Source organism: Neptunomonas antarctica, from assembly GCF_001305295.1.
Taxonomy (GTDB): Bacteria; Pseudomonadota; Gammaproteobacteria; order Pseudomonadales; family Balneatricaceae; genus Neptunomonas; species Neptunomonas antarctica.
Window position 1 is genome coordinate 1 of record NZ_LJSI01000044.1, and the last position, 57,671, is coordinate 57,671.

A 57,671-nucleotide genomic window follows, 5' to 3' on the forward strand; every position below is an offset into this window, starting at 1 on the left:
AAAAATTCCGCTGATCTTCTGCTTTTGAATCTGCATCGCCATCAGCGCGCGAAATAGTGGCTAAATCAGGCGGTGATGGATACAAACCTAATGTAAAATCACTTTCACTTTTACCGGGCTTAAGATGGCAGCCGGCACACATGCCATTGTAATCGGCACCTCCTTTGAGCAAACGATCAACCGTACCGAGATCAGCCGGTACTTCAATGTCCTGCGAGGCACGCGCAATCGAATTTTCACGCAAGGTCTCTAGTGTCCACGTGGTAATATCGTAATGAGGATCATCTGCTCCCATCGGATATAAACCCGAGTAGAGAAACGCCACGCCTCCCAGCACAGCAACCCCAGCCATGGCTATCAGTCGCTTGAAACACGCACCTTTTTTTAAAACTGTCATCCAATACTCTCCGCTGACAAACCGCCCTTGCCACTCGTTCGGCAAGGGCTCATGCATGTCGCTGTTTTTATTTTATTACTCAGCTGGCTTATGGTGACCAGGCTTTACCTCATCGCCATGCCCATGAGATGAAGCGTCGTCTGACTCTGCTGAGCCGTGAGATGAGGCGGCGTCTGGCTCTGCAGAGCCATGCTGCATGGTGCTCATGCACTGTTGCATCATGGCCATCATCACAGGATCACTCATATCCATTTTGCCAGGGTCCATCGTACTCATATCGCCACACTCAGGGCTCTCTGCATTTTTCATATGCTCTTTTTCACTATGCGCCTGTACAGAAAATGCCAGCATGAGTGCAGGAACAGCAATAAGTACGCTTAATTTTTTGTTTTTCATGATTGATTCCTGATTATTTTTAATAATATGTGTTCATTTGTGTTTAAAGCACGCTTAAAAGCAGCACTTTAAAACCAGAATTTTACGCCTACGACATAACGGGTATCACGAACGGACTCATTAGCGGCCCGCGCGATATCAGCCGTTTGCCCCACCTTACTGGTCCACTCAACACCCACATAAGGTGCAAACTGACGGGTGATTTCATAGCGCAAACGCACACCTAAAGCAGCATCAGTAAGACCACTGCCTAACCCATTTTCGATATCATCCTGCCCATAAAAATTCAGTTCAGCACTCGGTTGTAAAACCAGCTGTTGAGTGAACAATAACTCGTACTCCGCCCCCAGTGAAAAAACCGTGCGGCCACTTTCACCGAGATAAGCGGTCATATCCAATTCAAACCAGTAAGGAGCGAGCCCTTGCAAGCCCGCAGCCAACCACTGCCGATCAGTGCCTTCATCATACTGATCCAGCCGTACGCCCCACTGAGTATTAAAATAGGCACTACTCGCATGACTCCACAACAGATCTGTCTGGCTTTCTTCAAGACGTCCGTCGGCGATATCACCTTCCAGTTTAATAGTCAGGCGATCATAGGTCGTTCCATACCACCCCTGAAGCTCAAATACGCCGGTCTCACTGTCGGCGTCATATTCGACACGATCGCCCAGAATCGCCCAGAACTTATGCTCGTCGGCCAATTTAAGTTGACGCGGCCCTCCCAGCGCATAAGGGCCTTTTTCTAACGTATAGCCATCAGAATAGGCATGCGGATCACGCGCATCGGCGGGCGCTTCACCGCCCTGCGCTTTTGCAGTGTTTGCATCAGTGCCGGCAGCATAGGCCAGCAACGGAGAGGTACTCATTGCTAATGCAGCAATGACGGTCAGAGGTTTTAGTCGTTTAACAAAAGTAACTGGTTTCATGACACTACCACCTCGCGGAACATGCCCGCATCCATATGGAAAAGAAGATGACAATGCCAGGCCCAACGGCCGAACTCATGCGGTGTTGTCAAAAAGCTCACACGTTGTGCGGGTTGTACCGAAATAGTATGACGGCGCACCAATAAATCGCCCTCCGCTGACTCCAGATCGCTCCACATACCATGTAAATGCATGGGATGCGTCATCATAGTGTCATTCTGCAAAATAACGCGTACTCGCTCACCATGAAGCAGCGATACGGGCGTACTCTGACCAAACTCCAAGCCATCAATAGACCAGCTATAGCGTTCCATATTACCGGTGAGATGTAGCTCTATCTCGCGCGTTGGCACACGATCATCGTCCAGCACACCCGTGACGGAACGCAAGTCAGCCAGTGTTAATACCCGCCGGCCATTGTTACGCAGCCCGATACCCGGATCATCCAGATTGGTACGCGGTGTATCGACACGCATATCGACAGATGGGCCATATTCAGTACTGGCATGTCGAACGGTTTGTGAAGGCGTCGCCAGAGGATTAGTCTCCATGCTATGTCCCATGGCACTGTGATCCATTCCTTTCATGGCGCTGCGATCCATAGCTGGTTTCATAGCACTATCATTCATGCCTTTCATAGCGCTGTGATCTATAGCTGGTTTCATAGCACTATCATTCATGCCTTTCATGGCACTGTGATCTATAGCTGGTTTCATAGCACTATCATTCATGCCTTTCATGGCACTGTGATCTATAGCTGGTTTCATAGCACTATCATTCATGCCTTTCATGGCACTGTGATCTATAGCTGGTTTCATAGCACTATCATTCATGCCTTTCATGCCTTTCATGCCTTTCATGGTGCTGTGATCCATGCCTTTCATAGCGCTGTGATCCATAGCTCCCATCATGTCAGTCATTGCCAGCCATTCAACAGGGTCAAGCTCCGGCACAGCAGCAACCATACCCGGACGAACGGACAAGGTGCCGCTGGCGTAACCGGATCGATCCATGCTTTGTGCAAAAATCGTATAGGCATCGTCCTGAGGATCAACCAGCACATCATAGGTTTCACCGGGGCCAAAACGGAACTCATCTACCCTGACCGGTTTCACATTTTGTCCATCGGCCTGCACAACGGTCATACTCAGACCCGGAATCCGAACATCATAAAAACTATTGCTGGAGCCATTAATAAAACGCAGACGCACCCGTTCGCCTTTGTTAAATAATCCGTTCCAATTCCCCGCTGGCGTCATGCCATTCATCAGATACGTGAAGGTTGTGGCTGAAAGATCCGCTAAATCGGTAGGATTCATCCGCATCTGATTCCACATCTTGCGCTTGTTAAGCGCACCGCTGGTCCCCAACGTTGAGGCATCCTGTAAAAACTCACCGACTACCGGCTGATTGAAGTTATAAACATCACTTTGCACCTTCAATTTTGAAAATGCAGACATCGGATCTTCATCGCTCCAATCGGAGAGCTGTATCACATGATCTTGCTCCGCCCGGAAAGATTCGCCTTCACGTGGTTCAACAATGATGGCGCCATACATGCCGGTCATCTCCTGAAAACCACTATGGGAGTGGTACCAGTACGTCCCGCTTTGTTGTAACGTGAAGCGATACTCAAAGGTCTCTTGCGGTGCTATACCGCGAAAACTTATGCCGGGCACACCATCCATCTCATAAGGAAGAATAATCCCATGCCAATGTATTGAGGTAGAAACTGAGAGACGATTGGTAACGCGAATGGTCACTTCCTCACCTTCGCGTAAGCGCAGAGTCGGAGCGGGAATGGAACCATTGACAGTGGTAGCCATTCGCATAACACCCGTAAAGTTGACAGGGGTTTCAGCAATGATCAAATTTATTTCCTGGCCACTTAAGACAGGGGCCGATCCCAGACGCGTATCATTTGTGTTGGCATAAAGCAGCCTTGGCATCGCTGATAATACACCGCCTGCCGCCAGACCTTTTACAAAAAGCCGCCGGGAAAAACGTTGGCGGGAAATTAACGCTGATTCGTCTTGTTTCATGTTAACTGATGCTCCGGTGCAACCACCTATCATGCAGTTGCTCATGCAGATACGTGTTCATGCAGATAATGAGTGACCGCTATTTATTAAAGAGACTACTTTTCATTTGTAGCTCCTACTCATTTGTAGTTCGTATAGACTAACCGTCCCATACTGACACCAGCATGACCCGAAGATGACAAAGTTGTAATCTTCAGGTCATGCCACTGTGAGCATGCATCCGTTACACTAATTACTTTTCAAGACGGGAGACGAGCCGTGAAACTTCTGGTGGTAGAAGACGAAGCTAAAACCGGCGATTATCTGCGCCAGGGGCTGACAGAAGCAGGGTTTCTGATCACATTGGCTCGCAATGGACTGGATGGCTATCACCTCGCCATGACAGAGCGATTCGATTTAATCATTCTCGACGTTATGTTGCCGGATGTTGACGGATGGCGGATACTCACGTCATTCAGGGAAGCGGGACATCAAACACCAGTGCTATTTCTTACCGCCCGTGACAGTGTGGATGATAGAGTAAAAGGGCTGGAGTTGGGTGCTGATGATTACCTCGTTAAGCCTTTTGCTTTTACCGAACTTCTGGCCAGAGTCCGTTCTTTACTGCGACGTGGCGTCGCACCCAGCGCAACGAACCAACTTAAAATAGCTGACCTTATACTTGACTTACCCCGGCGCAGAGCGACTCGCGCAGGTAGAAAAATAGCACTCAGCCAGAAAGAATTTGCATTGCTGGAACTACTGGTACGTCGACAGAGTGAAGTACTACCCCGTGCGTTAATCGCCTCTGAAGTATGGGACATGAATTTTGACAGTGATACCAATGTTATCGATGTAGCCATTCGAAGACTTCGAGCAAAAGTCGATGACAACTTTGAACCTAAACTTATCCACACCGTTCGCGGTATGGGCTACACGTTAGACGTGGAGGACGATAATGCCTCCGCGTAAAACACGCCCTATCTCACTCACTCTGCGAGTACTGCTATTTGTCAGTATCGCCATAGGGCTAAGCCTGTTCCTCACCGCCTCGCTGGTCATGTCATCTGTAAAACAGCACTTTATTGAGCAGGATTCTGCTGAACTTCATGTCATTACTCAATCCATCGTATCGGTGCTAAAACAATCGAATGACAGGGTCCAGCTACAGAATGCTTTATCGCGTGCAGTTTCCGGCCATCATAGTGTCTATTATCAGGTTGAGAGCAACCAGACGCCGCTACTATATCATTCCAATAATACAGATTTCACACAGACCACAGAATCGCTAAAACCCAGCCAAAGCATCGATGCAGACAGCTTACGCATATGGAAAAGTGATGGGAAAACTTATCGGGGAGCCATCACCACCGCCGCTGAAAAAGGCGTCATTTATCGTATTACGGCAGCCGTCGATATGGGGTTTCACCTGCAATTTCTTGACGAATTCCGTAAGAAATTATGGCTCATTATGCTAGGTTCAGGCATAGCCACTGTATTCATTACCTGGCTCGGTATTCGACAAGGACACCTCCCGCTGAGAGGCTTAAGTAACAGCATGCGTGAAATTGAAACTAACCATCTCAATGTACGTATCGACACGACGGCTGTGCCCATTGAATTACTGGAATTAGCACAATCCTTCAATCATATGCTCGGTCGTCTGGAAGAAGGATTTGAACGCCTTTCACACTTTTCGTCAGATATTGCCCACGAATTACGCACGCCGCTTACTAACCTGATCACTCAGACCCAAGTGACCCTCAGTAAAACCAGAGAGTCGGATACTTACAGGGAACTGATCTATTCCAACTTAGAAGAACTGGAGCGTTTGACCAAGATGGTCAGCGACATGCTGTGGCTTGCCAAATGCGATAACAACCTGATCAAACCTGTATTGGAACCATTGGATTTAACGCTGGAACTTAGCGAACTGTTTGATTTTTTTGAAGCCCTGGCAGAAGAAAAACACATAGTCCTGCTTTTAGAAGGACCGCCAGCTAATATCATGGGAGACCGATCGTTATTAAGACGCGCGCTGTCTAACCTGCTGTCCAATGCCATCCGGCACACCCCGCATGGAGAAACGATTATCGTTAAACTCGAAACGCCTGATAACTACAGAGTAAGTATTACAATTATTAACCCGGGTATTAATATTCCTCGCGAACATCTTTCCAGATTATTTGATCGATTTTACCGGGTCGATCCTTCGCGCCAACAACAAAGCGAAGGCGCGGGACTTGGGCTGGCAATCACCAAGTCAATCATAGAGTCCCATGGAGGCAGTATCTGCGCGCACTCTGATAACCACACAGTCTCATTTTGTATCGTATTACCGCTTCAAAACGAAAGCAGAAAATCTTCCATGTTGTAGGAGTATGCACCTACCGTCAGCGACTCGCTCCACACAAAATCGTTGTCTAACGCGCTGCCTCGGCTCTTAGTTGCCGGCTCTTAAATGAAGAATTTTTCCTACCGTACGATTCCAGTTAGAGGCGCATTCAGGTCCGCAACGCTGCGCCCAACGCGGCAAGATAACCTCCGTGGCAATCTTGTCGCGAATTAGAAGATCAGATTTCGAAGGCTCGACTAAAACCATGTTGCCCGTCTCACCCAGCGAACAAGGACCCGCAGACAAACAGGCCAGCGCTATGGCATCTTCGGTCGCGGTTTCCCTCCACATATTTTCAGTCAGGATTGAAATTTCTTGCTGTAAGAGTTTCTTTTGGGGTTCACTCAACCGGTTCCACTTATTGATATTGATGGCGCCGAATGCCAACCCCCAGCCAACCCGTAGAGTAAATCCATAAGGCGTTAGCTTATATAACTGCGCAGTATACGCTGACATAGTTCCGGTAATAACACAGTCGACCCTATCGTTTGCAAGCGCATTTGGCACATCGTGATAGGCCACGCTGACAGGAATAGCACCCACCCCTTCGACAAAATCGCCAAGCGTGGTTAAAAATACCCGAATCCGCTTTCCTTTCAGATCTTCAATACTGTTCACCGGTTTTTTACACCAGATCATCTGACTGGGAAATGGATACAACATCATCAGTTTAGCGTTGTATTTTTCTGTAAAGGCGCGCTCCAGCGTTGGAAAGTAGGCAGCTGCAACTTTCTTCTGCACGGCAATATTCTGTACCAAAGATGACAGATCAGCCCCTTCGAAAATTTCGCTTTCCTGCATGGCGTACGCTGGCAATCCAAAGGCGAAATCAAATACACCACTTTTAAGCAGGCGCATGATTTCAAAACCGCGCAGGCCCAGCTCATCTTGCGGTTTTATCTCCCCCACGATATCTCCACCGGATACATCAGCAATATGCTGATTCCAGAAGGGCTCTTCATGTTTTGGGTAATTGCTGAAATATCCCCAGGTCCCTACCGCCTTGATGATAATAGTATCGTTCGCGGCCAAAAGGCCGCTGATACCTGACATCGCCAGAACGAGGATGAATGAAGCAGAGTAGTTCTTTAACCTTGTTATAAACACCGACTTATCAAAGCCCCGGAATAATGATTTAATTGAATATCCAGAGTAGCCTTTATTATAGCGTTTGACTATAACCGACCGACCAAGCAACGGGCTAAACAATAGAGCTATGACGGTTACTTTATTTCTAATGGCTGCTTAATTTCTCATTAGTCGCTGAAGTGACTATGATGCTGGCTAGTTTTATTAAGGTACCCTTTTTATGAAAAGTAGTTATCGGTTGGGAATTCGCGGCCGTTTTTTATTGGCGTTTGGTACATTAAGTACGCTTATCCTACTCGCCAGTATTGTTAACTGGGTATCGTTTAACCGCCTTGGCAATGAATTAAATAGCGTGGTGGAAGGCAACATCCGTACTTTGGGTGTAATAGCTGATTTAAAAGAATTAGGCACTAAAATAACCCTGATGGCACCGAGCCTATTGGCGGCCAAAGATGAACACAGTCGTCAGCTAACCCTATGGGAATTAAATTTCAACATCGCCAGCATGAATGACTTATTACCGATAATTTCAGCGGTTACTAAGGATAATCTGGCTCAACAAGTTTTCTTAAAGCAAACAGCAGTTTTAAAGACTACATTGGCTGAGCTTGATAGCAATGTATTCGAAAAACTAAAAATACAGCAACAAAAAATAACAGAAAACCAACGTCTTCGCTGGATAGCATCGAGTTTTTTGATCGATATAAATACACTGATAGAGAAGGTTCAGCTCAACCTGTTTAGCCGTTTTAATCAGGAAAACGCTGATTCCTGGATGATTAGAGACAACTTCGGCACAAAATCAGTTAACGAGATAAATGCCGATTTACAAAGATTATATCGCATCAAGGCAGATGCAAACCTTCTGATTAATTTAGTTGATCGGGCACAGCACTTGCCCGACCTGAATTCACTGATCGCTACACAAATTCATTCTGAAGAAATAATCCAGCGTATCCAACAGGATCTCCAGACAGTTGATGATTTACATGGCATACAACCATTAAATCAAACGGTAGGGAGTATCGTTTTTCTGACGCGTGGTGAAAACAATATGTTTTCCATCCGAAGTAAGGAACGCGCTATTCTGGAGTCAGGTCAGCTATTGCTTACTCAGGCTCGTCAACAACTTGGCAAGCTAAACCTGTTGATTGCAATACAGACCGATAAAACAGAGCAAGCAGCCCAAAGCTCTGCCTACAATGCCCGGGCGACCATCAAAACAGGCCGTATCTGGATGTTATTAATGGTCACAGCCAGCCTCTTATTTTCTATTCTGATTGTTTGGCTCTATGTTGGCCGTAATATGGTGGCGCGAATTACCAGCCTGAATGCCAGCATGCGCTCAATAGCGAACGGAAACCTGGATGAACAGGTACCGATAAAAGGCGATGATGAAATTGGCGCCATGGCACGTTCTCTGGTCAGCTTCCGTGATCAGCTCGCAACATTACAGGAAGAGCTGGTACAGGCAGGTAAACTGGCGGCACTCGGTCAATTATCAGCGGGGATTGCGCATGAAATTAACCAGCCGCTATCGGCAATCGGGCATTATTCACATAACGGTCTGCGCTTGCTTCATGCAGGGCGATTTGAAGAAACTGAGAAAAACTTAAATCAGATCTCCAATCTAACCAAACGTGCCACCACGATTATTACGCGCCTTAAGTCTTTAGCACGACCACAAAAAGATAATCTGGTGGTAGTCGATCTACAGCAAGTAATGGATAACGTCTTGCTCATGCTTGAAGGTGATGAGGTCAGGAAATTAACCACCATAGAGGTGAGTTTCCAACGTCAGAGCAACCGCGTCACTGCCGACCCAGTGCAACTTGAGCAGGTTGTGCTGAATTTGGTGACCAATGCACTGGATGCTATTGCTGATCGACCGAAAAAATTGATTCGCATCGAGTGCCTGCATAATAACGACAGAGTAGAAATTTATGTACGGGACAATGGTCCCGGAATTAGCAAAGAGCTACGTGAGAATATTTTTGAGCCCTTTTTTACGACTAAACGACGTGGCCAGAGCCTAGGGTTAGGTTTGTCTATTTCTTATAACATCATCAATAATTTTGGTGGAAAGTTGAGCGTGGATGATGAATCGGATAGCGGTGCGTCATTCTGTATCCAACTACCAGAGTACCGGAGAAGCAAGTCATGAGCTCAGTCATGAACGCAGCTATTAATAATGGCCAGGTAATCGTCATAGACGATGAAGAAATCGTCCGTGAATCAATGATTCAGACGCTCCAGCTGGAAGGCTATGACGCCATCGCTTTTGAAAACCCCCTCGCTGCTTTAGCAGAGTGCTCCATGGGCTGGATGGGGGTGATTGTCTGTGACGTTCGAATGAATAGCATAGGTGGCCTTGAAGTATTACAAAAAATACTCGAAATAGATCCCGAGATACCGGTGATTATGTTTAGCGGTCATTCCGATATAGCCATTGCGATTCAGGCGATTCGTATGGGTGCATACGACTTTCTGGAAAAAACAGATGATCCGCAGCATCATCTCAATACGGTACAGCGTGCCTGGAAAAAGCGTCAACTGGTACTGGAAAATCGTTCTTTACGACAGGTCATTCAGGGGCAGCACGAAATTGATAATCGCCTGGTGGGCCAGACCGCCTCCATGTGGCGTCTTCGGGAAACGGTTTTACAACTAGCCAATGTTGACGTTGATCTGATTATCAATGGCGCAACCGGTACGGGTAAGGAAGTGGTAGCCCAATGCCTGCATGATTTTAGCCCCAGAGCCAAAAAAAGTTTTGTCGCGCTTAACTGTGGTGCACTGACCGAATCGATCATAGAAAGCGAATTATTTGGCCATGAAGCCGGTGCTTTTACCGGCGCACATAAAAAGCGCATAGGTAAAATAGAGTATGCCAACGGAGGCACCTTGTTTCTGGATGAAATAGAAAGCATGCCGGCGTCTCTTCAGGTACGCCTGCTAAGAGTATTACAGGAGCGCACTCTGCAACGCCTGGGCGGTAATGCAAATATCGATGTCGATATCCGGGTTATTGCTGCCTCTAAAGTTAACCTGCGCGAAGCGTCTGACCAGGGAGAGTTTCGGGAAGATCTATACTACCGCCTGAACGTAGCCAGCATTGAACTCCCCAGCCTTGATCAACGCAAGGAAGATATCCCTGTTTTGTTCTGCCATTTTGCTGACCAGGCCAACCAGCGCTTCGGTCGTGAAAGTCGACCGGTGCCTGAGCTGTTCTTGCGACAGTTAAGCACCCAATCCTGGCCCGGCAATGTACGAGAGTTGCGCAATGCAGCAGAACGTTGGTCACTGGGATTGCCTTCTGCGTATGAAAACAAGGTTGATAGCGACATTCAGACAGCAAAAGAAGGCAATCTTGAAGAGCTTCTTGCCAGCTATGAAGAAGAGATTATTTCTGCTGCGCTGAAAGCGAACAAAGGCCATGTTGAATTGACTGCCCAGACACTTGATATCCCTCGTAAAAAACTCTACCTGCGCATGAAAAAGTATGGACTGGATCGCAGTGACTTTACAGATGAGTGAGTTAAAACTGACTCAACATTGTGCATTATTTATGTCAAAAATGACCCAAAAGATATATTTACAGCTGATATTAAAATTATAACCATATGTTTTTTAACGTATTATTTTAATATCAATGCTTGGCACAGGCATTGCTAAATATAAGGGTAGCAAATGCCCTTGGTATCGCTAATCTATCTTTGATTTGGAGAATAATAATGAAATTTGTCACCACTCGAGCTGCAATCCTGTTTGCATCCTTACTGACATTCGGCTCTGCCGGCAGCGCTTTCGCAGAAACCCAATGGCATATGCCTACCCCTTATGGCGATGCTAACCTTCCGACGCAAATCGCCCACCAGTTTGCCGAAGAGATCAAAAACAACACCGCTGGTGATTTAGATATCATTGTTCATTCGGGTGCATCGCTGATCAAGCATCCGGAAATTCCTCGCGCGGTCAAAACCGGTCAGGTTCAGCTGGGCGAAGTGTTTATCGGCATTATGGGTAACACCCATCCGGTTTTTAAACACGATAATATTCCTTTCCTGGCAACGACTTACGATAGCGCCGAGAAACTCTGGAATGCCGCCAAGCCAGAAGTCGAAAAGCAGCTGAATAAAGAAGGCATGATGTTACTGTACACCGTTGCATGGCCTGCCCAGAGCCTCTACACAAAAGTACCGGTTAACACGCTGGCTGATATCCAAGGGTTAAAGATGCGCGCTTATAGCCCATCAACCTCCCGCTTGGCTGATCTGATGAATACTTCGCCAACAACCGTACAAGTACCTGAGATCCCACAAGCGTTCAGTACCGGCATTATCGATGCCATGATCACCTCACCTTCCACTGGCGTAAATGGTCAGGCATGGGATTACCTGAGCCACTACACAGATATCCGTGCCTGGATTCCGAAAAATGTGGTTGTCGTCAACAAACGAGCGTTCAAGCGTCTGGATAAAAAAACCCAGCAGGTCATTCTTGATGCAGCAACCAATGCCGAAGCCAAAGGCTGGGCTGGCGTTAAAGCTCAAGCACAGAAAGATACACAGATCTTAGCTGATAAAGGAATTATCGTGTCTGAGCCATCGGCTGAGCTAATGGCTGAGCTGAATAAAATCGGCGCAACCATGATCGAAGAGTGGAAAGCCGAAGCCCCTGAAGTTGAGGCTATTCTGACAACCTTCAACCAGTAATCAACGACGCCAACAGGCCCTGCTAAATCAGCAGGGCCATCAAAAAGGGTTGTTATTATGCGCTCTCTACTCGATAAGCTCTATCTTGTATCCGGATACTTATCTGGGTTCTGTATTATCCTGATTACACTCATTATTACCGCGCAAATAGTCGGCAGATTGTTAGGCTTTATTGTCCCTTCTGCGGAAGATTTTTCAGGCTATGCGCTGGCCGCTGCCACATTTTTCGGACTTGCTTATACCTTTCGTGAAGGCGGGCATATAAGAGTCACCCTGGTTATTCAACACTGGAGAAAAGGCCCTCGCTACATTCAAGAGTTATTAGTCCTGATTCTTGCGCTGTTACTGGTCAGTTTTATGTCTTTCTACTCTATTCACATGGTCTGGGAATCTTACATTTTTGAAGAGGTTTCTTTTGGCTATGTTTCAGTTCCGATCTGGATGCCTCAGGTGCCTGTCGCGCTGGGTATTCTTATATTGAATATCGCTATTTTAGATGACGTTATCGCCCTGCTAAGACGCCAGACGCCTTCCTATAAAGTGCACGAAGGCGAAATTCATCTGGAGGAAATTTAATGGACATGACCGTTATCGCAATCTCCCTGGCAGTGTTCATGCTGCTGATGCTGGCACTGGGAGTATGGGTTTCATTAGCACTGTTTGGCGTGGGTGTCTTAGGACTGTTTCTGTCGGGTAATGACCAGATTGGTTTACTATTTGCCACCTCGACCTGGGGAGCAAGTACCTCTTGGTCACTCACGGCACTACCCCTGTTTATCTGGATGGGGGAGATACTGTTTCGTACCCGGCTTTCTGAAGATCTGTTTAAAGGGCTATCACCCTGGTTAAGTGGATTGCCCGGCAAGCTACTGCATGTCAACGTCCTCAGCTGTGGGATTTTTGCCGCGGTGTCGGGTTCTTCAGCGGCCACCGCCGCCACCATCGGCAGAATGACATTGCCAGAGCTCAAGGCTCAGGGATACAGTGACAAAATGGCGATTGGCACACTCGCCGGCTCAGGTACGTTAGGCTTGCTGATTCCGCCTTCGATCATCCTGATTGTTTACGGTGTTGCCGCCGAGGTATCGATTGGTCGTCTGTTCATCGCGGGCGCTCTGCCGGGGTTGTTATTAGTTACATTATTTATGGGCTATACGGCCGCATGGGCGATGTTGAACAAAGACGAGTTGCCTCAGCACGATAAATCGCATGTTTCCTTTGCGGCAAAGATCAAAGCATTGCGCTTACTATTGCCAATAATGGGCTTGATTGGTTTTGTGCTGGGCTCCATTTACGGTGGCTTTACTACCCCAACCGAAGCCGCTGCACTGGGTGTCGTTGGAGCACTATTCCTTGCGGCTGTTACTGGCTCATTGGACAAAAGTAGCTTTGCAGAGAGCTTAACCGGTGCAGTCAAAAGCTCCTGTATGATCGGCCTGATTCTGGCCGGGGCGCACTTTCTGACCCTGGCGATGGGCTTTCTCGGTATTCCCAGAGCGCTGGCAGAATGGATCGGCGATATGGCTCTCTCCCCCGGGATGCTGCTGATCTACCTGACCATTTTATTTGTAGCACTAGGGTGCTTCCTAGACGGTATTTCGGTAGTGGTATTGACCGTTGCCATTGTCTTGCCGATGGTGGAGCAAGCTGGAATCGATCTGCTATGGTTTGGTATTTACATAGTATTAGTGGTCGAAATGTCCCAGATCACACCACCGGTCGGGTTTAACCTGTTCGTCATTCAGGCACTGACCGGTAAAGATATTCTGTATGTAGCTCGCGCTGCGCTACCATTTTTCTTGCTGATCATGTTTGCCGTGGTATTGATCTATCTGTTTCCTGAGATCGTGACCTACCTTCCCACCTCTATGAACCCACGATAATAACAAGTGGGCCGCAGCACTATAAAGTGCCCGGCCCTCTCTCCTACTCTCTCACCAATAACAGAATTATGAAACGAGCATTGGACTGGCAGTCACCACGTCCATTAATCAATCCAAAGCATTAGCGAACATTCAAAATATAAACTGAAAAGTCTGTAATCAGCGATACGTTTTCTCCAACAATAACGCAATCTCACTCGCTGGCACCGGCTTGCTGAAATAAAAGCCCTGTATTTCGTCACAGCCGAGCGCTCGTAACACATCGAGTTGCCGCTGATTTTCTACGCCTTCAGCAATGACGCTTAAATTGAGGCTGTGCGCCATAGCAATAATGGCTGAAACAATGGATTTATCGTCGCCATCATCGGCAAGGTTACTCACAAAAGATTGATCGATCTTCAGGCTGTCAATTGGAAATTGCTTTAACCGGCTCAGTGAGGAATGTCCGGTGCCGAAATCATCGATGGAAAATATAATGCCACGCTGCTTCAGTGTGTTAATGACATCGATGGTATCTTCGATTCTTTCCAGTGAGCTTTCTGTGATTTCAAAATCAAATTGTATAGTATTTTCGGCAGACACTAACTCGTCAAGTATGTTTAAAAGCTGCTTAATCGACTCTTCATTGCTGATTTGACGCCCGGTAATATTGATGGCGATACGTGGCTGCGTCGAAGTATTTTTAAACCATTGTTCGTAATCACTAATGGTTGTACGTAAAACCCATTGACTAATCTTATCGATTAAGCTCATATCATCTGCAATACCAATAAACTTTCCTGGCAGAAGCAGACCTCGTTCGGGATGATTCCACCTTATCAAGGCTTCAATCCCGGTAATTTTCCCATTGGCCAGGCTCACTTGAGGCTGATAAAGTAATTCGAACTCCTCATGTTCAAAAGCACTTCGTAAGCCCTGTTCTATCAGCACACGTTCAATCATATGTGAATTCAAATCGGCAGTATAAAAGCGGTAACAATTTTTACCCATCGCCTTGGCGTGATACATCGCCGCATCTGCCGCCTTCACCATTCCGTCAGTGTCCATCGCATCGTCAGGGTACATGCAAATACCGATGCTTGCCGAAGGATCAATAGTCGCTGTATTGACTGTTATCGGCTGGCGAACTGCCTGGACAATCTTTTCCGTAATCAGACCCGCGGCCCCGGCATGGGCAACTTCCGTCAACACAATGGTGAATTCATCTCCACCAATGCGGGCTACAGTGTCTTCGGCCCGAACACATTTTTTCAACCGTTCAGCCATTTTTTTCAGGTATTCATCACCAATAGCGTGACCCAGTGTGTCATTGATGTGCTTAAACCCGTCCAGATCCAGGTACAACAATGCGATTTTATGCTTATGGCGTTTCGCACCTTCGATCGCCTGTTCCAGATTGGCTCTGAAACGCAGTCGATTGGGAAGCTCTGTTAAGCTATCGTGATGCGCCAGATGAGAAAATCGCTCTTCCGATGCCTTGAGTACACTGATATCAGAAAATATCGCAACATAATGGGTGAGACGTCCCTGTTCATCTTTCACCATGGTGATGTTTTCCCAGGCAGGATAGATATCACCGTTTTTACGTTGATTCCATATCTCCCCTCGCCACTGCCCGTTCTGACTGATGCTGTCCCACATTTTTTTATAAAAGGTTTTGTCGTGGCGTCCTGATTGCTGAAGTTTAGGGTGTTTTCCAACGACTTCATCGGATTTGTAACCGGAGATAACAGTAAACGCTTTATTAACCCTAATAATATTGCCTTCAGCATCGGTCACCATGATGCCTTCATCAGTGTTATCGAATATTACTGCCTCGCGTCGTAGCGACTCATCAGCGTGCTTGCGATAGGTGATATCGACAGCCAAACCAATACAACCGACGACCTGATCGTTAGTATCATATTGGGGTGTAACCTGGGCCTGATAATGCCTACCTTGCCATTCTGACTCATAGTTATTCTGTTTACCCTCCAGAGCCAGAAGGTGTGCCTTGATAGGCAGAGACTCGGGGGATTCTGTTTGTAGAAACTGGTAAAGCGTCTGCCCGACAACTTCATTTGGGCTCATATTCAGAGAGACCAGTCCACCACCGAGGCTTTGGGTGAATTTAAGGTCCTTGTCGATGGACCAAAGATGCAAATCGGCCTGATTAACGAGTAACCGAAGCCGCTCCTCAGCCTCCCTTAATGCCTCTTCGGCCTGCTTGCGTAAGGTAACGTCTTTGAACAGCATAGCAAACTGCCCATTCTCAGTTGCGAAAGCCGATGTTTCATAATGCCTGCCTGTATTGTGGTTGTAATTGGTAAATGATCGTGGTTTTTTTGTAAGAGCAATCTCGCCATATATTTCTATCCAGCATTGCTCAACATCCGGATAAACATCAAGGACTGTTTTACCCACCATGGTACTGGCGTCCATACCTAACTGGGCATCAGACGCCGTATTAGCTTCAAGTATTCTATAATCACAGGGAATGCCTTTTTCATCACAGATAATGTCACATAACATAAAACCTTCGGTCATATGATCAAATAGATATCGGAGTTTTTGTTCGCTTTTCTGTAATGCTGCCTCTGTCTGCCTGCGATCGGTGATGTCATGACTTGTGCCAATCATTCGAACAGGTTTACCCTCTGAATCCCGTTTTATTATTGCTTGCGAATGCACGATACATTCCTCACCATTTTTCCGGATGAGACGATATTCAACATCATAGTCACCTTCATTCGCTAATGCCTTTTTAAGCGCTTTTAGTGTATGAGCATGATCATCTGGATTTATCGCATTCAGATAATAATCATATACGGGTGGAATCTCTCCTGGCTCAAGTCCAAACATTCGATACAGCTCATCCGACCACGTTACTTCATTACTGCTTACATCCCAGTCCCAACTCGCAAGATGGGCAATCTTCTGAGCTTCATTGAGGTTTTCCTCCCTTTCTCTAATATGTTGCTCACTCGTCTTAAGGCGAGTATTTAAACGTCCTACCCATATCGCCAGACCCAGAAACACTAGCGCGAGTGAGACTGCCGCGGCGATAACAGCATAGATTTTTCTATGGTCATGAGGGTTAGGGGTGGGGTCAAAAATAAATCCGTTAAGCAAATCATAATCAACGTCGGTAGATCCAAGCGCGACGAAATTTTGTGCAATAACTCGCCAGCGACCTGGATTAATATGTCCGATCTCGACCAGATCAGGCAAAATCAGGCTACGCATAGCCTCCGCCTCAAACTTAAGGTGAGACACACTTTTCGTTAAATTGTATTTAGTGCGGATCAGATCGATGATCTCATCGGAGTGCTCCATCGCATATCCCCAGCCCTTTAAACTGGCAGCAAGGAAGGCCTTTGCTCTTTCTGGATGGTTTTCTATTTCTGATTCAGTTGTAAACAGCACATCGCCATAGGACTCGATGCCATAGTTAATGGGGCTAATGATTCGGTAAGGTACGCCTTGCTCTTGAAGGAGGTAGGGCTCATTGGTGAGATAGCCATTAAAGGCATCTATGTGGCCGCCAACCAGATCCTGTATATTAAAACTTGCGGGTGTCAGATTGACCTTATTGGCGGGGATGCCCTCTACTTGCAGCATGGCAAGCAGTTCACTCGTGGATCCCGGGTTATACATCACCCGTTTGCCGGCAAAATCATGTACACCACTAATGCCTGAATCCTCGCGCACAATCCAGGCGGAAGGTGATTTCTGAAAAATATCAGCCAATACCACAACGGGTTTACCCGCTAATCGCTCCATTACCAGGCTACTATCGGCTATTCCGTATTCGGTCGTGCCAGAAAGCACCTCATCAATAGATGATTTGAGGCCGGGCGCATGGGCATTAATCTTTACATCAAGCCCCGCCTCCTTGTAGAAACCTTTCTCCAGGGCCGCGTAGTAACCCGCAAACTGAAACTGATGATAATATTTTAATTGCAGAGTGACGGTTTCAAGTTGTTGACTGGCGGCCACGCAAACAGGCAAGAGGCAGATAAGCAAAAACACCTGCCTGACAAGAGAAGATACGAGTGAACGCCAACAAATCAAACGAACTTGCCGTTGAATAGCATCACAAAACATAAATTAAGCACTCAAGATAGTGTGAGTATTGTGCAGCTAATAAACGATCAACTATAAAGCTCAATTTTTAATTAAACTATCTAATACATGATTCAATCACTTAAAATTAACTCAAAATATTTTAAGCAATGTAACCATAGCGCTACCTGTGTTATTGACATTTTCATACCAAATATTAAGCGAATTGGAAACGCCAATATAAAACTGCCATCTGCAATCGGAGAACATAATACAAAAAACTCCACGTTAACAATGCAAAGGAAAAGCCTGTAGATGCATCATACTACCAGTTCATAAATAACAAATAGGCTACAATAACTAGTGCAAGAGCGATAAATTTTAATAACATTTATCTATGTGTTTCGTGTTTAATTTAAAACATTGTAACTCCGGACTTTATTTCAAGTATCAGATTACACTCTTTGGGCCAGTAGATGGGTTAACTTAACAATAGCCCCCCCCCCTCTTCAAGATTTGCTTTTACAGCCATCAATAAAGTGCCCAACACAACATTGCTTCGTATGATATTAATCCCGCCACTCACGATAAAGATACAGGTATAAAATTCAGCTATTTAGATTTAATTTATTCGATTAAAACTAAAGTATATGTTAATCAAATTAACATTGACTGCTACCTCTATACTAACTGTATAATTTGATATGTTAATTAAATATTACTAAAACTGCGTCTCTTTAACATAATGAAAAGGGGTACATATGAAGCATATCAACTTAGAATTATATGGAATCATGGATTCCAGAGAAGTTATTTATAACCCTTCCTACAATTTTCTCTATGAAGAAGAGACGAGAGATGATTTAAGTGGCTTTGAAAAAGCATATGTTACCCAGTCAGGTGCCGTATCTGTTGATACGGGCGCTTTTACGGGAAGGTCTCCAAAAGATAAATACATAGTTAAAGACAAGCTAACTACCGACATTGTGTGGTGGTCAGACCAAGCGAAGAATGATAACAAGCCTATTTCAAAAAAGGTCTGGAAAGAACTTAAAGCCGTTGCTTCTCAGCAGCTATCAGGCAAGCGTCTATTCGTTATCGACTGTTTTTGTGGAGCCAATGATAATAGTCGTTTGAAAGTTCGTTTTATTACAGAAGTGGCGTGGCAAGCTCACTTTGTGAAAAATATGTTTATTCGCCCCAGTGATGAAGAACTCATAGGTTTTAAGCCTGATTTTGTTGTGTTAAATGCATCAAAATCGGTGAACGGTCATTGGCAAGAGCAAGGATTAAACTCTGAGAACTTCGTAGCATTTAATGTTGCGGAAGGTATGCAGATCATAGGGGGTACCTGGTACGGCGGTGAGATGAAAAAAGGCCTATTCTCTGCCATGAATTACCTGCTACCTATAAAAGGTATCGCGTCCATGCATTGCTCTGCCAATGTTGGATCAGAAGGCGATGTCGCTATATTTTTTGGCTTATCCGGTACCGGAAAAACGACATTATCGACAGACCCGAAAAGATCCTTAATTGGAGATGATGAACATGGTTGGGATAAAGAAGGTGTCTTTAATTTAGAAGGCGGTTGCTACGCGAAAGTCATTGATCTGGACAAAGACAAAGAGCCTGATATTTATGCCGCCATACGAAAAGATGCCCTGCTAGAGAATGTCGTCATCAGTGAAGACGGGATCGTTGATTTTAGTAGCGCCGAAAAAACAGAAAACACGCGTGTGTCTTATCCTATTTACCATATTGATAACATCGTAAAACCTATTTCAAAAGCAGGACATGCCACCAAAGTTATTTTTCTAACAGCTGATGCTTATGGCGTATTGCCTCCGGTATCGACGTTAACCCTTGAACAAGCGATGTATTACTTTTTATCTGGCTACACATCAAAGGTAGCCGGAACAGAGCTAGGTATCAGTGAACCAGAGCCCACCTTTTCAGCGTGTTTTGGTGCTGCATTTTTAACATTGCACCCTACCAAATATTCTCACGTGTTAGCAGAACGAATGAAAGCATCAGGCGCAACCGCCTACCTGGTTAATACCGGATGGAATTTGAAAGGAGAACGTATATCTATAAAAAATACCCGCGCCATTATTGATGCCATTCTCAATGATGAAATAGATAGCGCCCCTTGCGTAACACTACGCCACTTTAATCTATCTGTTCCAACAGAAATAACGGGGGTTCCCAGTGATATTTTGCTCCCACAAAATTCATCTCCCTGTTTTGATAAGTGGGACTCTAGAGCTCGTACGTTAGCTAATCAGTTTATTAACAATTTCATTAAGTTTTCAGGTACAGAAGAAGGCAAGCTGTTAGCTCAAGCAGGCCCTGTAATATAAGATTTTTTAACGTGGGCGTTGTCCTGTTTGCCCAGGTTTCCCTGGGCTTTTTTTCACCTGGAAAAAAACCTCTGCTAAAAACCGATTTTCTGCTCTATTCTTTAAAAGAGGCTCTTAACTGACTACCCGCGAAACAGGGGGAAATAACCATGCCCACAACGTACTATCATCAACTTTTAAGCCAGTAATTCCTCTCGGTGTAAATCTTATCCTTAGCATCAGCGGCAGGAAGAGACTGCTTAAATGCCTCGCGGTTTGATAACCGAGTGTAGTACGCCGCTACGTTGGGAAACGCGTTAATATCAGTAAATAAGCGTCCGATATAAAGGCTGTAACCTACTCCCACATCGGCTGCCGAAAAACCACTTGCCAACAGGTAATCCCGACCTTGTAGTTGGTTTTCTAACACGCCAATCGCTTTTTCCAAACGTCGGGTCTCTAATTTTTGTACGGTAGGCGAACGTAAAAGTGGATCATTAATGACAATAGCTTGCTGAGTTAAGCCCGCAGCATGTACCGCAATCGTTTCTGCATAATGGATCCACTGCAACCACTCAGGTCGTTCTTTATGCCCTGGAGCACGCCATAACAATCCATTGTCATAGGTTTCACAAAGGTACTCTGCGATAGCCCCACTCTCAAATAACGTGAGTTCACCATCCTCAAGACAAGGCACGCGCCCGAGGGGATGACGACTTAAATAATCATCACTTCGCAAATCGCTGCCAAATGAAAAAAGCACGACGTCGACATCGAGCTTGAGTTCGTTAATTAACCATAGAGAACGCATTGAGCGTGCTTCATTACAATGAAAAAGTTTCAGCGCCACCTTGTTATCCTTTTTATCAACTGACATAAATTAAGATTAATACCCTAATACTCAACTACAGGCGTCAGCCAGCTCTCATTGCCAGCAGAGCCTCAACATCAATGTCCTCAAGATAGCGCGTAAAGTCAGACTCTTGCGCCTCAATAGCAACTATCGACATGCGGTCAGCAAGCTCATTACCCTCGACACCTACATGACCGTTTACATGCAGAACGTGCACCTGATCTTTAATAGACTGGTGGAGTTCAAACATTTCCTTAATCAATTCAAGGTTCTGTATCTCTCCGCTTTTCTTCTTCCAACCGTTCTTCTTCCAACCCACAGCCCACTGGGTAACACATTGAATCGAGTATTTAGAATCACAGAATATAGCCACGGACTTCCCTTTACCCATGTCATCCTTTGCCATTATCAACGCCTGAAAGAGAGCGTTTAACTCAGCGGTGTTGTTAGTGCCTTGGGGATTAAATAATCCATACCACAGCTCCTCAACAATCTCATCGCGATAGACTGCTACCCCAGACCCCGCTTTACCCGGGTTCGGCACACAGCCACCATCGGTAAATATTTTGGTATCAAACTTCAGTGCAGATACTTCACTAGCAGTGTGAGTCTTAGGAGATTGAACAGTGGCTTTCTGTGACTTAACGCCAGTGCCGGGAGCCTTGGCCTGTGTCGTACTGTCACCTCGAAAGGCAGCGTCGGCTTCTACACGGGTTTTGAATGATTTATACTTTGCACCCGCAAACCCCTTCACATGCTTATTGCAGGTGTTCCAGTCAGTAAATATGCCGGTCTCTCTTCCCTTCCATACAACGTAAAACTTCATATGTTTTTATTTCACTCAATAGATAGATTAGCCCCTAGCAAGCACGTTAGAGCCTTAATACTATGAGGATACCATCCTTGCTCAGATATTTGGTTAGGATACTGGCTAGCATTATTGAAAAAAATTCTAGTCTGCACCCCATTAAAAAACCATCTATCCACTAGCCCAACCCTCATGGATCAAGCGCAATAACCCGTTTTTGACGTTGTTCAGAAGCCACTACCGGATTCTCAGATATTTAGGGTCAGTGTAAAAACTACCCTTACGTCTTTCTAACGTGATGCGATGAAGCACTTGATAAGGGCCTTGAACATCTCTGGTTTCATATTGAGCGAATACGACTTCGTTGACCGTAAATTCGATATCATTTGAGCTGAGCTCAGAGATATCTTTCACTATATCAGATGTTTTATAGGCTTTATTATAAAACCCAAGCGTCACGTGTGGAGTATATTTACCAGAATCATTTTCTTCAGAGATATTATTCAAACACTCACGTATGGAATCCAGTCTACCCAGAGGATCACGCACAGAAAGATAAGGGCAGGTAGCAAAGCTATTACAGCCGGATAGCTGTAAAGAAAATGATTTAATATTACTTTTCTTTATCTGCTCAACCTGTCTCGTTATTAAATCTTGATGGAAATAGTTATCCGAAAGCAAGCCTGATGCAACTAACGTAATATGAGGCTGGCGCAAATAATAAGCATGTAATTTATCGGATAGATCCTCTTGATGCGTCCTTATTTTGTTCTGGCAATCCGGAGTCGAAATTTCGATCGCCCAGAATCCAAAATATTTAATACCCTTGTGCCACTCAGAAAAATCATGCAGCGCGGCCGGGTACGTAGTATCAAGATTTAAAAATTCAGAAAACATACTAATTCATCAAATTCTACAAGCAAATATAAGACGGATATTGGTGGATATTGAGGGATAGCACAGACACTGAGCCCAAATATCGCACCCCATAAATGGCTAGGTTTTTATCACAAACACCATTTCAGTACCGGGCACGCTTTTGCGTTCAAAATGCACTTCCTCCACCTTTTCAATCGATTCAACGCCTGCAAATAGCTGACGAACCTCAGCTTCCGGTACACTAAAAGGTGGCCCCTGAACCCGACTCTGGTCGTATTGCATCGTGATCATTAAATAAGACGTACCTTTGGGCAAAATCTTCCTTAAATGTGCCACATACTGAACACGCATTTCAGGTGGCAACGCCACTAAAGCCGCACGATCAAAGACGCCCTGCACATCCTGACAATCTTCTGCACTGAGATGAAAAAAGTCACCGCACAACAATCTCATTTGCTCTAATTGATAACCGCAATAATGGGTATGTGTTATCGGCGCGGCAGTGATGGCGTTTTCCGTTAAAAATTCATCTAAAGCTTTCTGACTTAGCTCCACCCCCAAAATGGTATGTCCTTGTTTTGCCAACCAGAGCATATCCAATGATTTACCGCACAAAGGCACAAGAATGGTTTCATCACCCCTGAAGCCAAGTTTTTGCCAATGAGTAGTTAAAAATGCATTCATCTCTGCTTGATGAAAACCCACCACACCTGTGGCCCACATGTCATGCCAAAAATTCGCCTGCATCTAAACGTCTACTCCAGTGTCCCGGCGGTCATGGTTATTTTTTAAAAGTGAAAACCGCTGTAATACACGCACTTTATCATCTAGGGATATTTGGAGTCTGATATTTGGGGGATATTTGATTTTAGCCAGAGAGCTTTTTCGCTTATCCCAGACATTGCAGTGAACTCTGCACCTTGGTTCCTGTCCGAGAAGATTGAGACTCTTTTTTGTTAGCTTACTTTTTTGTTACTCTATTTTTGTCTTTATTTTTGTCTTTATTTTTTAGCAGAAACTGGAATACGACATGACCTCAAAGCTCTCTGATAAAAAGTCTAGCGCCCAAGATATTCAAGCATTCATCGGCAAAGTCAAAAATGCTCCGCTGGTCACTAGCGTAGACAAGGGCAGATTGATATTTGCAATGGATGCCACCGCGAGTCGTGAGCACTGTTGGGATATGGCTAGTCAACAGCATGCTGCCATGTTTGCCGAAGCAGATAAGGTGAGTGCACTCAGTGTGCAACTTTGTTATTACCGGGGTTTTGGAGAGTTTAAAGCACTTCCCTGGGCACGCGGCGCAGATGAAATCAAAAAATCCTTACTTTCGGTACGCTGCCTGGCCGGAAAAACCCAGATTGCAAAAGTGTTATCGCATGCGTTGAGTGAAACTCGCACAAGCAAAGTAAACGCACTGGTATTTGTCGGTGATTGTGTTGAAGAAAACCCGGATTCTCTCGGAGCCTTGGCAGGCCAGTTGGGAATACTCAATCTGCCTTTATTTATTTTTCAGGAAGGTAATAATCCAGAGGTTGGAAGTATCTTCTCACAGCTGGCGACATTGAGCGGAGGCGCACATTGCCAGTTTGATCAAGGCAGTGCCAGACAGTTAGGTCAGCTGTTAGCCGCGGTTGCTGTGTATGCTACTGGCGGTAAATCTGCTTTGAAAAGTAATTTGTTGAGTAAGGATGCGAGCGTGCGACGATTATTACAGCAATTAAAGTAGTCGTGATTAAAAAGCTGCCAATAATCCAACGGTTCCCACAGAAATACCAACAACGGAAAATAAAGGGTGGTAGGCTTTGCGACTTAACTGGTACCTCAAACAAGTGAATACTTTATGTTCAGACTTGCCGTTTTAGTAGCGGTCATCATCATCGGCTTCAAGACAGTACAATATATTCGAGCCCTGAAACCGGAACAAAGAAAGAAAGCCAGTGCGAAAGCCGGTGTGGTCGCGTTGATTACGCTAATGCTCTTGCTAACAGTCACGGGAAAGCTTCATGTTTTGGCGGCGTTGGGCGCAGGTTTAGTGCTATTTGCCAAGCGCTTGTTCCCATTGCTACGTTATGTCCCGTTTTTAAAAGGCCTTTACCAGAAGGCCAAAGCTACGCAGAGCTCGGGCTCAGCGCAGCATTCTACGGTTGAAACCAGCTTGCTCAAAATGACCCTTGATCACGAAAGTGGCAATTTGGATGGTGAATTACTGGCGACTGACAGCAAGGGCAAATATCTGTCTGAATTAAGTCTGTCAGAATTAATCGATCTCTATGGCCTGGCAGAAAAGCAATATCCGGATTCGATCGAAGTCTTGGCTGCCTATATTGATCGCACGCATGGTTCTGACTGGCGCGAAGCTGCCGATGCCGATGCCGGACACTATTCTGGAGAGAGTGGACAAAACTCACGCGCAAGCGATAGCGGTGAGATGACGGCCAGTGAAGCTTATGCCGTGCTAGGTCTTGATCAAAATGCCACAGAGGAAGAAGTCATCGCAGCGCACCGCAAATTAATGCAAAAGCTCCATCCAGACCGAGGTGGCAGCAATTACCTGGCAGCAAAAATAAATCTGGCGAAGGCTTTTCTCGTGAGCCGCAATGGCAAGTAAACGCAGGACGTTCATGTTTTAAATCAGGAATAATTATCATGCAAACACAACACCTCCAGTTCCTTATGCTGTCTCCTGAAATTCTGGATTCCCTTTTGTCGCTAAAGATTCCAGATAATGAAGCACACTTGATTTCACCCAATGCAGAATGGATCGCCGAGGCCGCTTTTATGAGTAAAAGTATCACGTACGGCCTGTTCTGGAGAAAACAACCGGTCGGATTGATATCGCTCATAGACCCGCGCCTCCTGGATCAAGATGATGATAATGATCACTTTCAAGGTGACTTTCTCTACGTTTGGCGCTTGATGATTGACCAACACCATCGGCGACAAGGATACGGACGTTCGGCTATCAGATTCGCCCAAAGCTATGCGCAGCTGATTGGCCAAAAAGGGGTTTCATTAACTACCATGGATCGCGCATCACTAAACGCGTTGCCGCTTTATCAAAGTATGGGTTTTGAGCCCACTGGACGCCGTCTGGATGATGAAATTGAGCTGATTTGGCAACCCCTATGACGATCAGTACTGACTCAGGAAAGTAACCGCGGTACGCCAGGTATTAATCCGGCGGATAAATATAGGCAGAGCGTCGAAATAAATAACATCGGGTGAATATTCAAAGTTAAAGCAGCTGTCGAACGCCAGTGCGGATTCAACGGTCATGACGCTATCCATTTTAAGACTGGCAAACTTAAAAAAGGTTTTTACGCGGTAATCTTTAAGGTTACGTCGATACATAGCACTGCCACCATTATGGATTCTATGCATTATAATTCTGCATAAAGGGAAACGGTAAAACAATAACTTAGAGATGAAAATGCAGTATAAGTTTGTATAAAAATGTTTATAAATCTTGTATAAAGTTGCTTCCTAAAAAATCTAAATTGTGATTTTACTACCATTAAAAACTATCAACGATCATGAAATACAGTTGCTCTAATTACAATTCAATTGCGGAAAACCGCAACCCGCGACATATCCTAATCCATGTATTTTCATAAAAGACTCGATGCTCAGAAGAGAATAGTGACTATCGTATAGGGCACAGTACCGGGGAGCATAAACCCGGCACTGGCTTAGACACTCCTTATTCAGGGTGTCATCAACACTTAACGGTTTGCGAAGTACATTGTTACTTCGAAGCCGATGCGCATATCTTGATAAGCGGGTTTAGTCCACATAGTAAGTACCTCTATTGTTGTTATGTTTTTATTAAGAAATATCCGACGACTCGTCAGGTCATAGGAGAACTTTATAAATACTTATATATCACATTGAAGCGAAAAGAAACCTGCTTGGGCCCATAAAAATCAAACACCGGATTCATCTTATTAATACAAACTGGAGCCAATAAATCCTGGTAAGACCAGTTCGTCAATATCTCTAGATATAAAAAAATATACATGCTACTTGTTAGAACTTGTACGTTGGCCTGACCACTGAAAGCAGCCAATCGACATATGAGTCGATTGGATATCTTTCAGGATGGCAGTAGTGGCCTAATAAAAAAAATAAATAAAAGAACACGGAGCTAGTTGATGAATAACCAACAGTATCAATCTAAAAAATCCGGGCCCTATCCTGAGCTCAAAAAATTAATAAAAAAGAATACATATAGTTTTTCTCTTGGTAGCGCGGCACTAGCGCTAATGTTGTCGTCTGGAATAAGCGTTGCTTCCGATGATGATAATCTTTCCAAACTGGGGGCTTTCAAAAAAACAGATACCGCAGCCATGGTGCAGATCGACCAAGACACTAAATATGCAAACAACCTGCGCAATGTCTTGAAAGATATCGTTATGCCAAGCGGTTTTAAGATTGAACTGTTTGCCCTCGTACCCGATGCCCGACACATGGCCGTCAGCCGCAACAAGGCGACTGTTTGGGTAGGCACTCGCAAAACAACTGTATGGTCCGTTACCGATCGAGATATGGACAATGTTGCCGACACCGTTGAAGAATTCAGCCCCAGTGTGAAATTTGATATTCCCAATGGTGTTTGCTATTCACCGGATGGCTTCCTGTTCGTTGTGGAGCGCAACCGCGTCATGATGTTCCCTGCGGCCGAATACTTTATGGAAGGTTCTGACACAGTAGCGATTCCGATTGTTAAACAGGGTGAACTGATCCCGGCAGATGAAGAGTCCTATAACCACACCGCTCGGGTTTGCGCGGTGGGCGCTGATAACAAACTGTACATCAGTCTGGGGCAGCCATTTAACGTCACCCCCTCTGAAAAGGTTGAAATGTACAAGAAGGTGGGCATGGGCGGCATCATTCGCATGAATCGCGATGGATCAGAGCGTGAAGTCCTTGCAACGGGTATCCGCAACTCGGTTGGTCATGCATTTAATCCGCAAGATGGCAGCCTGTGGTTTACTGATAATCAGGTCGACGGCATGGGTGATGAAATACCACCGGGTGAGTTGAATAAGTTAGTCGAAGGCGGCTGGTACGGCCATCCTTATTACGGCGGTGGTTCTACACGCACCAACGAGTATGCAGATAAAGACATTCCTGCTGATGAAGCATCTCGCTACGTTGCTCCTCAGGTGGAAATGATCGCACATGCTGCCGACTTAGGCATGATGTTCTATACCGGAAAAATGTTCCCCGAAAAATACAAAAACGCCATCTTTAGCGCGCAGCATGGGTCTTGGAATGCGGTCAAGGCTCGTGGCGCACGCGTCATGGTTACTTTCCTTGATGATAATGGCAACGCAATCAAAACGGAGCCTTTCGCTGAAGGATGGATGAGCGACAGTGGTTTCTACTCGGGTCGCCCGGTCGACGTGCAGCAATATGTTGATGGTTCGATCCTGGTATCTGACGACAAAGCAGGGGCCATCTATCGGATTAGCTACTCCAAAAATTAACCGGTCTGCCTGACAGACGGCTTGGGTCGGGACGACATATCCCCGGCCCATTTTATAAATCTGGAAGAAAGCGGTTCTATATATGATCAATAAAGTTTTAACAGTTTCACTAACTTTCGCCTGCCTTGCTATTATCACAGCGACATCAGTCAATGCCGCTAATGTGACCGAAGGTAAAATAATCGCCGAAAAATCCTGCCAGACCTGCCATGGAATGGACGGCATCGCTACCTCACCTGTCGCTGCAAACCTTAGTGGCCAGCAGGAGGTTTATCTCCTTAATCAGCTTAAAAAATTTCGCTCAGGCAAGCGAGAAGACCCTCAGATGAGCATTATTATCAAAATGCTCAACGATGCCGATATGGAGAACGTTGCAGCCTACTATTCAGGCATAAAAATAAGTGTAAAAATGCCCGAGTAAAGGTTCGCTTTCAGGGATTTAAATGACAAGGGAAGGGTTCTTGGTCTTGGGACTCGACGATCATAACGCTATGCATTTTAAGACGGGCAAACTTAAAAAGGTTTTTACGCGGAAATGTTTAAGGTTACGTCGAACCATAGCACGGCCACCATCTTCGTAGTTGCACTACAAAAATAGTGCTTATGCAGACTTATGCTGGAAACGACAAAGTAAATGTTGTTTGCACTATAAGTCTGCATAGGTGATATCAGAAAAACAATAAGTTACCGATGAAATGGCAGTATAAGTTTGCATAAAAATGTAGTGAAAGATTGCATAAAATCACTTCCGACAAAGGCTAAATGTAAGCTATGGAACCTGCAAATAAGTACTTATCCCTGCGTGCAGGCCGCGTAGTTAGGAAGCTGAAAAACTGAATTAGGGACTTGTTCGTGCCCTCCTTAGACACCCAAAAACGTTAATGCAATTGCCAAAAATAAAACTACCATGGCGATATATATCCTTACTTAGAGCAACTCTGGACCACTAAACGCCAGCTGTTAGATTTAATCCTGTATTGCAACGATCCATTAAATCCATCGCAGTGAAAAAGAGTGCATGTCATAAGGTTTAGCTGTCTGGTAAGCTTTTGATTTTTTGATGATTAACAACAAGAGAAGATACATTTGGATAATACCCGCGGCAGTTTATATATGGTCCTTGCAATGGCTGCTTTTGCTATTGAAGATATGTTCATCAAGGCCTCAGCTAATACCATGCCTATTGGGCTTATCCTGATGTTATTTGGTTTGGGTGGTACGCTGATCTTTATATTACTGGCTTGGCAAAGAAAAGAGCAGGTATTGCAGCGCGCCATCCTTTCTCGCCCATTATTGATTCGCGCTGGTTGCGAAGTCATCGGTCGATTATGCTTTGCGCTGGCAATTACCCTTACTCCGTTATCCAGTGCTTCAGCCATATTGCAGGCTACCCCTTTAGTTGTTGTGTTAGGTGGCGCAATTATATTTGGTGAACGCGTTGGTTTGATGCGCTGGGTTGCCATATTGGTCGGCTTTACCGGTGTATTGATGGTTATTCGTCCCGGAATGGATAGTTTCAATCCCGCATCATTGTTTGCGGTTATCAGCACATTGGGATTTGCCGGCCGTGATCTGGCGACCCGCGCAGCACCTCCTTTACTCTCCAATATTCAACTGGGAGTCTATGGTTTTTTTGTATTGATACCGACAGGTTTAATTGTTCAACTCTATTCGGGAGAATCGCTCACCGTTAATTCTGAAGCCAGTATTCAGATAATTGGAGCGATTGCTTTTGGTGTAGTCGCTTATAACTCACTGACTATCGCTATGCGAAATGGTGCTATTTCGGTTGTTACTCCTTTTCGTTATACACGGTTGTTGTTTGCCCTAATTCTAGGCGTGATCATTTTTGATGAGCGTCCTGACTTGATGACCTTAACAGGGGCTCTGATTGTTGTAGGTAGCGGGGTCTTCACTTTGTTTCATAGCCGGCGAATTGTGAGTATTAAACCGTAAATATATATGTTGTCTAATACTGAGCTAGAATTTTTCTCCGAAGCCCATAGACCTATGCTGCTGTGGTCCCGACAAATGCTATGACACAGACTCTATGCAGTGTGTTTCATAGCAGAGGGAGATTATCCGACCGGTATCAGCAGTGCGGGCTTTGTTCAAGAGCATTTAGCGGCGTCACTGACACCGCATAGGCCATACGTGTTGTTCCCACCAGATTTTGCATAAAGTTACTTCCGAAAAAGCCTTAATGGTAGCTTGTAAAAAACGACAATTAACAGCTGTCAAAGAGCATGAAATAGGAAGATAAAATCAGCAGGCATGCCGCCTTATTTGCTATGAAAATGGGCTCGGCAGAACGTCTGCTTTGTTGTGTGGATTCAGTGGATAAGCGACCTAAATGGCTCAGCGTCGAGCAAGCGTTGCGACTGGTCCGTGCCAAAAGCCGACATAAAAGTATATATGGTGAGCCTTTTTATAAATCAAAATAATAAGCGGGTTATGTTGAACGTCCATATAAAACCAATGGTTGTAAACCGCCATAAATGATGCGATGACTTCTACTTTTAGCTTGGGTTAAAAAAGGGAGGATTACCGCTTGAACTTGCCATTGCAGACAACACTATCCAACCAGTTTTTATAAAAAATGGAATCAGCATATCTTAATAAAACAAAGTTTTGACGCTAAAAATCATATCCAAACTTTTTTTACAGCTCCCCTTTGCTCTCTAACAGCACTACGTAGCTCATTAAAGAGTGCCAAAGTAAAATTATTGGACTCCCCCTCATTTTTTGGTTTAACTAAGCCTAAAAGGGAGTACGAACCATCCTGAGTTTGTAAGGCAATGCGCGAATTCCTTGTTAACAAATCCACAGGATTTTTAGATAACTTAATATTTACAATTTCAAACAACCAAATGGAAATGTGTGTATGGAATAATATGCCCTTACGTATATCAATTCGCCTTTCATAAATATCATATTTGGTAGTAACAGAACGAAGTATTAGATCTACAAATGTAGGTAAAAAAATTATTATCATATATAGCATTAAACCAAATGAATCTGCTATAGATCCGAAGATATCCCTTGAATATATAGAAATTATATTTAAGTAAGCATCTAGATATAATAATGTGAAAAAAATACTACTAAACACCAATATAGCAATATGAGTTGAAAAGCTTGTAGGACGTCTATACTTTGATGAATACAGTAACATGCCCGGACCATCTTCATCTTGTGTTTCAAAAACAGTACGTTTTGGTTCACCCACTATAGTAGGCTCTATGCCTAGTTCGGCAAGTTTTTTCTGCGCGACATCCAAATCAGGATCAATCAATAAAGCCATATGATACTTTTCTATGGCTTTATCTTTATCTCCTTGCCTCTCTTTTGTCAGCCCTAAATAATACCAAGCCAATGAATTTTTGGGTTCAACCTCGATCAAAGCACTAAAGCTGGCTCCAGCTTCCTTGAATTTTTTAAGCCTGAAATCACACACCCCTAACTTATATAACGCCTCAAAATTATCATCTGAACTTTCTACTACTTCGGCAAATAGTGGGCGTGCCAAGGTGATTTTATTCTTATTAAAATACTGATTGGCTAATTTAAGATTCGATTCCAAAACATATACTCCTACGCTGGTGCATCTGATGCATCTGATGCTTCTGCATTTGCTGCATCAGCCGATGGTGCCGGTGATGGTGGCTCGTCTTTTTCACAACCATACATGCTCTCGTTCTCATCAGACACTCTAACTTCTCCATTTTCTTTAATGTCGCCAATATCTTTACCCTCGCCATTCACTTCATCATCGTCAACTTCTTTAACTTCGCCATTTTCTTTAATGTCGCCAATATCTTTATCATAGTCATCCTTGTTATCATGCTTATCAAACAAATCATTGGGTTCATCTGGGTCAGGATAGTCCATATCTAATTCTGCTGTAGTTACCTCAGCGTCAACATGATCAGATGATGAATTTAAATCAACACTATCCTCATCCGAACCCCAAGGGTTTTGCTCAGATGTTGAATCAGAGGGTTGTGAGATAATATCATCATCGTCTGAAGTGATTGCTGGATAAGAAACAAGTTCATCTTCATTAGATAATACGTTAATTTGAGGTTCATCTGGATCAGGATCGTTGTATATATCCAGATGTACGGCAGCTACCTTAGCATGGTCAAATGATGGATTTGAATCAGAGGGCTCTGAAGCAATATCATCCTCGGCCGGATAAGGAGCAATACCTTCTTCACTCGATAAGAATTCAACGAGAGGTTCATCTGGATCACCTGTATAAAAATGGCCGTCAACTAATTGAGGGTTCATTGGATCAAAGGGTTGTAAAATAATGTCATTCTCGGCAGGAGGAGAACGTCGATCAAAAAAGTCTGTTATTATCGATTCTACTGAATCAAAACGTCGATTAACAAGGTCTGTAATTTCCGGTTCGACTGAATCAAAACTATCCTCATCTGAGCCCCAAGGGTTTTGTATAGATGCTGAATCAGAGGGTTCTGAAGTAACACCATTATCGGCTTGATCAGTTACTTCAGCTGCTTTTATCATCTCACTGACTTGCCGGTTTATATCATCTACAATATCAGTCCAACTTTGTATAATTAAAATATTATTACTTTCAATAAAATAGAGACCTGATTCATCATAGCTAGATTTGTATCTATACTCCGAAGCGTTAAATGCTTTTTCCGCGCCAGATTGAATCGTGTATCCGCTGAAAATCTCATCAAGTTTTCCCTCAGAAAGCCGTGTAGGATTTACACTCACATTAGATCCTTGATCTTTTTCTACTAAGTAAGCCTGTATTACATGCTTCTCTCTAGTGCTTAATTTTTCTACTTTCGGTAATAAATGATTGTAAAGAGCCCTTTGAACATCTGTCATACTTTTTAGGTCAGCATCATAATTTTCATCGATACCAGCTGCTACTGCTATTGAAAGGGCTCCATACATGTCATATCGTTGATCAGCAATCTCTCCAGTTAAATTCGATGTAGCAAGATCAATAAAACTACCTAATATCGATTTACCTAAAGTTTTACCCACTTGTAATGGATTGATTTTCCTCCCGCCTTTTACAATATCCCAAACTTGCCCTTGGAACTTTTCTGGATTGTCAGATGGGGCAGCCATAATCGGATTTTCAGGTAGCGCTATTTCCCGTCTTATTAAGTCCGCTTCAGGTTCAACCAACTTCTGGAATAGTTCTTTTCCATCTAACCAGTCTTGATCAAAGTTATCAGGAAAGCGTTCATTTCGAAGCTCCGTCAGTTCTGATTCATCCTTTACGTCTTCCTCCTTTTTTGGAATAGGGTCCGGGACATTATTATATTCAATGTCAATAAGAGCACTGCGATTCTCGGCCACATCATATTCAGCATCAGGGTTCTCTGGTTCATCTATACCAGGCTCTACAGCCCACTCACCCATCGGAATCACACTTATTCTCTCAGAATCAACTCCTTGGTCGACTAGCCATGCTTTTAGCCATTGGGCTCGTTTAAGAGATAGATTACGATTGAATGAATTTGAACCTGGATGGCTGGCATAACCGCGGATAATGACTTTATTCTGAGTGCCAACAATATCGTGCTGTATTCTGTCGAAATATTGAATCAAATTTTTCTGTGTTTTAAGGTCAGGTACCGATTTCCCAAATTCGAACCCCACTCCATTTTCAGGCTGAGAAACGAATTCTTTTTCATTAATCGGGTCACCAAGTATTATCTTTGACTTCCTACTCATAATGCACCCCTTCTTTCTCAATGATATAAACATTGATCTTCATACTCTCACGGTGCAATTGAAAAATACAATATAAGTTATATCGATGTTCACCCTTCAGTTAAAGGTGTCATGTGTAGAAATGAGAATATCTAAAGAGAACCAACAAAAACTTAAACCGACATTGTTTTCAATGGTGGTAGGGGTAAATTATGTCAGCGACTATTTTGGCGCTAGTATCTTATGCAAGCTGGGATCGAGCAGCTCTTTATCGAAGGAAGGAAGGCAGATGTATTTACTATGCTGTGCAATCAATAACCAGAGGGAAAAGCGTAAGTTAATTCAGACGGTTCACTGACTGTCCGTGGAAACGGGATAAAACAACTCTATACAGCCTGAACCTCAGTCACTTTCTCTGCTTCAGATTTAAAGCTTTTTACTTATGCAAAAGAAGATCAAATAGTGTTTAAAGTAGAGGGTTAATTTATGAAACTGCTGCTTGGTTGAATGAAACCAAACATTAAACAAGAAGCAAAAGCTCCATTCTGCTGGATATAGTGAATGACTGACCAATGTAAGCTTAGGGTTGTGGATTCAGTGGATGGTTGCCATGGTCTTCCGCTCGCTCAGCGTTCGCTTTCAGGGATTTAGATGGCTGGGCAAGAGCTCTGGGGACTCGTCGGTCATGACGCTATCCATTTAAAGACTGGCAAACTTAAAAAGGTTTTTTACGCGGGAATATTCAAGGTTACGTCGAACCATAGCACTGTCACCATCTTCGTAGTTTCACTACAAAAATAGTATTTATGAAGGATTTTTATGCAAATTATGCAGACTTATATTCAATTTATGCAGACTTATGGTGCAAACGACAAAGTAAAAAAAGAGATGGTGATAGCTCCACCAGCCACATCCCGGCACACGAATCACCGCTGTGGCTGCTTCCTTCCGGATCTGACCAGGTTCACGGTTTATCGTTGCGAGAGGACCGGCAGAGCTACCATAGCAGGTCGATCTTTCTGTTCTTTGCAGAACAGGGGCGCATTATAGCAGTGTGTTTTTGTATTGCAAACAAACTCTTACTTTTAAGTTGATCTACATTGAATGCTGCCCCGCCTGGCGTATTATCGACTTTTTTATCCAGCGATGCATCAGGTCGTGGTGGTCTCTGGCGTGCCAGTACAGGTAAAAAGGTAGCGGCTCGCCTTTTAGCTCTGGCGGCAATATCTTGGTTACGACGGCCCTGCCTTGTGATATTTTCGCGATCAGATTAGTAGGCAGCATGAACAGCAGATCGGTTTTTTCACAAAAATCAGCCACGCTCATAAAGCTACTCAGACGCAGCACTGTGTTTCGTGTTTTTCCCATTTCCCGTAGCCGGTCATCCATAATCGCAGGGCCTTTACCGGTAATCGATATGAATCCATGCCGGGCAGACAGATATTCCTCCAACGTAATCTCTTTGCTTGCTAGAGGGTGATGCTCGCCCATTATCAGCGCGGTATCTGTTACATCCAACATTACCCGATGAAATTGATCTTCCGCTATCAATGGCGCGAGACCGGAGATTGCAAAATGAATATCCCCTCTTGAAAGCATTTCAAAATAATCGGCGGGTCGTGAATCCAGTTCCACCTGCATTTCAGGCGCTTCCTGGCGCATCACTGCTAATAAATCAGGTATATAGAGGGCTGTTTCTAAATCGGGCCCTGCAATTTTAACGATTTGCTTAGAGGTTTTAGGGCTAAATTCAGGTTCTGAAATAATATGGCTGACACTTTGCAGTAAGGTTTTCAGGTCGCCGATTATCTGTGTTGCTCTTACGGACAGGTCGTACCCTTCTGTACTTCTTACCAGTAATGGATCTGAAAAAGTGCTCCGTAACCGCTGTAAAGCACGGCTCACAGCTGGCTGGCTCATATGCAGCCTTTCTGCTGCTTTTGTGACTTGTTTTTCATCTAACAGGGCCTCAAGCACTACCAGAAGATTGAGGTCTACCGATCTTAAATTCACTTTACGCATACTTACCATCATCAAAATGCATTAGATGAATTCATTATGCACCTTTATACTGTATCCATCAAAATGTGCTGACAGCACTGATGCGATATACCGTAAAACTTGCGAACTAATATGAACAGTAAGAGTCTGATTTTTTTATCTATCAGGCATTTTTGGCAACACAAGCAACGAGATAACAATGGCGTTAATAAAAGCAGTGCGTAATCAAACAACCCACTATGGCTGGGGCTCCATTGCGCTGCACTGGCTAATGGCATTAGCCATTATGGGTATGTACCCTCTTGGCCTGTATATAGACTCCTTAACTTACTACGACCCAGAATACACAACGGTCCCAAACTGGCATAAAAGCATCGGTATTCTGGTCGCCATTTTTCTTATAATCAGGCTTGGATGGAAAGCTATAAACCCTCAGCCAACACCTATTGAATCACATTCAGATCTTATCAAACGGATAACTAAACTGGGCCATGCAGGGCTTTATCTGGTATTGATCACTGTTTTAATCTCCGGATACCTTATTTCTACGGCCGATGGACGCGCCATTAGTGTCTTTGACTGGTTTAGCGTACCTGCTTTACCTGAGCTTGTTGAAAACCAGGAAGATATTGCCGGCGAAATTCATTTTATCGTGGCCACTACGCTTATTTCATTCACGGCTTTACATGCTATCGCTGCACTTAAACATCACTTTATCGATAAAGACTCAACACTCAACAGAATGTTGGGAATCAAGGAGACTCCATGAATACATATCTTAAAACAACGTTGGCACTGGGCGGTTTAGTTCTGGCGGCAACGCCTGTCTACGCAGCTGACTATGTTATTGACTCTAAAGGTGCTCATGCGGCTATTGAATTTCGTATTAGCCATTTAGGTATTGGCTGGGTAAGTGGCCGCTTCAATACATTTGATGGTCAATTCAGCTACGATGCAGAGCAACCCAACAATTCAACCGTATCGGTTAATATTGATACAAGTAGCGTCGATTCAAATCATGCTGAACGCGATAAACACATTCGCAGCGGTGATTTTCTGGATGTTAAAGCATTCCCTACGGCTAAGTTTGTTAGCACGCAATACACTGATAATGGTGATGGGTCTGCATCTCTGATGGGAGACCTGACACTACACGGCGTGACTAAGCCTGTGGTATTGGCTGTTACTAAAGGCGGTGAAGGAAAAGATCCCTGGGGTGGTTTCCGTGTAGGTTTTGAAGGCTCTGCTGAAATCCAGCTGAAAGATTTTGATATCAGCTACAATTTAGGCCCAGCCTCTGAAACGCTCTACCTTACTCTGACTGTTGAAGGTGTTCGCCAGTAAACTGATAACAGATAATAAAAAGGCACCCCAAGGTATATATATAACCTAAGGTGCCTTTTTAATGCTTACAACGCTATATCAGATGTTACAACGCAGCAAGAACCGCTTCTGCTTTACTGACTTCGAACTGTTTTGGCGCTTCAACATTTAATTGTTTCACAACACCATTATCGATAATCATCGCATAACGTTGTGAACGCATACCGCCGAAATCACCGGTTTCCATTTCAAGACCTAGCGCTTTGGTAAAAGCACCGGCACCATCAGCAATCATAGTGATGGCTTCTGCATTCTGCTGTTCACCCCATGCACGCATAACAAATGCATCGTTTACGGAGATACAGGCGATCATATCAACGCCTTTTGCTTTAATCTCGTCTGCGAGAACAACAAACCCTGGTAGATGATGCGCAGAACAGGTTGGCGTAAAAGCGCCGGGAACCGCAAATAGAACTACTTTTTTACCTGCGAATAATGTATCCGCTGTGGTTGCTTCCTGACCATCCTTTGTCACCAGCGTTACAGATACTGCTGGAATCGAGTTTCCTAATTGAATCATGATAATCTCCACAAGTGTGACCGTCATTTTAATCAAATTTCACTCAAACAAACAGGAATTTTATTGGTAACGCTGCCCGTTCAGCTCTATCCATCCAGCGACATGTCGATTTGCCGGATCATGATGCGTCCAATGCACGACGCCACCTTTTTTATTCCACTCGTACTCACCCTTAAATCGGATTAAACCACCTACTTTCAAGGCGTTAACTCTTGGCGCCAGATCAATATTATGAGCAATCAGGATGGTTTGAGTCGGGTTTATTTTCACTATAAAGCGCTGATGCTGAGAGCCATTTGTATCATCCGGAAGTACTTTTACGACCGTCCCCTGCGCACTGATAATAATATCACTTTGCTTATTCCTGAATGCTGCTTCAATGTCACCCTGCGATGAGTCTGCTATCGCTGTATTGCTTGCCGATTGTTGAGTTGAATTAGCTGTCCCGACGTCCTGCTTAATCAGGTTTCCCGACCCGTATTCATTGGCTACCCAAACCAGACCTAATACAGCAATAAGAAGGATACGTAGTTTAGAGCTAAGTTTAGAACTAAATTTAGGGCTAAGCGGTATTTTCACAAATTATTCCTTTTACTAAAAAGCAGCCTATAGAATGTTAAGCTATATAAAATGAGATCAATATTAAAAGGGTATAACGCGTATGCATAATCCTATTATTGCCATCGCTTTGGCAACTCTAAGGAAACACCCGACAGGTTTTGATGAATACACCCTCATTAAAGCGGCCGAGTTTGCAGGGATTTTTGACGCGATCAATTCACCGCCTGAATTAGCACTGTTTCAGAAACATTTCTTAACAATGAATGCACTTTATCAGCTGCAGGCTTCTTTCTGGGAAGACGAACAGCTGTATCTCTCAATCTCGGCCATGCACATTTATTTGGAAAGCCATCTGGAAACACATTTGGAAACGCAGCACATAAACGCGGCTGATTTTATTTCAAGCGATACCACCACACAAACGCTGCCTCAGCAAAGCCGTAATGAAGCACTGAGCTCTTATTATCTGGATTGGTCACAGTATGACAATGCCGATGAAGCCTCCGTTTCCCAGTTACTGAACAGTTTCTGGGAGCGGTTTCTCAACCCACAACAATACAATGAAGCATTAGCCGTATTGGAAATATCAGAGCAGTCTCCTGATAAAATCACTATCAAACGACAATTCCGCCAGTTAGCCGCTCAGCATCATCCCGATAAAGGCGGAGATCCGGATACGTTTATTGCCATACGTGAAGCCTATGAGCTGCTTACGTGATGCTGGCTGCCAGGCTATTCGATTAACCGAATCCGTTCAAATCGGGCAAAACGCGGTTTACCGTATCGGGTTTTACCGTTAAACCTATAAGTGATGGTGCTGCCGATATCAGGAGGAGCCTGTCGTTCGGCGTCACTGAAACCACTTCCTATTCTAAATCTCATGCCCTCTTTATCTTCGACAAGTAGCGCACCGAGCATTCCTTTATATTTACCTTTTCCCGGCAACCATTCGACAACTTGCGCTTCTGCATCCTCATATCCCTTTAGTTTCAGAAGATCATGCGTACGTTTCGCTTGGTAGAGCCCTGCGCCGCGATAAAGCATCACACCTTCTGCACCTTTTGCCGTCCAATCAGTCAATTGCTGCTCAAGTGCCCGGGACGAGCTAAAAGGTAAAATGTCGACCGCTTGAATATGTGTTTGTGCCATCGACGCGACCCATTTTTCTAAAACAGCGCGACGCTGCTCATACGTACCGGGATAATGAGGAAGATCAAACAGGTAAAACTTAACGGCGCGCCAACTTTCTTCATCTGCCTGTAAGCTACGCGCAATCCCCGATACACGGTCAAATTGTTGTCGCTCAATCCACAACTCACCTTCCATGGCGATAGTCGGTAACGCTTGCGTGAACCATGCCGGCGCATGAATAGGATTGCCCTGTCGGGTTAATAGCTGCTGCCCATCCCAGTAACCCCGGACACCGTCCAATTTTTCGGCATACCAGTATCCTTTCAGATCAATATGCAGTTCATCTGGATCAAGGCTTTCTGCCAGCTGCAAAGGAGGAATATTGCTTATTTCACTCACTGTCGCCCAGGCAGAACACGCCGTGAATGTGCCCAGTGCCAACAAAGGCAGACTCAATAAGAGTTTTTGTGTTGTATTTTCAGAGCAATACTTTTTAATAACGCTCTTTTTAAAAGATAAGTACATAAAACCATCCTTGGTTAGTGGACTATTTTTACGGCATTCTTTTTGACTTTTTTAAGACAGTCTTTTACGACTGTCTACACCATAAAACAGCGCAAAAAGTACGGGCACAACAAACAGCGTAAGGATAGTCGCAAAACCTAATCCGAACATAATCGTGACGGCCATTGGTTCAAAAAATACATCAGATAACAACGGAATCATACCTAAAATTGTTGTAATGGCGGCCATCGCTACCGGCCTTACACGGCTAACCGCCGCGTCCTGAATAGCCTGCAACCATGAAACCCCCTCCTCGTCTTCTAAGCGTTTGATCTCTTCGACCAGCACAATGCCGTTTTTAATCTGCATTCCAACCAAACTAAGAATAGCGAGTAACGCCGTAAAGCTAAAAGGAGCGCCCATTACAATCAACCCCCATGTCACACCAATAATCACCAACGGTACGGTTAACCACACTGCCATTGTCTGTTTCATTGAATTAAACATGAACACGGTGATAACAAACATCAGCAAAATGCCTAGTGGAAATGGCGTAAACACGGCTTTGTTGGCTTTTTGTTGCGCTTCGTACTCCCCTCCCCATTCAAGCTCGTAGCCGGCGGGTAACGGTAAGGCTTCTACTTTGCTTCGTAATTTACCGAGCAGGTCGACGGCTGTGATATCACTCACTGGGTTAGGATCAGCCATAACTGAGAGTGTACGCTTACGGTCGCGGCGCTTAATTAACGGATCTTCCCAGGCTATTTCAAATGATTTAACGACCTGCCCAATACTGATATAAGCACGCTGTGCCGGACTATAAATCTGTAGGTTTTTCAGCCCTTCTACGCCCTCTTTTTCAGACGCAGGAGACGCTAAAACGATAGGCAACTGATCTGCTCCATCTCGATACATGCCAATCGTCAGGCCATTCACGTTCATTTTTAATGCATTATTCAGATCCGTTTCACTGATACCCAAACGTCGACCTTCGGCTTCATCATAAACCGGACGCAGCACCTTGGTACGTGAGCGCCAATCCTGATCAACATTAATAGCCTCTGACTCTGCATTAAAAATTGCAGTCACCTGAGCAGCCAATCTACGCAATTCATCGGGATCGGGGCCTTTTAATCGAGCTTCAATTTTAGCTTTAGTGGAAGGCCCGATAGATACCTGCGTAAATTTTGTAAAAGCCTGTGGATACTCTTCCTGCAAAATATGCTGAACACGCTGGATAGTCGGTTCAAGATCTTCATAAGTGTCCGTTTGTAAAATCACCTGAGCATAGCTCGCAAAATTTCGCTCCGGGCTATAGGTCAGCATAAACCGATCGGCACCACGACCAATGGTACTCACTACTTTATCAATATTCGGTAATGTCAGAATGCGCTGCTCTAACTGCTTGATATCGGCTTCCGTAGCACGAATATCGCTACCTTGTGGTAACCAATAATCCACCAGCACCAAGGGTAAGGAGGTCGAGGGGAAAAAACCCTGTTTTACGTATTTAAAGCCATAGACTGATCCCATCAGAATACCCACTAACAGCAGCAGAGTCGTCCAGCGAAATCGCAGCGAAACGTTCAATAATGATCGATAACCCTGATAGATAATGCCTTTATAGGGATCGATATCAGGTAGCTTTTCCGATTCAGATACTGCTGATATAGGTTTATCTTTAAACACCAGATAACAGAAAAAAGGCGTGATAGTGACCGCCATTATCCAGCTCAGTAATAATGAAATAAACAGCACCCAGAATAAGCTGCTGGTGAATTCGCCACTGGCATCAGGTGACAAACCAATAGGCGCAAACGCAGTAATAGCGATGACCGTGGCTCCCAACAAAGGCCAACGGGTATTGTTGACGATTTTATTAGCCGCCTGCATCCGCGTTAACCCGCGCTGCATGCCGATAATCACCCCTTCGGTGATAACAATGGCATTATCAACCAGCATTCCCAGTGCAATAATCAGCGCGCCTAATGAGATGCGATGTAACTCAATCCCAGTGATACGCATGACAATAAAAGTCCCCAGAATAGTGAGCAACAAGACAGCACTCATCAAGACACCGGGCCCAACACCCATCGACACCAATAGCACGATCACCACAATAGCAACGGCTTGTGCCAGACTAATCAGGAAGTCATTAACCGAGGCCTCAACCTGAGCAGGCTGGTTATAGATGTAGTCGAGTTGCATCCCTACGGGACGAGCGTACTCAAGTTCAGCCATGCGTTGTGTAATCGCATGGCCTACATCCACCACATTAACACCAGCGGTAAACGAGACATTAACCGTGAGTGCGGAGTCGCCATTAAATCGATACAGATGAGTAGGCGGATCAATATATTCTTTTTTGATATGAGCGACATCTACCAGATGAACAAGCTCTCCATTGGTCTCGCCTAGCAAAATTCCGCCTAAGCCTGCCGCTAGCTGCCCGGTATCACTCACAGGACTGATACGGATATATTCACTGCCAACCTTAATACTGCCGGCATCACCGACCAGATTATGCGTACTGAGAACCTGCTGTAAGGCCGTTACAGAAAAACCAGAGGCGGCTAATCGAGCGCGATCAATCGTTATGGTTATCTGTTCATAACGCTTGCCACCCACAATGACTTTGCTGACACCAGGAACCAACACCAATTCACGCTTTAGAAAATCTGAATAATCTGACAGCTGCTTGTAGTCATACCCCTGCCCTGTAACTGACATAAAAATGCCATACACATCACTGAAATCATCAATAATCTGCGGCGGTGTAACGCCCGATGGCAAGAAAGGTGTCAGATCGTTAACTTTTCTGCGCATTTCATCCCAGATTTGCGCGAGGTCATCTTTACGGTAGATGCTTTTCATCGTCACTTTTATCTGAGAAAAGCCCGCACTAGAGGTGGATGTTATTTCATCCACGTAAGGTAATTGCTGGATCGCATTCTCCAGCACCAAAGTTACCTCCTCTTCAACTTCAAGCGGAGAAGCGCCGGGATACGCGGTATTAATCAGCGCTTCTTTGATGGTAAAAGCAGGATCTTCAAGACGTCCTAGCCCCGTAAATGAAAAGATTCCACCGAGTATCAGGAGAACTACCATCATCCATGTAATCGTCGTATGACGGATACTGTATTCAGCCAGATTCATTGTTATGCCTTCCTTATAATCCGCGTTCTTTTTCGATAGCACGGACTTTTTGATCTGGTTGAATATAAGCGACACCTGCTGTCACAATGCGGTCACCCGATGAGATGCCATTAATCAGTATTGTCTCACCTATGATTCGTAGCGTAGAAACCTGGACCAACTCAGTTCGCATCTGCGTATTTAAACGCCACACAAAGGTTTGAGACTCTTTCTCAAAAACAGCACTTAACGGCACACTAACCGCCGTGCCGCTTGGCTCACCCAGCAAAACACCCGTCAGATCTAATTCGATACTGGCCGACATCCCGGGTAATATCCGGAACGTCTCTGGCTTAACCATGCTAAAGACCACGCGATAGGTACGCGTTACGGCATCCGGGACGGAGTCATGTTTTTTGTAGCAGGCCGTAAATGACTGCTCAGATTGACTCTCGAATCTCACCTCAGCACAGGCGCTTTTAGCATCGACCTTAGGGTCAAGTTGCGTTAACAGCCCTTCAGGCACGCTGAAGTTAATATCGATTTCATGGGTATCCTGTAACTCAATCACGGGCACCTGCGCTTGCACTGACTGAAAATTTTCGATATCAACACGCCCAATTACACCATCAAAAGGAGCAAGTAATGTCGTGTAACTTAAGTTATCAGTTGCTGTCGCTAGCGCGGCGGCGGCGGCCTTTAAATTAGCACGTGCTTCATCCAGCTTTGTCTGGCTGGCGTATTTTTTCTGTAGCAGCGATTCTATCTGTGTAAACTGAATGCGTGCCAAATCATAACGCGCGCGACGATCTGCCAACGCATTATTGAAATCGGCCTGATCTAAGCGGGCAAGCACATCACCTTTTTTAACAGCCGTACCGGCAATTACCGGGAGCTCTCTTAACTGCCCTGATACACGAAATGCCAGCGCCGAATGCCTTGATGCTTCAATGGTCGCGGGAAAAACCCGTTTCATGTTAACCGCTGCAGACTCTGCTATCGCAATGCGGGTCGGCCTGATCAACTCCACTACTTCTTGCGTCGACGACGCTGACTTATCACACCCAGCAAGCACAAACCCAGTCAATATTAGAATCGAAATTTTGAGTATAATTTTCATTACATAAGCCATAAACATTCGTGAATGAATGTATTTTATCTTATATAATTCAAACCTCAAAGGTATATATAACGGTACAAGCAGTAAGATATGGCAAAGAAAACAAAACAAGAAGCACTGAAAACCTATCATGCACTTCTGGATGCCGCTGCTGAGCTATTTAGCTATCAGGGTATAAGTCACACGACATTGCATGACATCGCCTCAAAAGCGGGCATGACTCGCGGGGCTGTCTATTGGCATTTCAAAAATAAAGAAGATGTCATTAAAGCACTATGGGATAGGGACGCTGCGCCTATCATGCAGGAATTTATTACTAAAATCACTGCAGTTTCAGCAGCAGAGCCCTGTAACCATTTTAAAAATACCATCAAGGAAATGATAAAGCAGGTCACTCAGAACCCAAAAGTAAGCCAAACGGTGCGCATCACGCTTAATTCAACTGAAATAACGACTCATCAGACTGAACTGCAGTCTTATCTTGAAGATAAATCGTTTATTTTTTATCAGGCATTTGTGGTCGCTCTGAGTAATTTAGGGAGCCAGAATTTACTGAAATCAACCCACAGCCCTGAGTTTTTAGCCGGCGCTTTGTGGAGCTATCTACACGGCCTCGTCGATATCAACATGAATACTCATATTATGAAAATTGATCTGAAAAATAATAGCGATCAATTAATAGATTTGTTCCTTGATGGCTATTTTCACGCTGAATAACCCGTAAAATAGAACCAAAACACACCAGAGATTAACTATGCTATTCATATTACCTGATACTGCAGGAGACCTGATCGTCGTACAGGCTTCTGAAAAGCTGACAGCAGAAGATTATCAGAACGTATTAGTGCCACTGATTAATGAGAAAATAGGCCCCTACGGGCCATTGCGGGTTGTTATCTATCTTGACCAGTCGTTTAGCGGCATGGAAGCGGGAGCTGTTTGGGAAGATGCCAAATTAGGTTTGGAACATACTGAAGACTTTCTTCGCCTGGCCGTTGTGGGTGGACCTGACTGGATAGAATGGGCAACCAAACTCGGCAACTATCTCATCAAAGGTGAAACCAGGCACTTTGAAGAACGCCAGTTCCTCCAGGCGCTACACTGGGTAGATGATGTTGAGGCTGGCGTACAAACTGAACAATAACCGGTTATGGGCGCTTGCCTAACGTAAACGAGCCATTCTGCTGAAACTGGATGGCTTCTTTACGTTTCTTTCCAATGAGAAGCGGGCCGTCATCCAGGAATAGAAAGTTTTTCCAATGCTTTCTAAAGATGTCCCATGTGGTTTCAACAACATGTTCTCCCGAATAACAGAAATACACGATACTGTTCCCTTCCCACCCGATGTATTCGTCAACGAGCTCAGGGAGCGCATCAGCATCACCCTCCCATGCACTTTGCCAAAACCCTGTTTCGTCCCAGGATGCAGCCTGATTCGCCCAATCATCCTTCGCTAATTCGCTCGCATCAAGACTATCCTGACTAATATTAAGCGCCCATATTTCACTTGCCCGTTTTACTGTCATGGGTTTAATCAAGGAAAGATCGTCAGCAGAGATCGGCATATCCTGGTGTTGATAAAACCAAAGATGGCGATACTCGTTTAAAGGGATATAATTCATTTATTAACTCTATTAAGACGTTTTGGCCAAAGTATACCGGCTAGCGGTCACAGACACACCTGTGTACTCTACAGGCATACCCATACAAAGTATCTGCCCAATACATTTCATCACGCTCCGCGATCAGGCATAATATGTTCCATGAATAAACGTCCCACCAAAGCACAGACCCGTCACGAACTTGAACGTAAAGTTCAAGAATTTATCAATAATGGCGGTACCGTTGAAGAAGTCAACAGTGGCGCTACAGGCTTAGAAGACGGAGCCTATCATCGTAACAGTTTCGTGTTTGGTCATCCTAAACAGGAACGAACACCGGTACCCGAAGCACTCAATGCTATTGATGCTCGTCGCCGGGTGAAAACCGAAAAAACAGCATACTCCCCACCCAAACGACCTCATAAGAAAATTATCTATGATGATTTCGGCGAAGTCGTTCGTGAAATTTGGGTTGAAGAATAAAGCTGTAAAATCCCTTTCCTTTTCCGCTAAATCGGGTCTATAGTGAATTTAGAGCAATTAATCTATTCACTACAACCAAACGGAGCTCCACCGCGTCACGATATCAATGTTGATTTATACGCAGCTGTTACAGTTGCATTTTTACAAAGTAAGGAAATTATATGATCATCAACATCACTAACCGTCACGATAAAGTTTCTCCTTCAGTTCGCGAAAAAATTGAATCTTGGCTAGAACAAAGTCAGGAACGATACGACAATATATCAACCGTACAGGTTACTCTTGACAAAACAGACCGACTGGAAGAGGTAGAAGCCACCCTACATACAGCTGGCAGAGAAATTAATGCCAAAGCATCTGATGAAAATCTCTTTGTCGCTTTGGATGCACTGGCTCAAAAAATCGATCGTCAGTTAGCTAAGCTTCATGACAAACAAGTGCACAAAAAAGGCACACCAAAACACACCACGCTGATTGGTGAAGAGGCCATTAATGATGATGACATTGATGACGAAGAAGAGGTTTACCAAGCTTAGTCATCACTTTTTTTAATAAATCCAGTTTATATAGATAAAGGCCCTGCGGGGCCTTTTTTCTTGTTAGCTTTTAACATTCACATCATGACCAACAATACAGGCTTCAAAAATGGAACAGGACATTGCTATTGAGCTTCTCAGCCAAACACGTGTAAGTAATGGCTGGTTAAAACGGATTAGCCACCATTCAACAACAACCAAAAGCCGTATGACTTTAGCCATTTACCTACCGGACACCGCTAATGACAAGCCACTTCCGGTCCTTTATTGGCTATCAGGTCTGACGTGTAATGATGAAAACTTTTGCCAGAAAGCCGGTGCATTAAAGCTCGCATCAGAATTAGGCCTCGCGATTGTCTGTCCTGATACCAGCCCACGGGGTACAGATTACCCAGGTGAGCATGATTCATGGGATTTTGGCAGTGCGGCTGGCTTTTATCTGAATGCAACCCAGGCTCCCTGGTCCGAAACATACCAGATGTATGACTATGTTGTGACTGAATTACCTTCGCTGATCGAACAAAACTTTCCTGTTTCAGACCTGAAATCAATTAGCGGTCATTCGATGGGCGGCCATGGAGCTCTGATATGTGCTTTAAAAAATCCCGGACACTACCGCTCGGTCTCCGCCTTTTCACCCGTTACTAATCCATCACAGTGTCCATGGGGAGAAAAAGCCTTTTCGCATTATTTAGGCAGTAACAAGCAAGCCTGGGAAGCTTATGATGCCTGCGAACTGATCCGTACATCTTTAACCGAACGACTGCCGTTACTCATTGATCAGGGAAGTGCTGACTCTTTCCTTGATGTGCAGCTAAAACCCGACAATCTGAAACAAGCATGTGAGGCCGTTAATCATCCGCTCACACTGAGAGTACAACCGGAGTACGATCACAGTTACTATTTCATCAGTACCTTTATTGATGATCACCTGAAGCACCACGCAACAGCGTTAGGGATTTTATAAGCAATGGACCTACGGAGGAGAAGGATATGTTTTTAAGCACTCTTGGCATTAAACGCGTCAGCGAGCTATTCGTTAAAATAGCTTCGTATTCTTTGATACTGTTCCCCGTATATGGACATACAAGTAACCTGTGGCTAGCGCCACTTTTACAGGACCACACGCTGGTAGGAAAAATTTATAATATTGAGCAGCAGCAGTTTATCAGTGAAGCCGCCTTATTTTCAGCCTTACAACAAACGCCCTATATTCTCGTAGGCGAAAAGCATGATAACAATGATCACCATCGTCTTGAACAACGGATTTTAGAACAGTTATTAAACGATTCGTCTACTCAGGTCGTTTTTGAAATGCTGACTCTGGAACAACAATCCAAAATCAATACATTGAATACAGACGATACGCTTGAAAAGATGAACCAGAAACTAGAGTGGAATGATAAAGGCTGGCCATGGAATGATTACGGCCCCTTAATCGAAACCGCGGTGCGACGGCATGCTTCGATAAAAGCAGGTAACATCAACACATCAACCATAAAAGAAATTTATCGACTGGCCAGTTCTCAGCAGACATCTTCAGCAGCGGGTTTCAAAACAGTCGAAAAGATCTCTGATAAGGTTAAAGAAACCATACTGAATCAAGTGTATGAGAGCCATTGTCAGATGATGCCCAGAGATCAGCTGGTACCGATGCTCGCTATACAATTGGAGCGGGATGCGAGTATGGCTAATGCCATGGTCACAACAGGCCGAGGCCCTTCTGTGCTGATTGCTGGCAGCTTCCATACGCTAAAAGATGTCGGTGTGCCGCTGCATCTACAACAATTGACGCATAGCACGCTAAAGACGCTGCTACTATCTGAAGTCGCAGAAGGTAAAAACAACCCAGAGGATTATGCCTCATCCAGTGAAGCCGACTACATCTGGTTCACCCCGATGCAATCGAATGAAGATCATTGTGATGACTTACGCCTCCGGCATAAGTCATCTGCTGATCAATAAGTAATAAAATGGAATAACTGATCAAACCCGTAACAACACAGCTCTTCACATCATCGTGAATGAGTCAGCATCCTGCCATGCAGGAAACACCTCTCTGAATTGCTGAACTTCGCTTAAATTCAGCACCACAGTCTCAACAAAACTCTGCCCTTGTGGTTTATCCAGCATCAGCTCACCCTTAAAATTAATGGCTAACGAATCACCACTGTAATGCAGCCCAATACCGTCTTCTCCTACACGATTTACACCCAGCATATAACATTGGTTTTCGATCGCCCGGGCCTGCAACAAAATACGCCAGGGATTACGACGAGGTGCGGGCCAGTTAGCAACACAAATGGCCAGATCATAATCATTCTGGTTACGCATAGACACAGGAAAACGCAAGTCATAGCAGATAGTTGGCAATATACGCCACCCAGCATACTCAAAAATAACTCGCTCAGAGCCCGCCCTATAATGCTCATGTTCATTACCCATGCGGAACAGGTGGCGCTTGTCATAAGACTGCACATCTCCTGTCGGAGATACCAGCAGCATCCGATTAATGTATTGAGTGCCTTCTTGAATAGCCACAGAACCACACACAGCAGCATTCAACGCTACCGCCTGGGCCTGCATCCATAAAAGCGTCTCTCCTTCCATTGGTTCAGAATGTCGCTCAGGGCTCATCATAAAGCAGGTAGTAAACATTTCTGGCAAAATAATCAGATCAGCCTGCCCTGCAAGCGATTGCATTTTTTCAGCCAGCATCTGTCGATTTTCTTCGGGCGACTGCCAAACCAGCTCTGTTTGAATCAGTGTTACGCGTAAATTTTCTATCGGCACCATGCCTGCTCTCCTAACTATTCCTGTTTTCCTTATCACTATCTGGGAACGACCCGGATCACGACCTTATATCGCAATAAGACGCGCCGCTGCATTCCTTAAGGTCTCATCACCTTTTGCAAAACAGAAACGAATTAACTTCATTTCAGGATTTGTATTACAGAAAACCGAGACAGGTATCGCCGCCACTCCCACTTCTTTAATCAACCACTGACAGAACTCTACATCGTTCAACTCACTGATCGCACTGTAGTCTACCAGCTGAAAATAGGTACCTTCAGCGGGCGTAAATGAGAATTTTCCTGGCGCTAAAAGTGAGTTGAATAAGTCGCGTTTTTGCTGATAGAACGCCGGTAACTCATGATAATGCGACGGTTGCTCGCGCATAATATCGGCCAATGCAAACTGCATCGGTGTGGAGGTCGAAAACGTAAGATATTGGTGAACTTTACGAAGCTCGACTGACAACACCGCAGGTGCCACGCAATATCCGATTTTCCAACCAGTCGTGTGGTAAGTTTTACCAAAAGAGGACACCACAAAACTGCGTTGATATAGCTCAGGATGGCTGAGTAAACTGTGGTGCTGATGACCATCAAACACGATGTGCTCATATACCTCATCACCCAGCAACAGGATATCAGTATCACGTACCAGCGCTGCCAATTGTTCAAGGTCCTCTGCCGATAAAATAGAACCGGTTGGATTATGTGGTGTATTAATAATGATCATGCGCGTTTTCGGCGTAATAGCATCTTTTAACTGCTGCCAATCAATACGAAAAGCAGGCGCGTGTAACTGCAAATGAACAGCCACGCCACCATTGAGTTCAATCGCAGGCTCATAACTATCATAGGCAGGATCAAAAATAATCACCTCATCGTCGCGTCTGACAACTGCGGCAATCGCTGCAAAGAGAGCTTCGGTGGCACCGGATGTTACCGTTACCTCGGTTTCAGGCGACACTGTCTTGCCATAAAGCATTGCCACTTTTTTAGCAATTTCTTCACGCAGCGCCGGTATACCTGTCATAGGTGCATATTGATTCGCTCCTTGAGAAATATATTGCCCCACGGAACCTAATAAGTTTTTAGGGCCATCAAAGTCAGGAAAACCCTGAGACAGATTGATGGCCTTATATTCTGCAGCCATCTGAGACATCACAGTAAAAATAGTCGTGCCGACTTTGGGTAATTTCGTGGCAGGATAGTTCATTTAAGGAAGCCCGGTATAAAATAAAGAAGGAGGTCATTGATACGCGATTAGACGGCGAATACCCTTTTAGTCACGCTCTATAGTGTGACTTTAATATAGTCAGTTTTGGGCAATTCAGCGACTAATTTCGGGCTTCTTTACAATAATGCAACTTCTCCGCCATAGGACCTAAAATAAATGGAAAGCCCATACAACTGAAATCGCTATATCGATTTCAGTTGTATCTCCAGCATTAGCATCTTTAATTTCGCCCAGGGCGGCTCAACCCAGAATGGGGCAGTGATATAACAAAAAGAAACAAAGCGGGGCATGTAGCATCGAAATACGCACCAGCTTGATACATACGTCAGCTGTTTATGCAAACACCCAAAAAACATAAAAAAGAATAATTTGTCGATTACATGAAAACAACAGATAAAACATAATGTTTTAATCTTTAATTTAGGTATTATTACTTAAATCAAAGCTTTCCAAAGGTTAAGTTTGCATTAATGCTCCGTAATACCTTAGGGTAAAGATAGAAAACAAATAGTATCCAACTACAGATTTTGAATTTGCAGGCAACAAAAAAACAAATTGTAGCGAGGCATAAAAATAAATGGAAAATTCAGCTTCCAATGAGGCTTTTGTACGATTTGACGGTGTTCAGAAAAGCTACGATGGAAAAATACTCGTAGTTAAGGACTTGAACATCGACATTCCACGCGGAGAGTTTCTAACCATGCTTGGGCCTTCCGGTTCAGGGAAAACAACTTCATTAATGATGTTGGCAGGATTTGAAACCGCAACCCACGGCGATATATATCTGGATGGCCAAGCCATCAACAACGTGGCACCCCACAAACGGGGTATAGGTATGGTGTTCCAAAACTATGCCTTGTTTCCGCATATGACGGTTGCTGAGAACCTAGCCTTTCCACTTCAAGTCCGCAAAATGGGTAAATCAGACATAGAGACGCGGGTAAACAGAGCACTTGATATGGTCGAACTGGGTAGCTTCGGAGACCGACGCCCTGCTCAGTTATCCGGTGGCCAGCAACAACGTGTTGCGGTAGCCCGGGCATTGGTATTTGAGCCTGAGCTTATTCTTATGGATGAACCACTCGGTGCGCTGGACAAAAACCTGCGTGAACAGATGCAATATGAGATCAAACATATTCACGAGCGTCTTGGCGTCACCGTCGTTTATGTGACCCATGATCAATCTGAAGCACTGACAATGTCTAACCGCATAGCCGTATTTAACGACGGTGTGATTCAACAATTAGCCCCCCCTTCCGAACTATACGAAAAACCGATCAACTCCTTTGTTGCCCAGTTTATTGGCGAGAACAATAAACTGTCTGGCACGCTGCAATCAACCCAGGATGGTGTCTGTAAGATCCGCTTATCCACTGGAGAAGAAGTTACAGCTCTCGATATAAATACCGATGGGATTGGTAAAGAAAGCACTCTTTCTTTACGCCCTGAACGGGTATTTCTCGATCCGGTAGAAGGACAATGTGACAACATTTTCAAAGGCAAGGTTGAGGAAGTTATCTACCTTGGAGATCACAAGCGTGTGCGTATGAACGTATGCGGCCATAAAGATTTCATTGTTAAGGTCGCCAACTCAACTGATAACAAGGGACTGCAAGTGGGTGGAACATCAGCCATTGGCTGGTCGTCCAAAGACTGTCGTGCTCTTAATCCGGCCTGATAGCATCATGTTGCTAAATATATAAAAATAATCAATCACAATTAGATGAACTTTTTAACAGCGTCTTCAAACAGACGTCATGTCATAAAGTCTTAGAGGAAATACCAAATGAAGAAGTTTTCCAAACTAAAGTCTGTCGTGGCAATCGGTGCTGCGATCTGCGTTTCTACTGCAATGGCTGCAGAAACCCTGACGGCCGTATCATGGGGCGGCGCATACACACAGTCTCAACGCGCGGCTTATAGTGACCCCTTCACGGCTAAAACCGGCATCAAGATCGTCGATGCAGATAAGTCAGGTAACGCTCTGGCCGGTCTTCGTGCACAACAAGAAGCAGGTAACATTACCTGGGACATTGTTGATATATTGGAAGGGGATGCCATGCTGGCCTGTGACGAAGGCCTTGCGCAAGTGCTGGATTATGAAAAAGACTTAAATCCCGGTGCAGACGGCACCCCTGTTATGGAGGACTTTGTAGAAGGATCTCTCTCTGGCTGCTTCGTTCCAAGCATTGTTTACTCCACACTGTTTTCATTCAACAACAACGCATTCCCGGGTGAAAAGCCGAAAACTATTGCTGATGTATTCAACGTCAAAAAATTTCCGGGTAAACGCGCCCTACAGAAAATACCCGATGCTAACCTTGAATGGGCACTGGCTGCTGACGGTGTTCCCTATGAAGACGTTTATACTGTCCTCGGAACTCCTGAAGGTGTAGACCGTGCTTTCGCTAAACTCGATACCATCAAGGATAGTGTAATCTGGTGGGAAGCGGGTGCACAACCACCACAGCTACTGGCCGACGAAGAAGTTGCCATTGCTTCCGCTTATAACGGCCGTATTTTTAACGCTCAGGTAGTTGAAAACCAACCATTCACGCTAATCTGGGACGGTCAGGTATTCGAGCTGGACGGTTATATCGTTCCTAAAGGTACACCTAACAAGAAAGCGGCTATGGACTATCTTCGCTTTGCGACTGACACCCAGCGCCTTGCAGATCAGAGCAAATATATCTCTTACGGGCCTGCTCGTAAGTCTTCCGCACCTTTAGTCTCCACACATAAAGAAACCGGTGTAGAGATGGCGCCTCACATGCCTACTAACCCAGCAAACTTCAAAACGCCTATTAAAAAGAATGCAGCGTTCTGGGCTGATAATGGTGATGAACTACGTCAGCGCTTCAACGCATGGCTTATACAATAAGAGAGTAAACTGCGGGGGCTTCCCAGCCCCCTCTTTATTAGTTTAAATACTGATTTCCACGCTAAGGTCAGAAGCTTAACCTAGCACAGAATCAGAATTTGGTCTGAGTTTGGATGATGACTCACACCACGGGCGGTCATTACCTCATACAACCGCCATTTTAATTCATCTTTATTAAAGGGTTTGTGTTTCTCATGATGGCAAATACAGTCGAGGCCGAAGGCCAGTTAACCCCGGAAGAGCAGAAGCGCTTAACCGCCGATATGCATCGATCCCTGCGTCGTAAAAAAATCGGCGCGCTGTTTTTGGTTGCTCCGCTGCTTATCTTCATTATGGTAACTTTTGTCGCCCCCATAGCATCCATGCTGTACCGTTCGATTGATAACCCGCAAGTACTCGAGTACATGCCGAACACCTCCGCAGCCCTCGCTGACTGGGATGGTAATGAACTTCCGGATGAGGCGACCTTTGCCGCACTAGTGACAGACCTTGCTGAGGGCCGCAAAAACTACACTATTGGTAAAGTAGCCACCCGCCTTAATTATGAAAAAAGTCAAATGCGCAGCCTGATAATGGGTACCGCGCGCAAGGCAGGCAAACTAAAGCCACCCTATAAAGATCAGGTTATAAAGATTAAAGCAGGCTGGAGTGATATCGATAACTGGAAAGTTATAAAACGAGAATCAAAAAGCCTCACAGCCTCTTATTACATCGCTGCCTTTGATATGGAAACAACACCTGACGGTGAAATCAAAATGCTGCCCGAAAAAGAGCGAGTCTATCTCGCCATGCTCTGGCGTACCATCTGGATGTCGGTGTTGATAACCCTATTAACATTGATTTTAGGCTACCCCGTTTCCTATCTGCTGGCGTCACTGCCTATGGGCATAGCAAACACCCTTATGATATTAGTATTGCTACCCTTCTGGACCTCTTTGCTGGTTCGAACCTCGTCATGGATAGCGTTGCTACAAGGACAAGGCGTAATCAATGACGTACTGGTGTGGTTTGGGCTAGTAAATGATGAAAGCCGCCTGAGCATGATCTACAACGCCACGGGTACCGTCATCACCATGACACATATTCTGTTGCCATTTATGATTCTGCCCCTGTATTCAGTGATGAAGACTGTACCGCCGAGTTATATGCGTGCAGCCCGTTCATTAGGCGCGACCCCTTTCACCGCGTTTTATCGCGTTTATCTGCCTCAATCAGTACCTGGGGTTTCTGCGGGCGCGATTCTGGTCTTTATACTGGCCATAGGGTATTACATCACTCCTGCGCTGGTCGGTGGTCAGTCAGGTCAATTTATCGGCAACATGATTGCCTATCATATGCAAAAATCTCTTAACTGGGGACTTGCTGCGGCACTTGGCGTAATTCTATTGGTGTTTGTGATGGGTCTATATGCACTTTATAGCCGTTTTGTAGGCAATAACAATCAGATGAGTTTGAGGTAAAACCATGGCAATTCCATCCTATGCGGGGCCCCTGGAAACATTCTGGTACTACGCTTTTCGTGCATTTTGCGCATTAGTATTTTTTTTCCTGATTTCGCCACTGCTTATTATTATTCCACTGTCGTTCAATGTTGAACCCTATTTCAGCTTTACGCACGGGATGCTGACACTTGATCCCGAAGCCTACTCTTTACGTTGGTACGAGGAGTTCATTAACAGCGAGCGCTGGATGAGTGCGATGCAAAACACCTTTATCGTCGCGGTTTGTTCAACCATTCTGTCTATGACTCTGGGCACTCTGGCGGCACTCGGACTGAGTCGCTCCGAACTGCCCTATAAAGGTTTAATCATGGGGTTATTAATTTCTCCAATGATTGTGCCACTTATAATATCGGCAGCAGGCATGTTCTTTTTCTATTCCTCGATTGGGGTTTCACAGAGTTATCTAGGCCTGATTTTGGCACATACAGCACTGGGAACTCCTTTTGTTGTTATCACTGTTACAGCAACCTTGAGCGGCTTTGATCACAACTTAGTCAGGGCGGCGACCAGTTTAGGGGCAACACCGACCTATGCCTTCTTTAAAATCACCGTCCCGCTGATTATGACCGGTGTCATTTCCGGAGGGTTGTTCGCATTGATGACCTCCGTAGACGAAGTAGTAGTCGCGCTGTTCATTGCAGGTGCAGAACAGAGAACAGTGCCGATGCAGATGTGGGCAGGTATTCGTGAGCAGATTAGCCCAACGATTCTGGCGGTGGCTACATTGCTGGTGCTCATGTCTATATTGCTATTAACCACGGTGGAATACCTACGCCGCAGATCTGAATCCCTCCGCGGAATCAGTGCTCACTAACATAAGGATCAAGCGCCGGGAGCCTTCGTTCCCGGCATGCTTATGCGAATATGATAGGGGGGGCAATTCGCCCGGCAGGAATGAAAAGAATCAAATCAGATAATTAACAGCCGCTATACAACAGTATCAAACAATGCTGAAGATAACGGCTGCCCTTTTAGTCTAAAGTATTGAGCTAGCGGCGTGTAAACTAACTATTTGTTAAGTAATAGTTAGCCTTTACCGCGTGTAGTCGTACTCTGCGGTTTAGCACTTTTTTCGATATGCTCAATGATCATACTCGCAACATCTTTACCCGTTGCCGCCTCAATACCTTCCAGACCCGGTGACGAATTAACTTCCATCACCAGAGGGCCACGGCTAGAACGAAGCAGATCAACACCCGCAACGCCCAAACCCATTGCTTTAGCCGCGGTAACCGCCGTTCTGCGCTCTTCTGGTGTTATCCTGACCAACGACGCATTACCACCGCGATGCAGATTAGAACGGAACTCACCTTCCGCGCCCTGTCTTTTCATGGCGGCAATGACCTTATCACCGATAACGAAACAGCGAATATCCGCCCCGCCCGCTTCTTTGATAAACTCCTGTACCATGATGTTGGCTTTCAGCCCCATAAACGCTTCGATAACGCTTTCGGCGGCTTTACGTGTTTCAGCAAGCACGACACCAATACCCTGAGTACCTTCCAGTAATTTGATAACCACTGGCGCACCACCGACCATTTCCAGCAGATCTTTTATATCATCTGGCTTGCTGGCAAAACCCGTCACAGGCATACCAATATTTTTTCTGGAAAGCAGCTGCATTGAACGCAATTTATCACGCGATCGGGTAATGGCAACCGACTCGTTAACCGGATAAACACCCATCATTTCAAACTGACGCAAAACTGCACAACCGTAGAAAGTAACCGAGGCACCGATACGCGGAATAATTGCATCGAAGCCGACTAAATCTTCACCCTTAAAGTGAATCGAGGGCTGTTCTGAATTTATATTCATATAACAGCGTAATGCGTCGATTACCTGAGTTTCATGGCCTCGTGCTTCACAGGCTTCTATAAGACGACGAGTCGAATAGAGCTTTGAGTTTCTGGATAAGATACCAATTTTCATTTCTGTTCTCCCGGCAACCCAAACTGATATGACAAGGTTGGGTTAATAACCATTTTATCTGACATGGCCGTACGGCCGACAAGCATTCTGAATTTCATATTATCTCTATTAGTGAGCGTTATCTCAGCAGGCCAGCTCTGCTCACCAAAATTGACTATTGTGCGAACCACATAACGTAATTCACAGTGGCCACCTGAATCTGTTACTTTGCGATAATCCAACACTTTTGCCTCACACCGCACAACGGTGTCAGTATCATGCTGATTAGGATGCATTGAGAACTTCACCCATGAGTCATTTCCTTTTGTAAATCTCTCCACCTCAAAAGCATGCAGGCAAGACGTTCGTGCACCGGTATCCATTTTGGCTTTAATAGCATCAATACCCAATCCCGGTAAAGAAA

General features: G+C 44.8%; 52 protein-coding genes and 1 other RNA gene (1 of these 53 running past the window's edge). 27 read left to right on the top strand and 26 right to left on the bottom strand.

Features of this window, described 5'->3' with window-relative positions:
* The 4 genes from Nant_RS10975 to Nant_RS10990 all read right to left on the bottom strand — a co-directional run.
* Positions 1-397, bottom strand: a 397-nt coding sequence (locus Nant_RS10975; RefSeq protein ID WP_082400204.1) for a cytochrome C oxidase Cbb3, incomplete at its 3' end; no start/stop codon positions are given.
* A gap of 75 nt (positions 398-472) precedes the next feature.
* A complete protein-coding gene (locus tag Nant_RS10980) occupies positions 473-793 on the bottom strand; it encodes a hypothetical protein (RefSeq protein WP_076495976.1) in 321 nt (106 codons plus the stop codon).
* Between the two features lie 68 nt (positions 794-861).
* On the bottom strand, positions 862-1,722 hold the full coding sequence (locus Nant_RS10985) for a copper resistance protein B (protein WP_054341702.1): 861 nt from the start codon (positions 1,720-1,722) through the stop codon (positions 862-864).
* Positions 1,719-3,764 carry a copper resistance system multicopper oxidase gene (locus Nant_RS10990; RefSeq protein ID WP_054341795.1) on the bottom strand — a complete coding sequence of 682 codons (2,046 nt, stop codon included), beginning with the start codon at positions 3,762-3,764 and terminating at the stop codon, positions 1,719-1,721. Before Nant_RS10990 ends, Nant_RS10985 begins: the two co-directional genes overlap by 4 nt.
* 258 nt (positions 3,765-4,022) lie before the next feature.
* On the opposite strand from Nant_RS10990, the gene Nant_RS10995 reads away from it, so the two are divergent.
* Together Nant_RS10995 and Nant_RS11000 are read left to right on the top strand one after the other, a co-directional pair.
* Positions 4,023-4,715 (top strand): heavy metal response regulator transcription factor, encoded by a 693-nt coding sequence (locus Nant_RS10995; protein WP_082400206.1) that lies wholly within the window; start codon positions 4,023-4,025, stop codon positions 4,713-4,715.
* Positions 4,702-6,120, top strand: a complete 1,419-nt coding sequence (locus Nant_RS11000) for a heavy metal sensor histidine kinase (protein ID WP_054341704.1) — start codon at positions 4,702-4,704, stop codon at positions 6,118-6,120. The genes Nant_RS10995 and Nant_RS11000 overlap by 14 nt, the downstream gene beginning before the upstream one ends.
* A 66-nt stretch (positions 6,121-6,186) precedes the next feature.
* Here Nant_RS11000 and Nant_RS11005 read toward each other — a convergent pair whose 3' ends face one another.
* On the bottom strand, positions 6,187-7,191 hold the full coding sequence (locus tag Nant_RS11005) for a TRAP transporter substrate-binding protein (protein WP_054341705.1): 1,005 nt from the start codon (positions 7,189-7,191) through the stop codon (positions 6,187-6,189).
* A gap of 256 nt (positions 7,192-7,447) precedes the next feature.
* On the opposite strand from Nant_RS11005, the gene Nant_RS11010 reads away from it, so the two are divergent.
* The 5 genes from Nant_RS11010 to Nant_RS11030 all read left to right on the top strand — a co-directional run bounded on the left by Nant_RS11010 (position 7,448) and on the right by Nant_RS11030 (position 13,825).
* Entirely contained in the window at positions 7,448-9,391 is a 1,944-nt protein-coding gene (locus tag Nant_RS11010) for an ATP-binding protein (RefSeq protein WP_054341706.1), read from the top strand.
* A gap of 8 nt (positions 9,392-9,399) precedes the next feature.
* Positions 9,400-10,764 (top strand): sigma-54-dependent transcriptional regulator, encoded by a 1,365-nt coding sequence (locus Nant_RS11015; RefSeq protein WP_054341796.1) that lies wholly within the window; start codon positions 9,400-9,402, stop codon positions 10,762-10,764.
* 197 nt (positions 10,765-10,961) lie between these two features.
* Positions 10,962-11,942, top strand: a complete 981-nt coding sequence (locus tag Nant_RS11020; RefSeq protein ID WP_054341707.1) for a TRAP transporter substrate-binding protein — start codon at positions 10,962-10,964, stop codon at positions 11,940-11,942.
* 57 nt (positions 11,943-11,999) lie between these two features.
* Positions 12,000-12,518 (top strand): TRAP transporter small permease, encoded by a 519-nt coding sequence (locus Nant_RS11025; protein WP_054341708.1) that lies wholly within the window; start codon positions 12,000-12,002, stop codon positions 12,516-12,518.
* A complete protein-coding gene (locus Nant_RS11030; protein WP_054341709.1) occupies positions 12,518-13,825 on the top strand; it encodes a TRAP transporter large permease in 1,308 nt (435 codons plus the stop codon). The genes Nant_RS11025 and Nant_RS11030 overlap by 1 nt, the downstream gene beginning before the upstream one ends.
* Positions 13,826-13,984: 159 nt before the next feature.
* On the opposite strand, the gene Nant_RS11035 is transcribed toward Nant_RS11030, so the two are convergent.
* Positions 13,985-17,830 carry an EAL domain-containing protein gene (locus Nant_RS11035; protein WP_162224939.1) on the bottom strand — a complete coding sequence of 1,282 codons (3,846 nt, stop codon included), beginning with the start codon at positions 17,828-17,830 and terminating at the stop codon, positions 13,985-13,987.
* 800 nt (positions 17,831-18,630) lie between these two features.
* Here Nant_RS11035 and pckA point away from each other — a divergent pair.
* Complete coding sequence (gene pckA, locus Nant_RS11040; RefSeq protein WP_054341711.1) at positions 18,631-20,229, top strand: phosphoenolpyruvate carboxykinase (ATP); 1,599 nt, start codon at positions 18,631-18,633, stop codon at positions 20,227-20,229.
* 169 nt (positions 20,230-20,398) lie between these two features.
* Here pckA and Nant_RS11045 read toward each other — a convergent pair whose 3' ends face one another.
* The 4 genes from Nant_RS11045 to Nant_RS11060 all read right to left on the bottom strand — a co-directional run bounded on the left by Nant_RS11045 (position 20,399) and on the right by Nant_RS11060 (position 23,495).
* Entirely contained in the window at positions 20,399-21,058 is a 660-nt protein-coding gene (locus Nant_RS11045) for a glutathione S-transferase family protein (RefSeq protein ID WP_238377124.1), read from the bottom strand.
* Between the two features lie 64 nt (positions 21,059-21,122).
* Positions 21,123-21,887: a ribonuclease H family protein gene (locus tag Nant_RS11050; RefSeq protein ID WP_054341712.1), complete on the bottom strand. Its 765-nt coding sequence runs from the start codon at positions 21,885-21,887 to the stop codon at positions 21,123-21,125.
* Between the two features lie 219 nt (positions 21,888-22,106).
* Positions 22,107-22,766, bottom strand: a complete 660-nt coding sequence (locus tag Nant_RS11055) for a 2'-5' RNA ligase family protein (RefSeq protein WP_054341713.1) — start codon at positions 22,764-22,766, stop codon at positions 22,107-22,109.
* A gap of 99 nt (positions 22,767-22,865) precedes the next feature.
* Positions 22,866-23,495 carry a thiopurine S-methyltransferase gene (locus tag Nant_RS11060; RefSeq protein ID WP_054341714.1) on the bottom strand — a complete coding sequence of 210 codons (630 nt, stop codon included), beginning with the start codon at positions 23,493-23,495 and terminating at the stop codon, positions 22,866-22,868.
* Between the two features lie 283 nt (positions 23,496-23,778).
* On the opposite strand from Nant_RS11060, the gene Nant_RS11065 reads away from it, so the two are divergent.
* From Nant_RS11065 to Nant_RS11075, 3 genes are all read left to right on the top strand, one after another.
* Entirely contained in the window at positions 23,779-24,477 is a 699-nt protein-coding gene (locus tag Nant_RS11065) for a hypothetical protein (protein ID WP_054341715.1), read from the top strand.
* A gap of 114 nt (positions 24,478-24,591) precedes the next feature.
* A complete protein-coding gene (locus Nant_RS11070; RefSeq protein WP_054341716.1) occupies positions 24,592-25,359 on the top strand; it encodes a DnaJ domain-containing protein in 768 nt (255 codons plus the stop codon).
* Between the two features lie 38 nt (positions 25,360-25,397).
* Entirely contained in the window at positions 25,398-25,880 is a 483-nt protein-coding gene (locus tag Nant_RS11075) for a GNAT family N-acetyltransferase (RefSeq protein ID WP_054341717.1), read from the top strand.
* Between the two features lie 3 nt (positions 25,881-25,883).
* Here the strand turns inward: Nant_RS11075 and Nant_RS11080 are convergent, their stop codons facing one another.
* Together Nant_RS11080 and pqqA are read right to left on the bottom strand one after the other, a co-directional pair.
* Positions 25,884-26,132 carry a hypothetical protein gene (locus tag Nant_RS11080; RefSeq protein ID WP_143773513.1) on the bottom strand — a complete coding sequence of 83 codons (249 nt, stop codon included), beginning with the start codon at positions 26,130-26,132 and terminating at the stop codon, positions 25,884-25,886.
* 341 nt (positions 26,133-26,473) lie between these two features.
* Positions 26,474-26,545: a pyrroloquinoline quinone precursor peptide PqqA gene (gene pqqA, locus Nant_RS21050; protein WP_075173578.1), complete on the bottom strand. Its 72-nt coding sequence runs from the start codon at positions 26,543-26,545 to the stop codon at positions 26,474-26,476.
* Between the two features lie 357 nt (positions 26,546-26,902).
* Here pqqA and Nant_RS11085 point away from each other — a divergent pair, with 357 nt between their 5' ends.
* The 3 genes from Nant_RS11085 to Nant_RS11095 all read left to right on the top strand — a co-directional run bounded on the left by Nant_RS11085 (position 26,903) and on the right by Nant_RS11095 (position 30,196).
* Positions 26,903-28,240 carry a PQQ-dependent sugar dehydrogenase gene (locus Nant_RS11085; RefSeq protein WP_238377125.1) on the top strand — a complete coding sequence of 446 codons (1,338 nt, stop codon included), beginning with the start codon at positions 26,903-26,905 and terminating at the stop codon, positions 28,238-28,240.
* A gap of 82 nt (positions 28,241-28,322) precedes the next feature.
* Positions 28,323-28,661, top strand: a complete 339-nt coding sequence (locus tag Nant_RS11090; protein WP_076495978.1) for a c-type cytochrome — start codon at positions 28,323-28,325, stop codon at positions 28,659-28,661.
* A gap of 665 nt (positions 28,662-29,326) precedes the next feature.
* The gene (locus Nant_RS11095) at positions 29,327-30,196 is read left to right on the top strand and encodes a DMT family transporter (RefSeq protein ID WP_202905001.1); all 870 of its coding nucleotides are present in this window, start codon (positions 29,327-29,329) and stop codon (positions 30,194-30,196) included.
* A 688-nt stretch (positions 30,197-30,884) separates the two neighbouring features.
* On the opposite strand, the gene Nant_RS11100 is transcribed toward Nant_RS11095, so the two are convergent.
* The 4 genes from Nant_RS11100 to Nant_RS11110 all read right to left on the bottom strand — a co-directional run bounded on the left by Nant_RS11100 (position 30,885) and on the right by Nant_RS11110 (position 35,983).
* Positions 30,885-31,823 carry a PH domain-containing protein gene (locus Nant_RS11100; protein ID WP_054341719.1) on the bottom strand — a complete coding sequence of 313 codons (939 nt, stop codon included), beginning with the start codon at positions 31,821-31,823 and terminating at the stop codon, positions 30,885-30,887.
* 11 nt (positions 31,824-31,834) lie between these two features.
* Positions 31,835-33,970, bottom strand: coding sequence for an OmpA family protein (locus Nant_RS11105; RefSeq protein WP_054341720.1), 2,136 nt, complete (start codon positions 33,968-33,970; stop codon positions 31,835-31,837).
* Positions 33,971-34,847: 877 nt separating this feature from the next.
* Positions 34,848-34,943: signal recognition particle sRNA small type (gene ffs, locus Nant_RS21055), an RNA gene on the bottom strand.
* A 101-nt stretch (positions 34,944-35,044) separates the two neighbouring features.
* Entirely contained in the window at positions 35,045-35,983 is a 939-nt protein-coding gene (locus Nant_RS11110; protein WP_238377126.1) for a LysR family transcriptional regulator, read from the bottom strand.
* Between the two features lie 166 nt (positions 35,984-36,149).
* Here Nant_RS11110 and Nant_RS11115 point away from each other — a divergent pair, with 166 nt between their 5' ends.
* Positions 36,150-36,719, top strand: a complete 570-nt coding sequence (locus Nant_RS11115) for a cytochrome b (RefSeq protein WP_054341721.1) — start codon at positions 36,150-36,152, stop codon at positions 36,717-36,719.
* Positions 36,716-37,294 carry a YceI family protein gene (locus tag Nant_RS11120; protein ID WP_054341722.1) on the top strand — a complete coding sequence of 193 codons (579 nt, stop codon included), beginning with the start codon at positions 36,716-36,718 and terminating at the stop codon, positions 37,292-37,294. Before Nant_RS11115 ends, Nant_RS11120 begins: the two co-directional genes overlap by 4 nt.
* Positions 37,295-37,379: 85 nt before the next feature.
* Here the strand turns inward: Nant_RS11120 and Nant_RS11125 are convergent, their stop codons facing one another.
* Together Nant_RS11125 and Nant_RS11130 are read right to left on the bottom strand one after the other, a co-directional pair.
* On the bottom strand, positions 37,380-37,853 hold the full coding sequence (locus Nant_RS11125; RefSeq protein ID WP_054341723.1) for a peroxiredoxin: 474 nt from the start codon (positions 37,851-37,853) through the stop codon (positions 37,380-37,382).
* 60 nt (positions 37,854-37,913) lie between these two features.
* A complete protein-coding gene (locus tag Nant_RS11130) occupies positions 37,914-38,432 on the bottom strand; it encodes a DUF3465 domain-containing protein (protein ID WP_238377127.1) in 519 nt (172 codons plus the stop codon).
* 82 nt (positions 38,433-38,514) lie between these two features.
* Between Nant_RS11130 and Nant_RS11135 the strand changes: the two genes are divergently transcribed.
* Complete coding sequence (locus tag Nant_RS11135; RefSeq protein ID WP_054341724.1) at positions 38,515-39,132, top strand: DNA-J related domain-containing protein; 618 nt, start codon at positions 38,515-38,517, stop codon at positions 39,130-39,132.
* A 14-nt stretch (positions 39,133-39,146) separates the two neighbouring features.
* On the opposite strand, the gene Nant_RS11140 is transcribed toward Nant_RS11135, so the two are convergent.
* Genes Nant_RS11140 through Nant_RS11150 form a run of 3 tightly spaced genes read right to left on the bottom strand, consistent with a single transcriptional unit; the run spans position 39,147 to position 44,304 of the window.
* Entirely contained in the window at positions 39,147-40,070 is a 924-nt protein-coding gene (locus Nant_RS11140) for a DNA ligase (RefSeq protein ID WP_054341725.1), read from the bottom strand.
* A 51-nt stretch (positions 40,071-40,121) separates the two neighbouring features.
* Positions 40,122-43,205 (bottom strand): efflux RND transporter permease subunit, encoded by a 3,084-nt coding sequence (locus Nant_RS11145; protein WP_054341726.1) that lies wholly within the window; start codon positions 43,203-43,205, stop codon positions 40,122-40,124.
* Positions 43,206-43,218: 13 nt separating this feature from the next.
* Positions 43,219-44,304, bottom strand: coding sequence for an efflux RND transporter periplasmic adaptor subunit (locus Nant_RS11150; protein WP_054341727.1), 1,086 nt, complete (start codon positions 44,302-44,304; stop codon positions 43,219-43,221).
* Positions 44,305-44,394: 90 nt separating this feature from the next.
* Between Nant_RS11150 and Nant_RS11155 the strand changes: the two genes are divergently transcribed.
* Both Nant_RS11155 and Nant_RS11160 read left to right on the top strand, forming a co-directional pair.
* Positions 44,395-45,021: a TetR family transcriptional regulator gene (locus tag Nant_RS11155; protein ID WP_054341728.1), complete on the top strand. Its 627-nt coding sequence runs from the start codon at positions 44,395-44,397 to the stop codon at positions 45,019-45,021.
* Positions 45,022-45,058: 37 nt separating this feature from the next.
* Positions 45,059-45,448 (top strand): SpoIIAA family protein, encoded by a 390-nt coding sequence (locus Nant_RS11160; protein ID WP_054341729.1) that lies wholly within the window; start codon positions 45,059-45,061, stop codon positions 45,446-45,448.
* A gap of 4 nt (positions 45,449-45,452) precedes the next feature.
* On the opposite strand, the gene Nant_RS11165 is transcribed toward Nant_RS11160, so the two are convergent.
* Positions 45,453-45,926 (bottom strand): DUF2947 domain-containing protein, encoded by a 474-nt coding sequence (locus tag Nant_RS11165; RefSeq protein WP_054341730.1) that lies wholly within the window; start codon positions 45,924-45,926, stop codon positions 45,453-45,455.
* 141 nt (positions 45,927-46,067) lie between these two features.
* Here Nant_RS11165 and Nant_RS11170 point away from each other — a divergent pair, with 141 nt between their 5' ends.
* From Nant_RS11170 to Nant_RS11185, 4 genes are all read left to right on the top strand, one after another.
* Positions 46,068-46,388, top strand: coding sequence for a hypothetical protein (locus Nant_RS11170; RefSeq protein WP_054341731.1), 321 nt, complete (start codon positions 46,068-46,070; stop codon positions 46,386-46,388).
* Between the two features lie 161 nt (positions 46,389-46,549).
* Positions 46,550-46,924 carry a ribosome hibernation-promoting factor, HPF/YfiA family gene (gene hpf, locus Nant_RS11175; protein WP_054341732.1) on the top strand — a complete coding sequence of 125 codons (375 nt, stop codon included), beginning with the start codon at positions 46,550-46,552 and terminating at the stop codon, positions 46,922-46,924.
* 109 nt (positions 46,925-47,033) lie between these two features.
* Entirely contained in the window at positions 47,034-47,891 is an 858-nt protein-coding gene (gene fghA, locus Nant_RS11180; RefSeq protein ID WP_054341733.1) for an S-formylglutathione hydrolase, read from the top strand.
* Between the two features lie 26 nt (positions 47,892-47,917).
* Positions 47,918-48,889 carry a ChaN family lipoprotein gene (locus tag Nant_RS11185; protein ID WP_054341734.1) on the top strand — a complete coding sequence of 324 codons (972 nt, stop codon included), beginning with the start codon at positions 47,918-47,920 and terminating at the stop codon, positions 48,887-48,889.
* Between the two features lie 45 nt (positions 48,890-48,934).
* Here the strand turns inward: Nant_RS11185 and Nant_RS11190 are convergent, their stop codons facing one another.
* Positions 48,935-49,720: an amidohydrolase gene (locus Nant_RS11190; RefSeq protein ID WP_054341735.1), complete on the bottom strand. Its 786-nt coding sequence runs from the start codon at positions 49,718-49,720 to the stop codon at positions 48,935-48,937.
* Between the two features lie 63 nt (positions 49,721-49,783).
* Complete coding sequence (locus Nant_RS11195; RefSeq protein WP_054341736.1) at positions 49,784-50,932, bottom strand: pyridoxal phosphate-dependent aminotransferase; 1,149 nt, start codon at positions 50,930-50,932, stop codon at positions 49,784-49,786.
* Positions 50,933-51,530: 598 nt separating this feature from the next.
* Between Nant_RS11195 and Nant_RS11200 the strand changes: the two genes are divergently transcribed.
* The 4 genes from Nant_RS11200 (at position 51,531) to Nant_RS11215 (ending at position 56,150) form a co-directional block, all read left to right on the top strand.
* Positions 51,531-52,631 (top strand): ABC transporter ATP-binding protein, encoded by a 1,101-nt coding sequence (locus Nant_RS11200; RefSeq protein ID WP_054341737.1) that lies wholly within the window; start codon positions 51,531-51,533, stop codon positions 52,629-52,631.
* 108 nt (positions 52,632-52,739) lie between these two features.
* Positions 52,740-53,834 carry an ABC transporter substrate-binding protein gene (locus tag Nant_RS11205; RefSeq protein ID WP_054341738.1) on the top strand — a complete coding sequence of 365 codons (1,095 nt, stop codon included), beginning with the start codon at positions 52,740-52,742 and terminating at the stop codon, positions 53,832-53,834.
* A 194-nt stretch (positions 53,835-54,028) separates the two neighbouring features.
* A complete protein-coding gene (locus tag Nant_RS11210) occupies positions 54,029-55,294 on the top strand; it encodes an ABC transporter permease (RefSeq protein WP_082400212.1) in 1,266 nt (421 codons plus the stop codon).
* A gap of 4 nt (positions 55,295-55,298) precedes the next feature.
* Positions 55,299-56,150 (top strand): ABC transporter permease, encoded by an 852-nt coding sequence (locus tag Nant_RS11215; protein ID WP_054341739.1) that lies wholly within the window; start codon positions 55,299-55,301, stop codon positions 56,148-56,150.
* 212 nt (positions 56,151-56,362) lie between these two features.
* Here Nant_RS11215 and rimK read toward each other — a convergent pair whose 3' ends face one another.
* Both rimK and Nant_RS11225 read right to left on the bottom strand, forming a co-directional pair.
* Positions 56,363-57,268 (bottom strand): 30S ribosomal protein S6--L-glutamate ligase, encoded by a 906-nt coding sequence (gene rimK, locus Nant_RS11220; RefSeq protein WP_054341740.1) that lies wholly within the window; start codon positions 57,266-57,268, stop codon positions 56,363-56,365.
* Positions 57,265-57,671: the 3' portion of an ATP-dependent zinc protease family protein gene (locus tag Nant_RS11225; protein ID WP_054341741.1), read on the bottom strand. 58 nt of this gene lie beyond the right edge of the window; the window shows 407 of its 465 coding nt (coding positions 59-465); the start codon falls outside the window, past its right edge; it ends in the stop codon at positions 57,265-57,267. Before Nant_RS11225 ends, rimK begins: the two co-directional genes overlap by 4 nt.

Bases quoted from the DNA above. Each gene is read 5' to 3' on its own strand.
- Nant_RS11010 (WP_054341706.1), top strand. From the start codon at position 7,448: ATGAAAAGTAGTTATCGGTTGGGAATTCGCGGCCGTTTTTTATTGGCG.
- Nant_RS11215 (WP_054341739.1), top strand. From the start codon at position 55,299: ATGGCAATTCCATCCTATGCGGGGCCCCTGGAAACATTCTGGTACTAC.
- Nant_RS11205 (WP_054341738.1), top strand. From the start codon at position 52,740: ATGAAGAAGTTTTCCAAACTAAAGTCTGTCGTGGCAATCGGTGCTGCG.
- Nant_RS11135 (WP_054341724.1), top strand. From the start codon at position 38,515: ATGCATAATCCTATTATTGCCATCGCTTTGGCAACTCTAAGGAAACAC.
- Nant_RS11150 (WP_054341727.1), bottom strand. From the start codon at position 44,304: ATGAAAATTATACTCAAAATTTCGATTCTAATATTGACTGGGTTTGTG.
- Nant_RS11065 (WP_054341715.1), top strand. From the start codon at position 23,779: ATGACCTCAAAGCTCTCTGATAAAAAGTCTAGCGCCCAAGATATTCAA.
- Nant_RS11145 (WP_054341726.1), bottom strand. From the start codon at position 43,205: ATGAATCTGGCTGAATACAGTATCCGTCATACGACGATTACATGGATG.
- Nant_RS11105 (WP_054341720.1), bottom strand. From the start codon at position 33,970: ATGAGTAGGAAGTCAAAGATAATACTTGGTGACCCGATTAATGAAAAA.
- Nant_RS11005 (WP_054341705.1), bottom strand. From the start codon at position 7,191: ATGTCAGGTATCAGCGGCCTTTTGGCCGCGAACGATACTATTATCATC.
- Nant_RS11030 (WP_054341709.1), top strand. From the start codon at position 12,518: ATGGACATGACCGTTATCGCAATCTCCCTGGCAGTGTTCATGCTGCTG.
- Nant_RS11020 (WP_054341707.1), top strand. From the start codon at position 10,962: ATGAAATTTGTCACCACTCGAGCTGCAATCCTGTTTGCATCCTTACTG.
- Nant_RS11115 (WP_054341721.1), top strand. From the start codon at position 36,150: ATGGCGTTAATAAAAGCAGTGCGTAATCAAACAACCCACTATGGCTGG.
- Nant_RS11025 (WP_054341708.1), top strand. From the start codon at position 12,000: ATGCGCTCTCTACTCGATAAGCTCTATCTTGTATCCGGATACTTATCT.
- Nant_RS10990 (WP_054341795.1), bottom strand. From the start codon at position 3,764: ATGAAACAAGACGAATCAGCGTTAATTTCCCGCCAACGTTTTTCCCGG.
- Nant_RS11200 (WP_054341737.1), top strand. From the start codon at position 51,531: ATGGAAAATTCAGCTTCCAATGAGGCTTTTGTACGATTTGACGGTGTT.
- Nant_RS11165 (WP_054341730.1), bottom strand. From the start codon at position 45,926: ATGAATTATATCCCTTTAAACGAGTATCGCCATCTTTGGTTTTATCAA.
- Nant_RS11160 (WP_054341729.1), top strand. From the start codon at position 45,059: ATGCTATTCATATTACCTGATACTGCAGGAGACCTGATCGTCGTACAG.
- Nant_RS11090 (WP_076495978.1), top strand. From the start codon at position 28,323: ATGATCAATAAAGTTTTAACAGTTTCACTAACTTTCGCCTGCCTTGCT.
- Nant_RS11000 (WP_054341704.1), top strand. From the start codon at position 4,702: ATGCCTCCGCGTAAAACACGCCCTATCTCACTCACTCTGCGAGTACTG.
- hpf (WP_054341732.1), top strand. From the start codon at position 46,550: ATGATCATCAACATCACTAACCGTCACGATAAAGTTTCTCCTTCAGTT.
- Nant_RS11080 (WP_143773513.1), bottom strand. From the start codon at position 26,132: ATGCATAGAATCCATAATGGTGGCAGTGCTATGTATCGACGTAACCTT.
- Nant_RS11075 (WP_054341717.1), top strand. From the start codon at position 25,398: ATGCAAACACAACACCTCCAGTTCCTTATGCTGTCTCCTGAAATTCTG.
- Nant_RS10985 (WP_054341702.1), bottom strand. From the start codon at position 1,722: ATGAAACCAGTTACTTTTGTTAAACGACTAAAACCTCTGACCGTCATT.
- Nant_RS11055 (WP_054341713.1), bottom strand. From the start codon at position 22,766: ATGTTTTCTGAATTTTTAAATCTTGATACTACGTACCCGGCCGCGCTG.
- Nant_RS11155 (WP_054341728.1), top strand. From the start codon at position 44,395: ATGGCAAAGAAAACAAAACAAGAAGCACTGAAAACCTATCATGCACTT.
- Nant_RS11140 (WP_054341725.1), bottom strand. From the start codon at position 40,070: ATGTACTTATCTTTTAAAAAGAGCGTTATTAAAAAGTATTGCTCTGAA.
- Nant_RS11060 (WP_054341714.1), bottom strand. From the start codon at position 23,495: ATGCAGGCGAATTTTTGGCATGACATGTGGGCCACAGGTGTGGTGGGT.
- pckA (WP_054341711.1), top strand. From the start codon at position 18,631: ATGAAGCATATCAACTTAGAATTATATGGAATCATGGATTCCAGAGAA.
- Nant_RS11015 (WP_054341796.1), top strand. From the start codon at position 9,400: ATGAACGCAGCTATTAATAATGGCCAGGTAATCGTCATAGACGATGAA.
- Nant_RS11050 (WP_054341712.1), bottom strand. From the start codon at position 21,887: ATGAAGTTTTACGTTGTATGGAAGGGAAGAGAGACCGGCATATTTACT.
- Nant_RS11085 (WP_238377125.1), top strand. From the start codon at position 26,903: ATGAATAACCAACAGTATCAATCTAAAAAATCCGGGCCCTATCCTGAG.
- Nant_RS11070 (WP_054341716.1), top strand. From the start codon at position 24,592: ATGTTCAGACTTGCCGTTTTAGTAGCGGTCATCATCATCGGCTTCAAG.
- Nant_RS11110 (WP_238377126.1), bottom strand. From the start codon at position 35,983: ATGATGGTAAGTATGCGTAAAGTGAATTTAAGATCGGTAGACCTCAAT.
- fghA (WP_054341733.1), top strand. From the start codon at position 47,034: ATGGAACAGGACATTGCTATTGAGCTTCTCAGCCAAACACGTGTAAGT.
- Nant_RS10980 (WP_076495976.1), bottom strand. From the start codon at position 793: ATGAAAAACAAAAAATTAAGCGTACTTATTGCTGTTCCTGCACTCATG.
- Nant_RS11210 (WP_082400212.1), top strand. From the start codon at position 54,029: ATGATGGCAAATACAGTCGAGGCCGAAGGCCAGTTAACCCCGGAAGAG.
- Nant_RS11185 (WP_054341734.1), top strand. From the start codon at position 47,918: ATGTTTTTAAGCACTCTTGGCATTAAACGCGTCAGCGAGCTATTCGTT.
- Nant_RS11120 (WP_054341722.1), top strand. From the start codon at position 36,716: ATGAATACATATCTTAAAACAACGTTGGCACTGGGCGGTTTAGTTCTG.
- Nant_RS11195 (WP_054341736.1), bottom strand. From the start codon at position 50,932: ATGAACTATCCTGCCACGAAATTACCCAAAGTCGGCACGACTATTTTT.
- Nant_RS11170 (WP_054341731.1), top strand. From the start codon at position 46,068: ATGAATAAACGTCCCACCAAAGCACAGACCCGTCACGAACTTGAACGT.
- Nant_RS11125 (WP_054341723.1), bottom strand. From the start codon at position 37,853: ATGATTCAATTAGGAAACTCGATTCCAGCAGTATCTGTAACGCTGGTG.
- Nant_RS11190 (WP_054341735.1), bottom strand. From the start codon at position 49,720: ATGGTGCCGATAGAAAATTTACGCGTAACACTGATTCAAACAGAGCTG.
- rimK (WP_054341740.1), bottom strand. From the start codon at position 57,268: ATGAAAATTGGTATCTTATCCAGAAACTCAAAGCTCTATTCGACTCGT.